58 protein-coding genes and 1 tRNA gene (1 of these 59 running past the window's edge) are annotated in these 57671 nt (G+C 67.2%); 21 read left to right on the forward strand and 38 right to left on the reverse strand.

From position 1 onward, the window contains the following. Positions 1-867 precede the first annotated feature (867 nt). The gene (locus tag AU072_RS04540; protein ID WP_064412826.1) at positions 868-1272 is read left to right on the forward strand and encodes an HIT family protein; all 405 of its coding nucleotides are present in this window, start codon (positions 868-870) and stop codon (positions 1270-1272) included. Here the strand turns inward: AU072_RS04540 and AU072_RS04545 are convergent. Both AU072_RS04545 and AU072_RS04550 read right to left on the reverse strand, forming a co-directional pair. After that, a complete protein-coding gene (locus AU072_RS04545; RefSeq protein ID WP_064412685.1) occupies positions 1260-2678 on the reverse strand; it encodes a sensor histidine kinase in 1419 nt (472 codons plus the stop codon). The genes AU072_RS04540 and AU072_RS04545 overlap by 13 nt on opposite strands. A 23-nt stretch (positions 2679-2701) precedes the next feature. Continuing rightward, positions 2702-3439, reverse strand: coding sequence for a response regulator transcription factor (locus tag AU072_RS04550; RefSeq protein WP_174523790.1), 738 nt, complete (start codon positions 3437-3439; stop codon positions 2702-2704). A 78-nt stretch (positions 3440-3517) separates the two neighbouring features. On the opposite strand from AU072_RS04550, the gene AU072_RS04555 reads away from it, so the two are divergent. Beyond that, on the forward strand, positions 3518-4339 hold the full coding sequence (locus tag AU072_RS04555) for a hypothetical protein (protein ID WP_064412686.1): 822 nt from the start codon (positions 3518-3520) through the stop codon (positions 4337-4339). A 2-nt stretch (positions 4340-4341) separates the two neighbouring features. On the opposite strand, the gene AU072_RS04560 is transcribed toward AU072_RS04555, so the two are convergent. Further along, on the reverse strand, positions 4342-4665 hold the full coding sequence (locus tag AU072_RS04560; RefSeq protein WP_064412687.1) for a hypothetical protein: 324 nt from the start codon (positions 4663-4665) through the stop codon (positions 4342-4344). A 50-nt stretch (positions 4666-4715) separates the two neighbouring features. On the opposite strand from AU072_RS04560, the gene AU072_RS04565 reads away from it, so the two are divergent. Continuing rightward, positions 4716-4787 (forward strand) — tRNA-Thr (locus AU072_RS04565). Positions 4788-5255: 468 nt separating this feature from the next. Here the strand turns inward: AU072_RS04565 and AU072_RS04570 are convergent. Next, positions 5256-6041: a SigB/SigF/SigG family RNA polymerase sigma factor gene (locus AU072_RS04570; RefSeq protein ID WP_082680940.1), complete on the reverse strand. Its 786-nt coding sequence runs from the start codon at positions 6039-6041 to the stop codon at positions 5256-5258. A 155-nt stretch (positions 6042-6196) separates the two neighbouring features. On the opposite strand from AU072_RS04570, the gene AU072_RS04575 reads away from it, so the two are divergent. After that, positions 6197-6997 (forward strand): alpha/beta fold hydrolase, encoded by an 801-nt coding sequence (locus AU072_RS04575; protein ID WP_064412689.1) that lies wholly within the window; start codon positions 6197-6199, stop codon positions 6995-6997. Further along, positions 6994-8154, forward strand: coding sequence for a SpoIIE family protein phosphatase (locus AU072_RS04580; protein WP_064412690.1), 1161 nt, complete (start codon positions 6994-6996; stop codon positions 8152-8154). Before AU072_RS04575 ends, AU072_RS04580 begins: the two co-directional genes overlap by 4 nt. On the opposite strand, the gene AU072_RS28240 is transcribed toward AU072_RS04580, so the two are convergent. Next, entirely contained in the window at positions 8155-8310 is a 156-nt protein-coding gene (locus tag AU072_RS28240; protein WP_165595623.1) for a hypothetical protein, read from the reverse strand. A 105-nt stretch (positions 8311-8415) separates the two neighbouring features. On the opposite strand from AU072_RS28240, the gene AU072_RS04585 reads away from it, so the two are divergent. After that, positions 8416-8904: a MarR family winged helix-turn-helix transcriptional regulator gene (locus tag AU072_RS04585; protein WP_064412691.1), complete on the forward strand. Its 489-nt coding sequence runs from the start codon at positions 8416-8418 to the stop codon at positions 8902-8904. Positions 8905-8922: 18 nt separating this feature from the next. Then, positions 8923-9339: a DUF5313 domain-containing protein gene (locus AU072_RS04590; RefSeq protein WP_064348016.1), complete on the forward strand. Its 417-nt coding sequence runs from the start codon at positions 8923-8925 to the stop codon at positions 9337-9339. Between the two features lie 12 nt (positions 9340-9351). Here AU072_RS04590 and AU072_RS04595 read toward each other — a convergent pair whose 3' ends face one another. The 10 genes from AU072_RS04595 to AU072_RS04640 all read right to left on the reverse strand — a co-directional run bounded on the left by AU072_RS04595 (position 9352) and on the right by AU072_RS04640 (position 18635). Beyond that, positions 9352-10563, reverse strand: a complete 1212-nt coding sequence (locus tag AU072_RS04595) for a Dyp-type peroxidase (protein WP_064412827.1) — start codon at positions 10561-10563, stop codon at positions 9352-9354. Continuing rightward, entirely contained in the window at positions 10556-11077 is a 522-nt protein-coding gene (locus tag AU072_RS04600; RefSeq protein WP_064412692.1) for a copper chaperone PCu(A)C, read from the reverse strand. Before AU072_RS04600 ends, AU072_RS04595 begins: the two co-directional genes overlap by 8 nt. After that, positions 11070-12485, reverse strand: coding sequence for a PepSY-associated TM helix domain-containing protein (locus AU072_RS04605; protein ID WP_064412693.1), 1416 nt, complete (start codon positions 12483-12485; stop codon positions 11070-11072). The genes AU072_RS04600 and AU072_RS04605 overlap by 8 nt, the downstream gene beginning before the upstream one ends. A gap of 120 nt (positions 12486-12605) precedes the next feature. Then, positions 12606-13154, reverse strand: coding sequence for a hypothetical protein (locus tag AU072_RS04610; protein ID WP_064412694.1), 549 nt, complete (start codon positions 13152-13154; stop codon positions 12606-12608). Positions 13155-13184: 30 nt separating this feature from the next. After that, entirely contained in the window at positions 13185-14060 is an 876-nt protein-coding gene (locus tag AU072_RS04615) for an NAD(P)-dependent oxidoreductase (protein ID WP_064412695.1), read from the reverse strand. Positions 14061-14068: 8 nt separating this feature from the next. Further along, complete coding sequence (gene pcaC / locus AU072_RS04620; RefSeq protein ID WP_064412828.1) at positions 14069-14452, reverse strand: 4-carboxymuconolactone decarboxylase; 384 nt, start codon at positions 14450-14452, stop codon at positions 14069-14071. 33 nt (positions 14453-14485) lie between these two features. After that, a complete protein-coding gene (locus AU072_RS04625) occupies positions 14486-15343 on the reverse strand; it encodes a cutinase family protein (RefSeq protein WP_082680939.1) in 858 nt (285 codons plus the stop codon). A gap of 76 nt (positions 15344-15419) precedes the next feature. Continuing rightward, positions 15420-16442: an NADP-dependent oxidoreductase gene (locus tag AU072_RS04630; protein ID WP_064412829.1), complete on the reverse strand. Its 1023-nt coding sequence runs from the start codon at positions 16440-16442 to the stop codon at positions 15420-15422. Between the two features lie 21 nt (positions 16443-16463). Further along, on the reverse strand, positions 16464-17765 hold the full coding sequence (locus AU072_RS04635) for a spinster family MFS transporter (protein ID WP_064412696.1): 1302 nt from the start codon (positions 17763-17765) through the stop codon (positions 16464-16466). Between the two features lie 207 nt (positions 17766-17972). Further along, positions 17973-18635, reverse strand: a complete 663-nt coding sequence (locus AU072_RS04640; protein WP_064412697.1) for a M15 family metallopeptidase — start codon at positions 18633-18635, stop codon at positions 17973-17975. A 94-nt stretch (positions 18636-18729) separates the two neighbouring features. Between AU072_RS04640 and AU072_RS04645 the strand changes: the two genes are divergently transcribed. Then, the gene (locus AU072_RS04645) at positions 18730-19965 is read left to right on the forward strand and encodes a cytochrome P450 (protein ID WP_064412698.1); all 1236 of its coding nucleotides are present in this window, start codon (positions 18730-18732) and stop codon (positions 19963-19965) included. Here the strand turns inward: AU072_RS04645 and AU072_RS04650 are convergent. Beyond that, positions 19922-21385, reverse strand: a complete 1464-nt coding sequence (locus AU072_RS04650; protein ID WP_064412699.1) for a WS/DGAT/MGAT family O-acyltransferase — start codon at positions 21383-21385, stop codon at positions 19922-19924. The two genes, AU072_RS04645 and AU072_RS04650, sit on opposite strands and share 44 nt — an antisense overlap. 4 nt (positions 21386-21389) lie before the next feature. Beyond that, positions 21390-22211: an alpha/beta fold hydrolase gene (locus AU072_RS04655; RefSeq protein WP_174523789.1), complete on the reverse strand. Its 822-nt coding sequence runs from the start codon at positions 22209-22211 to the stop codon at positions 21390-21392. Between the two features lie 183 nt (positions 22212-22394). On the opposite strand from AU072_RS04655, the gene AU072_RS04660 reads away from it, so the two are divergent. The 6 genes from AU072_RS04660 to AU072_RS04685 all read left to right on the forward strand — a co-directional run bounded on the left by AU072_RS04660 (position 22395) and on the right by AU072_RS04685 (position 29094). After that, the gene (locus AU072_RS04660; protein WP_064412701.1) at positions 22395-23540 is read left to right on the forward strand and encodes an XdhC family protein; all 1146 of its coding nucleotides are present in this window, start codon (positions 22395-22397) and stop codon (positions 23538-23540) included. A gap of 140 nt (positions 23541-23680) precedes the next feature. Further along, positions 23681-26044, forward strand: coding sequence for a xanthine dehydrogenase family protein molybdopterin-binding subunit (locus AU072_RS04665; RefSeq protein ID WP_064412702.1), 2364 nt, complete (start codon positions 23681-23683; stop codon positions 26042-26044). A gap of 14 nt (positions 26045-26058) precedes the next feature. Beyond that, positions 26059-26766, forward strand: coding sequence for an SRPBCC family protein (locus AU072_RS04670; RefSeq protein ID WP_064412703.1), 708 nt, complete (start codon positions 26059-26061; stop codon positions 26764-26766). Beyond that, positions 26763-27638 (forward strand): FAD binding domain-containing protein, encoded by an 876-nt coding sequence (locus AU072_RS04675; RefSeq protein WP_064412704.1) that lies wholly within the window; start codon positions 26763-26765, stop codon positions 27636-27638. Before AU072_RS04670 ends, AU072_RS04675 begins: the two co-directional genes overlap by 4 nt. Further along, positions 27631-28101: a (2Fe-2S)-binding protein gene (locus AU072_RS04680; RefSeq protein ID WP_064412705.1), complete on the forward strand. Its 471-nt coding sequence runs from the start codon at positions 27631-27633 to the stop codon at positions 28099-28101. Before AU072_RS04675 ends, AU072_RS04680 begins: the two co-directional genes overlap by 8 nt. A 6-nt stretch (positions 28102-28107) precedes the next feature. After that, the gene (locus tag AU072_RS04685; protein WP_064412706.1) at positions 28108-29094 is read left to right on the forward strand and encodes an NAD-dependent epimerase/dehydratase family protein; all 987 of its coding nucleotides are present in this window, start codon (positions 28108-28110) and stop codon (positions 29092-29094) included. Positions 29095-29124: 30 nt separating this feature from the next. Here AU072_RS04685 and ctaD read toward each other — a convergent pair whose 3' ends face one another. The 7 genes from ctaD to AU072_RS04720 all read right to left on the reverse strand — a co-directional run bounded on the left by ctaD (position 29125) and on the right by AU072_RS04720 (position 36866). After that, positions 29125-30813 (reverse strand): aa3-type cytochrome oxidase subunit I, encoded by a 1689-nt coding sequence (gene ctaD, locus AU072_RS04690; RefSeq protein WP_067394275.1) that lies wholly within the window; start codon positions 30811-30813, stop codon positions 29125-29127. Positions 30814-30988: 175 nt separating this feature from the next. Next, positions 30989-31474: a GreA/GreB family elongation factor gene (locus AU072_RS04695; protein WP_064412708.1), complete on the reverse strand. Its 486-nt coding sequence runs from the start codon at positions 31472-31474 to the stop codon at positions 30989-30991. Positions 31475-31494: 20 nt separating this feature from the next. Then, complete coding sequence (locus AU072_RS04700; protein ID WP_064412709.1) at positions 31495-31965, reverse strand: GreA/GreB family elongation factor; 471 nt, start codon at positions 31963-31965, stop codon at positions 31495-31497. A 121-nt stretch (positions 31966-32086) separates the two neighbouring features. Continuing rightward, entirely contained in the window at positions 32087-33352 is a 1266-nt protein-coding gene (locus tag AU072_RS04705; RefSeq protein ID WP_064412710.1) for an NAD(P)/FAD-dependent oxidoreductase, read from the reverse strand. Between the two features lie 151 nt (positions 33353-33503). Continuing rightward, positions 33504-35030 (reverse strand): PucR family transcriptional regulator, encoded by a 1527-nt coding sequence (locus tag AU072_RS04710; RefSeq protein WP_064412711.1) that lies wholly within the window; start codon positions 35028-35030, stop codon positions 33504-33506. A gap of 23 nt (positions 35031-35053) precedes the next feature. Beyond that, entirely contained in the window at positions 35054-35890 is an 837-nt protein-coding gene (locus AU072_RS04715; protein ID WP_064412712.1) for an SDR family oxidoreductase, read from the reverse strand. 43 nt (positions 35891-35933) lie between these two features. After that, positions 35934-36866: an enoyl-CoA hydratase gene (locus AU072_RS04720; protein WP_064412713.1), complete on the reverse strand. Its 933-nt coding sequence runs from the start codon at positions 36864-36866 to the stop codon at positions 35934-35936. Positions 36867-37041: 175 nt separating this feature from the next. Between AU072_RS04720 and AU072_RS04725 the strand changes: the two genes are divergently transcribed. From AU072_RS04725 to AU072_RS04735, 4 genes are all read left to right on the forward strand, one after another. Further along, complete coding sequence (locus AU072_RS04725) at positions 37042-37395, forward strand: hypothetical protein (RefSeq protein ID WP_067393842.1); 354 nt, start codon at positions 37042-37044, stop codon at positions 37393-37395. A 97-nt stretch (positions 37396-37492) separates the two neighbouring features. After that, complete coding sequence (locus AU072_RS04730) at positions 37493-37849, forward strand: hypothetical protein (RefSeq protein WP_064412714.1); 357 nt, start codon at positions 37493-37495, stop codon at positions 37847-37849. A 50-nt stretch (positions 37850-37899) separates the two neighbouring features. After that, on the forward strand, positions 37900-38064 hold the full coding sequence (locus AU072_RS27920) for a hypothetical protein (protein ID WP_090279904.1): 165 nt from the start codon (positions 37900-37902) through the stop codon (positions 38062-38064). Next, positions 38065-39522, forward strand: a complete 1458-nt coding sequence (locus tag AU072_RS04735; protein ID WP_064412715.1) for an alpha,alpha-trehalose-phosphate synthase (UDP-forming) — start codon at positions 38065-38067, stop codon at positions 39520-39522. Here the strand turns inward: AU072_RS04735 and AU072_RS04740 are convergent. The 12 genes from AU072_RS04740 to AU072_RS04795 all read right to left on the reverse strand — a co-directional run bounded on the left by AU072_RS04740 (position 39509) and on the right by AU072_RS04795 (position 51233). Further along, complete coding sequence (locus tag AU072_RS04740; RefSeq protein ID WP_064412716.1) at positions 39509-40024, reverse strand: hypothetical protein; 516 nt, start codon at positions 40022-40024, stop codon at positions 39509-39511. The two genes, AU072_RS04735 and AU072_RS04740, sit on opposite strands and share 14 nt — an antisense overlap. Beyond that, positions 40024-40755, reverse strand: coding sequence for an Rv1363c family protein (locus AU072_RS04745; RefSeq protein WP_064412831.1), 732 nt, complete (start codon positions 40753-40755; stop codon positions 40024-40026). Before AU072_RS04745 ends, AU072_RS04740 begins: the two co-directional genes overlap by 1 nt. Positions 40756-40775: 20 nt before the next feature. Further along, positions 40776-42278, reverse strand: a complete 1503-nt coding sequence (locus AU072_RS04750) for a virulence factor Mce family protein (RefSeq protein WP_064412717.1) — start codon at positions 42276-42278, stop codon at positions 40776-40778. Continuing rightward, positions 42279-43439 carry an MCE family protein gene (locus AU072_RS04755; protein ID WP_064412718.1) on the reverse strand — a complete coding sequence of 387 codons (1161 nt, stop codon included), beginning with the start codon at positions 43437-43439 and terminating at the stop codon, positions 42279-42281. After that, positions 43436-44887, reverse strand: coding sequence for an MCE family protein (locus AU072_RS04760; protein ID WP_064412719.1), 1452 nt, complete (start codon positions 44885-44887; stop codon positions 43436-43438). The genes AU072_RS04755 and AU072_RS04760 overlap by 4 nt, the downstream gene beginning before the upstream one ends. After that, entirely contained in the window at positions 44884-45945 is a 1062-nt protein-coding gene (locus AU072_RS04765; RefSeq protein WP_064412720.1) for a virulence factor Mce family protein, read from the reverse strand. Before AU072_RS04765 ends, AU072_RS04760 begins: the two co-directional genes overlap by 4 nt. After that, positions 45935-46972, reverse strand: coding sequence for an MCE family protein (locus AU072_RS04770; RefSeq protein WP_064412721.1), 1038 nt, complete (start codon positions 46970-46972; stop codon positions 45935-45937). Before AU072_RS04770 ends, AU072_RS04765 begins: the two co-directional genes overlap by 11 nt. Next, positions 46972-48174 (reverse strand): MCE family protein, encoded by a 1203-nt coding sequence (locus AU072_RS04775; protein ID WP_064412722.1) that lies wholly within the window; start codon positions 48172-48174, stop codon positions 46972-46974. Before AU072_RS04775 ends, AU072_RS04770 begins: the two co-directional genes overlap by 1 nt. 8 nt (positions 48175-48182) lie before the next feature. Then, complete coding sequence (locus AU072_RS04780; RefSeq protein ID WP_064412723.1) at positions 48183-49025, reverse strand: MlaE family ABC transporter permease; 843 nt, start codon at positions 49023-49025, stop codon at positions 48183-48185. 28 nt (positions 49026-49053) lie between these two features. Beyond that, positions 49054-49818, reverse strand: a complete 765-nt coding sequence (locus AU072_RS04785; protein WP_064347984.1) for an MlaE family ABC transporter permease — start codon at positions 49816-49818, stop codon at positions 49054-49056. Between the two features lie 272 nt (positions 49819-50090). After that, complete coding sequence (locus AU072_RS04790; RefSeq protein WP_064412724.1) at positions 50091-50996, reverse strand: 3-oxoacyl-ACP reductase; 906 nt, start codon at positions 50994-50996, stop codon at positions 50091-50093. 45 nt (positions 50997-51041) lie between these two features. Continuing rightward, on the reverse strand, positions 51042-51233 hold the full coding sequence (locus AU072_RS04795; RefSeq protein ID WP_064412725.1) for a ferredoxin: 192 nt from the start codon (positions 51231-51233) through the stop codon (positions 51042-51044). A 145-nt stretch (positions 51234-51378) separates the two neighbouring features. Here AU072_RS04795 and AU072_RS04800 point away from each other — a divergent pair, with 145 nt between their 5' ends. The 3 genes from AU072_RS04800 to fadD17 are packed head-to-tail and all read left to right on the forward strand — an operon-like array spanning position 51379 to position 55173. Beyond that, positions 51379-52560 (forward strand): acyl-CoA dehydrogenase family protein, encoded by a 1182-nt coding sequence (locus AU072_RS04800; protein WP_064412726.1) that lies wholly within the window; start codon positions 51379-51381, stop codon positions 52558-52560. An 8-nt stretch (positions 52561-52568) separates the two neighbouring features. Further along, positions 52569-53666 carry an acyl-CoA dehydrogenase family protein gene (locus AU072_RS04805; protein WP_064412727.1) on the forward strand — a complete coding sequence of 366 codons (1098 nt, stop codon included), beginning with the start codon at positions 52569-52571 and terminating at the stop codon, positions 53664-53666. A gap of 1 nt (position 53667) precedes the next feature. Continuing rightward, positions 53668-55173 carry a long-chain-fatty-acid--CoA ligase FadD17 gene (gene fadD17 / locus AU072_RS04810; protein ID WP_064412728.1) on the forward strand — a complete coding sequence of 502 codons (1506 nt, stop codon included), beginning with the start codon at positions 53668-53670 and terminating at the stop codon, positions 55171-55173. 80 nt (positions 55174-55253) lie between these two features. Here the strand turns inward: fadD17 and AU072_RS04815 are convergent, their stop codons facing one another. Continuing rightward, on the reverse strand, positions 55254-56375 hold the full coding sequence (locus tag AU072_RS04815) for an NAD(P)H-dependent flavin oxidoreductase (protein WP_064412832.1): 1122 nt from the start codon (positions 56373-56375) through the stop codon (positions 55254-55256). 5 nt (positions 56376-56380) lie between these two features. Continuing rightward, on the reverse strand, positions 56381-57671 hold the 3' portion of the coding sequence (locus tag AU072_RS04820; protein ID WP_064412729.1) for a medium/long-chain-fatty-acid--CoA/3-oxocholest-4-en-26-oate--CoA ligase. The gene runs 362 nt beyond the window's last position; 1291 of the gene's 1653 nt are visible here — the last part of the coding sequence; its start codon lies off the right edge, out of view; its stop codon occupies positions 56381-56383.

Genomic DNA, 57671 nt, shown 5'->3' on the forward strand with positions numbered 1-57671 from the left:
CCGCACCATCCACCACCGCACCCAGCAGACCCCCACCCACCCACGACGACACGTGGAACATCACCAGCGATGCCGGCAGCAACACCACCGACACCGAACCCCCACCCTTCTGACCGACGTGGTCTACCCGACGAACAGGCCAAGACAGAGACGTCCTGGCCCATCGCTCAGATCAACCGGTGCCGCACAAAGGTTGAGTTCACCCACCCCACAAATCGGTCGCGCTTTTACCGGAACAGAGTGAACTCGACGTGCGCCGTTCACTGACGGCAGCAAACGGCGCGGGAAATGCCCGTTGCGCTAAGCGCTATGGAGTGCAGAAGAACGGAGTGCAATCAATCGTTACCGGAATAACGCACCCGGATGTCAGGGTGACAATGAGAGTCAAGATCAAGAGGAGCACTAGCTTTGCGCTGCGATGTGACATGGAGAACCCCTTCGACCAAGTGAAGATCCGTGCGAATACTGTAAGCCCTCAGCCGATATCAAGAATTCAAAATGCGCGAATATCCTGGCCTCCTTTAAAGGCCCGAGCGAAGCCAAAAGCGACCAGTGATCACTGCAATACAAGCGTCGGCGTAGTCGGGCAAACCAAGATCAATTAACCAGCATTGCAGTCGCCCTTTACGCCGACTAAGTGAGGCTCCTGCCTTTTCCCTTTGCTGGAGATGCACGCCACCGCTAAAAGCAGTCGACAAAGTTCGCTTCCGCACCATAAGTCGAATTACCACTGCGGCTGAACGGGGAGTCATTGCCATTCCCGCCGTCATTGAACTCAGCGATTGCTCGATTGACACCTGCATGGTGAAGCACCGACCGGACCACGCGCCCACGACCGCGGCGAGTCAGCTCACTATGCTCGACGCCATGGCGAGCGTGTTCACCAAGATCATCAACGGGGAGCTTCCCGGCCGGTTCGTCTACGAAGACGACGACATCGTCGCCTTCCTGACGATCGCCCCAATCACACAGGGCCACACGCTCGTTGTGCCCCGAGCGGAGATCGACAACTGGCAGGACGTCGAGCCGGCGGTCTTCGGGCGCGTCATGGAGGTGTCCCAGTTGATCGGCAAGGCCGTAGTCAAGGCGTTCCCCGCCGAGAGGGCCGGCGTGATCATCGCCGGACTCGAGGTGCCACACCTGCATGTGCACGTCTTCCCCACCAACGACCTCGCCGATTTCGGGTTCGCCAACGCCGACCAGAACCCGTCGCCGGAATCCCTTGACGAAGCCCAGTCCAAAATCAGGGCGGCGCTGACTCAGCTGACCTGAGCCGCCACATCGGCGATGCGCGGCAGGCTCACCCTGAACGTGCAACCCTGCCCCGGCGCTGTGGTGACGTCGACCGTCCCGCCGTGGGCCAGAACCAGCGAGTCGACGATCGACAATCCCAGCCCTGTGCCGCCGCTCGCCCGAGTGCGTGACGAGTCTGCGCGATAGAACCGTTCGAACACTCGGTGCGCATCCTCTTCCGTCATACCCGGCCCCTCGTCGCACACCTCGAGCACCGCGCGGTCGCCCGCGGTGCCCACCCGCACCGTGACCCCAGCGGTTTCAGGGGTGTGCTGAAGCGCGTTGGCCATCAGATTGCCCAGCACCTGGCGCAACCGGGCTTCGTCGCCGAGCACCTCCGGGGTGCCTGGCCCCTCGATCACCTCCAACCTGATGGTTCGCTTCGGGGCGATGGATCGCGCGTCGTGGACGGCGTCGGTGGCCAGAGTCAGGAGATCGACGCGCCGATGCTCGAGCGGGCGCTGCGCGTCGAGGCGGGCAAGTAGAAGGAGGTCCTCCACGAGCAGGCCCATCCGGCCGGACTCGCTCTCGATGCGGCTCATCAGCATCTCGACGTCGCGTGCCGCACCCTGCCGGTACAACTCGGCGAATCCACGGATGGTGGTCAGAGGCGTGCGCAGCTCGTGGCTGGCGTCGGTGATGAACCGTCGCATCCGCTCCTCGGAAGTGCGGGCCTGCTCGGCGGAGGCCTCCGAACCCGCCATGGCGGTCTGGATCTGGGCGAGCATGCCGTTGAGCGCCAACGACAATCGGCCCACCTCAGTGCGCGGATCACGCTGTGGGACACGGCGATCGAAGTCGCCGGAGGCGATCGCCGCGGCGGTCTGCTCGACTTCGACCAGCGGGCGCAGGCTGCGGTGCACCACCGCATAGCCGACCACCCCGAGCACCACCAACACCGCCAGCCCGATCCCCACCTGTGCATAGATCAACTCGCGCAAAGTCGTTTGCACAGAGGAGAAGTCGACGGCGACAGTGACCACCCCCTCGGGGCTGCGGACCGTCATCGCGCGCCACTGCACATCGGAGCCGCCGAGCGACCCGATGGTGACCGGTTCGGCGCCCACGTCGTTGTTCGCGGGCAGCGCGGGTTCGGCATCTCGGTCGTTCACGGCGATCCAGATGTGTCCGTCGGCACCGACGCCGCGGACGTAGAAGTTCGTCGGTGGCCGTGCGGGATTCGGACTTTCCAGCGCATCGTCGGCCCCTTGGCGCGGCGCCTGGGCCCACCCTCGCGAGGCATCCAGCAGTTCTTGGTCGACGCGGTTGCTCAAGGTGTGGCGCAGGATCGTGGTGACCGCCACGCCAGACGCGAGCAGACCGCACGCCACCAGCAACAAGGTGGCCGCCACCAGCGCCACCCTCAGTGGCAGGCGTGCGGTCATCTACTCATTGTCGGCATTCTTCGTCACCGCTGCTCACGCAGCACGTACCCGACACCGCGCAGCGTGTGCAACAGACGCTTTTCGCCCGTGTCGATCTTCCGGCGCAGGTAGGACACATAGGACTCGACGACGTTGACGTCGCCGCCGAAGTCGTAGCGCCAGACGTGGTCGAGGATCTTGGGCTTGGACAGCACCGTTCCCGCGTTGATGATGAAGTACCGCAGCAGCGTGAACTCCGTCGGCGACAACGAGACCGGCTCCCCCGCCTTCCACACTTCGTGGGTGTCCTCGTCCAGTTCGATGTCGGCGAAGGACAGCCGGGAGTTTCGGGGCTCCTCGACGCCGCGGCCAGAGCGCCGCAGGATCACCCGCAACCGGGCCACCACCTCTTCGAGGCTGAACGGTTTGGTCACGTAGTCGTCACCGCCGAGGGTGAGGCCGGCGATCTTGTCCTGGAGCGAGTCACGCGCGGTGAGGAACAGTGCGGGGGCGTCGATACCGTCAGCGCGCAGTCGTCGCAGCAGACCGAAGCCGTCCATCCCGGGCATCATCACGTCGAGGATGACGGCATCCGGGCGTATCTCACGCGCCTTGTCCAGCGCGGCGGCTCCGTTGGAGGCGGTGTAGACCTCGAAGCCTTGAAACTTCAGGCTGACGGACAAGAGCTCGACGATGTTGGCCTCGTCGTCGACGACGAGGATCTTGGCCTCCGGTGTGCTCTCGGGTAGTGCAGGCATGGCCACCTGATTCACTGTCCACATCTTGCCGGTGATATTCCTGCCAGCAGGCTGTGTACTTCCTGTGAGTTCTTGATCTTGCGCCGTCCATAGACTGAAGTCATGAACTTCGGCAAAGCGCTGACCGATATCGCGACCGCACCGGCGCGAGCCGCCCTGGCGGTCGCCGACGCGGGGCTGGCCATGGCGACCGGGGCGGTGAGCATGGCTCAGCGGACGCTCGGCGAAGCCGCCGAGGGTCGGCCCGGATCGGCATCGTTCGCCACCATGCTGGGCCTCAACGACGCCGTCGAACGGGCGAATCGGCTGGCACGTCTGATGGACGACGACGCCCCGCTGGGCCGGGCGTTGGCCCCCAACGGACCGCTGGACCGGTTGCTGCGACCGGGCGGACTGATCGATCAGCTGACCACCGAGGGTGGCCTGCTTGATCGGGTGACCGCGGAGAACGGTGCGGTCGCGAGGGCCGTGGCCCCCGGGGGGCTGGTGGACCAGCTGATGGCCGAGGGCGGTCTGGTGGACAGGATGACGACCGACGACGGTGCTCTGTCGCGGGTGATCGCACCGGGCGGGTTGGCCGATCAGCTGCTGGCCAACGATGGTCTCGTCGAACGGGTGCTGCGTGAGGACGGCGTGGCCGACCGCTTACTGGCCGAGGACGGCCTGCTGGACACGCTCACCGATCCAGACGGTCCGCTGCTCAAGCTCGCCGACGTCGCCGACACGCTGAACCGGCTCGCGCCCGGCCTCGAAGCGCTGGCGCCGACGATCGACGCGCTGCACGACGCCGTCGTGACGTTGAGCCAGGTCGTCAATCCGCTGAGCAATATCGCTGACCGGATTCCGCTGCCCGGCCGACGGCCGCGCGCCAGGACGTCGTCAAGGACAGTGACCTCTCAACGCATCATCGACGTCGAGGAGTGAGCTCAGGCGTCGGCCTCGATGGCCTTGATCGCCGCTGACACGCTCTCCGGAGTCGGGGGCTGGTCTTCGGGCTGCCAACGCTGCAGCAACAACACCACCGCTCCCCGCAGCATCCGCACATAGTCGTCGACATCGGATTGCTTGTAGGACTCGATGCGCTGGGCGATGTCGGGCACCAGCGGTTTGATCGCGGTGGCGATGCTCAGGCCGAGGCCCCCTGCGGTCGCTCCTTTGTCGAGCAGCGTCAGGAGTTGCTCGACCTCGGACCGCGTGAGGCCCGGGTACACCTGTGGGAAGTCGGCGAGTAGATCGTCCTTGACAGTCACGGGCAGCGGAGTTCCCCGAACCGACGACCCGATAAACTCGATGCCCGCAGGCCTCCTTAGCTCAGTGGTAGAGCACTCGCCTTGTAAGCGAGCGGTCGTCAGTTCAATCCTGACAGGGGGCTCAAATCGTTCATGGGACCCAGCGCCGGCCGCCCTGTCGGTGTGGCTTCATAGCGTCCGTCGTGTGAGGCAATGCCGGGCTTGGGGTTCAGCGCTCTCGAAACGCAGCCAGAAGGTCTACTGCAGTAACGCTTGTCAGGCGGCGGCGCGACGCGTCAGCAGCACCAAGCGTTGGCTCGAATCCGGGGAGACGTGGATCGATGGCCGCCGCGAACACTACATTCGGCGGTATCTCCTTGACGCTCAATCGGGTTGCTGCGCAATATGTGGCGGAACCGGCGTCTGGCTGGATCAACCGCTCGCGTTTGTGGTGGACCACATCGACGGCGATCCGACGAACAACTGTCGGGAGAACTTGCGAATGGTATGTCCGAATTGTGACTCGCAGCTACCGACTTACAAGAGCAGAAACCGGGGCAACGGGCGCTTTTACCGTCGGCAGCGATTCGCCAAGGGTGAGTCTTATTGAATCAGCTCGCAGCGGCGAGGAAAGATGCCTTGACCTGACTTCTCAACGTTTCCAACGCCTTTGCGAGTAGGCGCGACACATGCATCTGTGAACAGCCGATCTGCGCGGCGATCTGGCTCTGCGTCATGTCCTCGAAGAAGCGCAACGTCAGCACGTCGTGTTCGCGGCTCGGGAGGGCCGCGATCAACGGCCGCACCGTCTCGACGTCGAGCACCTTGTCGAAGCCGGTGTCGTCACCGCCGAAACTGTCACCTATGGACGTCGAGTCGTCATCGCGCATCGCCGGTATATCGGTCGACAGCGTCGAATAGTTCGACCCGGCGATCGCCGCCTGCACCACCTGCTCGCGATCGACCCCGAGATGCTCGGCGATCTCGGTCGCGGTCGGTGCGCGTCCTAGGCCCTGCGCCAGCTTGGCGGACGCTTTGTTCACGCGCATCTGGAGGTCTTTGACGGTGCGCGGGACTTTCACCGCCCACGCGTGGTCGCGGAAGTGCCGACGGACCTCGCCCATCATCGTCGGTACGGCGAAAGACAGGAATTCCGCTCCGTTGTCGACATCGAACCGATTCAAAGCATTGACCAGCCCGACACGAGCTGCCTGCACAAGATCCTCGTGTGCTTCACCGCGGTTGCGGTAGCGACGTGCGATGTGGTCGGCCAACGGCAGGCACCGCTCACAGATCAAATCGCGTTGCCGGTGATAGGCGCTCGACCCGTCGTCGAAGGTCTTGAGCTGACGAAACATCTCTGTCACGTCTGAATAGTCGGAGTTTGGTCCAGCCACGGGTACGTCCGTCCCTAGAAAATGAAAACGCGGCTCGCGGATCTGAACCTGACCAACCCGTATACCCGGGTAATGACCAGCCGAAACCCGCCGGCGACGCGACCGGGCGGCGGTGGGCGGCACAGTGCATGCCGACGGCTTTTAAGCTGCTGGTCATGGACGTCTGGACCAGGAACAACATCAGGATCGTTGGCCGCGCCAGCGGTCCGACGCTTCTCCTGGCCCACGGTTTCGGCTGTGACCAGAACCTGTGGCGGCTCATCGTCGACAGACTGCAGGCGGACTTTCGCATCGTGTTGATGGACCACGTCGGCTCCGGCGCGGCGGACCCGAAGGCCTGGGACGACACCAAGTACTCATCGCTGGACGGCTACGCAGACGACATCGTCGAAATTCTGCGCGAACTCGACCTGCGCGACGTGGTCTTCGTCGGGCATTCGGTGGCGGCGATGATCGGAGTCCTCGCCGTCATCAGGGAGCCCGACCGAATCGCCAAGCTGGTCATGGTCACTCCCTCGCCCTGCTACATCGATGACGACGACTACCACGGTGGGTTCTCCAGGGCCGACATCGACGAACTTCTGGAGTCCCTTGAACTGAACTACCTCGGTTGGTCGCATGCCATGGCCCCGGTGATCATGGGTAATAGCGACCGGCCGGAGCTGGCCGAGGAACTCGAATCGAGCTTCTGCCGAACCGATCCCCACTGCGCGCGGGTGTTCGCCCGCGCCACATTCCTGGCCGACAACCGCACCGACCTCCCGCGAGTCCCGGTGCCCACGCTGATCCTGGAGTGCTCCGAGGATGCGATCGCACCGCGATCCGTCGGAGCGTATGTGCACCAACATATTTCAGGTAGTCATCTGGTCACACTCGACGCCACCGGCCATTGCCCCCACGTCAGCGATCCGGATGTCACGGCCCAAGCGATCGCGGAGTTCGCTCTTCCGACATGACCGGGTTCGATTTCGACGATCACTGGGAGAACGCGCCCACCGGGAACGCGATCGCCCATCCGGACGGCCGCATCATCCGAGCCAACGCGACACTGGCCAATTGGCTGGGCTACGAGCGTAATAGCTTGCACGGCAAGCTGATCACCGACTTGTTGACCGTCGGGGGACGCGTGCACTACGACACCCATTTCCGGGCGATCCTGCGGATGAGCGGAAAACTCGATGGCGTGACGGTGGATTTCCTGACCGCCGACGGGGCGCGGCTACCGATATTCCTCAGCGCCAACATGAAGTTCGACGCCGAAGGACATCCGGAACTGATGCGCGTCAGCGCGGTCGACGCCAAGGATCGCCGATCCTACGAGCGGGAACTGCTCGCACAGCGCGAGCGCGCCGAGACCGAACGCCGACGGGTGCAGGTGTTCGCCGAAACCTTGCGCCGCTCACTGCTTCCGCCGCTTCTCGCGCCGCCGCCGGGGCTGGACGCCGCCGCTTACTACCACACCGCATCGGACGACGACGTCGGCGGCGACTTCTACGATCTGTTCCCGCTGTCACGCTCCACGTGGGGGTTCTTCCTCGGCGACGTCGCCGGTAAAGGGGTCGATGCCGCCGTGGTCGCGGGACTGGCACGGTATGTGTTGCGCTCGGCCGCGGTCGCCGACCACGATCCGGTGAAGGCGCTTCATGTGCTCAATTCGGTGCTGATGCAGGACGTCGAAATCGGCGGCAACCGGCTGTGCACGGTGATCGACGGAAACCTCACCATGAGCGGCGACGGTTTCGACGTCGAAGTCGCCAGTGGCGGTCATCCCCCACCGCTGCTTCTCAGCGCCGACGGATCGGCCCATTACGCCGACACCGTCGGGGGTCATGCCGCCGGGATCACCGATGACGCGCGGTTCGTCGCCCACAAGTTCCATCTGGCGCCCGGGGACACCATGGTGCTTTACACCGACGGTTTGACCGAGGCCAACACCGGAATCGGCCGTCGGCGCTATGACGACGAGGGCGCCCTGCTCGCGTTTCTGGACGCCCGCGCACCCGCCACCGCGGACACCGTCGTCCACGCGCTGAAGGAACTCCTCACCAGCTTCGGGCGCGGACTCAAGGACGATGCAGCAGTTCTCGCGCTCGGCGTGCCTGCGATCGCCTAGTCATGTCTCGTCGGCGACGTCGTGACGGTCCTGATGCCCACCGGGAGCGTCCGGATCGTCGTCGCGGTGGTCCAGGTCGTCCTGCAGTGCGCGCTGTTCCTCGGTGACCTTGGTGGCGTCCATCGGATTCGCCGGCGGATCGTTCTGCGTTGACATCCGATCAGGATCGACCGACGGCGCTCGGACAAAACCCCTGATGTGACCAGAAGTACATTGCTAGGACGCTAACTATTAGCACACGATGGAGTTGTGTCCACGTCAATGCCGGTCCGGGTCGACCCGCTCGCGCTCGAACAGCAGGTGTGCTTCGCGCTTGCGGTCACCCATCGGGCCGTGCTGGCGGTGTACCGCCCCCTGCTCGAACCGCTGGGCCTCACCCATCCCCAGTACCTCGTCATGCTGGCGCTGTGGGACCACTACCGGACCGGAGCGACGGGACCGCCTCCCACGAAGCCGCTGTCGGTCAAAAACATTGCAAGCGCTCTGCAACTCGACTCGGCGACGCTGTCGCCGATGCTCAAACGCCTCGAGTCGCTCGGCTTCATCACCCGGACACGCAACGCCGTCGACGAACGCGCCACCGACGTGCGGCTCACCGAGGAAGGTGTGCGGCTACGGCGCCGTGCGCTGGAGATACCGCCTGCCGTCGTCGAGCGCCTCGGTGTCGACCTCGCCGAACTCGAAGCGCTTCGCAACGTGTTGAACCGCGTGAACACCGCCGCCCTCGCCGCGGGCGCACTCGACAACTGACCAACTCAAGGAGGATCTGTGGCTGCCGCCCGCCCCAACATCGTTCAATACATCACCTATTCGTACGGACGCCGGCTTCCGGATTCCATGCGCGAGTGGGTGGCGCGCGACCTGGCCGGCCCCGGCGCGCTGCGCCGCCACATGATCCGGATGGCGATCCCACCTCTGTTCGTGCTGGCTCCGTTCTGGCTGCTTCCGGCATCGCTGTATGTACACCTGGAAATGACTGCACCGATCTACATCTGGGCGATCCTGATGGCACTCGCGCTGAACAAGATCTGGCGTCGGCACCGTCTGACTCAGCACGGGCTGGACCAGAACCTGGTCGACGAGATCAAACGCAAGAAGGACGCGCGGATGCACGAGGACTACATCCGCCGCTTCGGCCCCCGTCCGGAAGAGGCGCGCTGGCAGCAGAACAGCAGTCCCTTCTAGCGTCCCGCCCGCCTACGACAGCAGTGTCTGACCCAGGTAGCCGCCCGATTCGGTTCCCGGCAGGATCGCGAATGTCGCCGACCCGATCGTCGTGATCCACTCGTTCAACGCATCGGCCGCAGCGAGCCGACGCTGCACCGGTGTGAACTGCACGGCCGGATCACGTTGGTACGCAGCGAAGATGAGCCCGCTCTCCGTGACGCGCCCGGCGGGCGGCGAATCGTCGTAGTTGTAGGGCCTGCGAAGAAACCGTTCGTCGTCGCGGTGCGGACGGGCCAGCGCGATGTGCGCGTTCGGCGGAATCACCGGGATGCCGTCCTCGGCCGCATCGAAGTCCGGCGCATCGTCTTCCCGGCTCCCGGTCAATGGGGCGCCGTTGTCGAGGCGACGGCCGACGCTGAGTTCCCTGCTGGCTCGGTCGAGTTCGTCCCAGGTGTCCATCTCGGCGCGAATCCGTCGAAGGACCAGAACAGTGCCGCCGGCGAACCACGGCTGATCGTCACCGTGGTCCCAGACGTGTCGACCGAAACCCGCCTCGTCGACGATGTTGGCGGTCCCGTCGATCTGGCCCATCAGATTTCGCATGCTGTGCGCACCCGAGCCCGCCGCTTGACGAAATCCCTTCTGCCGCCATCGCTGCCGGGTCATGGCGCGCACGTTCTTCAGCAGGACCCGGCTGGTGTGGGCGACGGTGATCGGGTCGTCGGCGCAGACCTGCAGCAGTAGGTCACCGCCGCACCACTGCGGCTCGAGCCGGTCGGTGGCGAAGGCCGGCGGCTCAGCCACCGCGCGGGGGCGACGACGCCCGAGCCCGATCCGGTCGAACAGGCCCGCTCCGACACCGACGGTGACGGTGAGCCTGGCCGGCCGTTGCGCCAGTTCGGGTTCGGTGTCGGCCAACGCGGGAACGCCTTGAGTCAATCGCTCGGCGTCCGACGTCCACAGTTTCAGCACCGCCGCCAATGTCTCCCGCGGACTGCGATGAGGCTGCGGTGCGAGGTCGAGGGCGACGAACAACGCGTGCGCCTGCGGGGGCGTCACGACACCGGCCTGATGCTCGCCGTGAAACGGTTCGACGGCCCGGTCAACGGCTTCAGTGGCAACGGCGGACTGGGCGATCCCGCTGTGCGTCAGCGTCGCCCCCGCCGCCACCGCGACGGCGCCGCCCGCGAGAAGACGACGCCGGTTGAGGTGAAACCGACCGTCCGCCACTCCGTCACCCATGGTCATGGTGCGGCGCGGGACCACCGGCGGACGGCTGGTAATCCTCGTTAGCACCGGCGAAGTCACGCACCTGGGCGGTGACCGGCAGCGTCGAGCCGTCCTCGAACTCGACGGTCAGTGTCACCTCGGAACCGGGCAGCAGTGGCTCTTTGAGGTCCATCAGCATCAGATGATCTCCCCCCGGGACCAGGGCGTGTGAGCCTCCGGCGGGGATCACCAGACCTCCGTCCTTGGAGCGCATCGTCCTGGCACCCGCATCGGCCGAGACTTCGTGCACCTCGACCCGTTCGGCCGCATCCGACCGTCCCGAAACAATGCGTGCGTCGTGGTGTCCGGCGTTGGTGAGCGTGCCGAACACCGCGGCCATACCGGTCTGCGCCGAACTGGCCCACTGGTCGGCAAGGGTTACCTCCGAGGCCATCGGCCCTTCGTCGTGTTGCCCGTGTGTGGTGCAACCGGCGACGACGGTCGCTGCGATGAGGAGTAGTAGCCCGTGAAAGATCCTGTCAGACATCGGCTTTCGCCTCCTCCGTCACGCCCCGCTTCTTGACCGCTGCGACGATGAGATCGACGACCAGGAACGCGGCGAGGCTGAGGCCGAACAACGGCAACGCCCAGCCCACCGCCACCGCGCCGGCGATGAGCAATGCGATCACCCCCGGGTGCATTCCCCGCAGGACGCCTCGCAGCGGCGGACGGCCCGCCGCCCACCCCGATCCCCTTGTCGGCCTGCGTTGCCACCACATGAGGTAACCGCGGACGACGATCGTGATCAACCCGATTGCGGTGAGCGCCAACACAACCTGGTTCACAACCCCGAACAGCACACCCATGTGCGCGTCGATCGCCCAGTTGGTGAGTTTGGCCAGGAACGGCCAGTCGGCTTGATTCACCCGGTCGATGATCGCTCCGGAATCGGGATCCACCGAGACCGCGTCGTATCGAGTGGGCCAGTCACGCTTGTTCTCCGCGACTTCCCAACCCTGGCCGTCACCGCTCGGCGGATACATCCACATCGGGCCGGACAGGCCGGCGGCAAGCGCCGCGCTCAGCGCGGCATCTGCACCGTGCGGCGCGAGATCATCGCCGCCGACGGCGGTCCCTGGGTCGTGATGCCCGTGCCCCGCCCCGGTGTGGGCCGACTGCTTGAGTGCGGTGTTTACCGACGGCTCACTGGTGTTCAGCCTTTCCTGCAGTAGGTTGACCGTCTCGCCGCCGTACCGCGACCAGGTGATGCCGGTGACCGACAGCCCGAGTAGCGCAACGATGATCCAGACCCCCACCGCGCCATGCCAGGAGAGGGTGCGGCGACGGCCCGTCTTGTCGCGGTCCGGGAGCGCGATCCGACGCAGTTTCCCGGTATCGCGGCGGTGCAGGTACCACAGCGCCAGGCCCGCGAGTGCGATCACCCACAACCAGCTCGCCGCAAGCTCGCTGTAGTTGCGGCCCACCGCACCGAGATGCAGGTTGCGGTGCAGTTCGTCGAACCATGCGCGAACCGGCAGCCACTGGCCGTACGTGGTCAGCTCGCCACGGATCTGGCCACTGTAGGGGTCGACGAACACCGTTCTCGCATAGTCGGGCGGCACGTCGTCCACGGCGAGCACGACGCGGGTGGTGTCATCAACCGCGACGGGCGGGCTGATTCGCTCCACCACCCCGTCGGGATACGCGGCACGCACGGCGCGCAGCTGTTCGGCGAGGGGTAGTCGGTGCTCGCCGACGTCATCGACGGTCACCGTCTCGCGGAAGACAGTCTCGTCGATCTGCGGAATGACCGCGTACAACAATCCGGTGACAGCGGCGATCAGGATGAACGGGCCGACGAAAACGCCGGCATAGAAATGCAATCGAAGTAGCAGTGGACGCACGCCGCGCTGACGTTGACGCGCGGGCGTACCGAGGGTGGGGGTCGTTGTCATGAATGGCAAACCTTCAGCCGGCGGCCCGGCGAGCACACTCGTCGAGCCGGATATTGAGGTGAGGTGAGGTACGTCGAAAGCCGCGACATCTGTCGCGGCCGATCTCGATGCGCGGCGGGGCTAAGCCGCCGTTGCCAACCTCTGCGGCGGAGCGCGCATGCCGAGCCCGTAACTGAACAGGACGGATTCGGCGACAACGGTTTTGACGACACGACGCACCCGCCGCACGCGCGGACGCGGTCCGGACGTGGCGAAGATCCGCAGCCACTGCAGCACGGATACACCGACGACGTAGAGGTATTCGACGGCGGCGATCGCCGCACCCAGGACGACCGCGGCGCCGACGTGGGCCGCGGTCATCGCGGGCGTCAACCCCAGGGCGGCGCCCGCGTGGACATGGCCGCCAGCGACGACGAAGGACAGGTGGCCGAGGAGCTGCGCCAGGATCAGCGCGCCGACAGCGCCGAACAGCCGCGCGTGGCGACCGTCGAGCGCGGGCCGCGCAACCACGGCTCCGACGGTGGCGCACACGAGCATCGCGACGATCAGGGCGGATCCGCCTGGGAGCCGGCCGCCGGCGAACGTGTGCGCGGCCGCGGTCAAGACGGCAGAACACGCACCGACCAGACCCCCGCGCACCCAACGTGCGCGCGACTTCGGCGTGTTCACCTGCCGAACTCTACCGTCGGCGCTGCCCGGTCAGCCCTCGACCACCACACCCGCGGCGGCCTCCATCGGCTTCACCACCGCGGTGAAGTCGGATTCGGGCCCCTCGCTGGACATCGTCGCCTCCCAGACCTGGGCCACGGCGTCGGCGAGTTCGGTCGGCAGGCCCAGCGCCTTGGCCTCGTCGAGGTAGAGCCGGACGTCCTTGACCATCAGCCCCGTCGCGAACCCATAGTCGAACGTGCGGGGCAGCACCGCCCGCGGGAACTTGTCTCGACTGGCATGGGTGCCACCGGAACCCGCGTTGAGCACATCGATCATCACCCGGGCGTCGAGCCCGGCCTTCACACCGGCGACCATCGCCTCGGCGGTGACAGCCAGCGTCGTCGCCGCGATCACGTTGTTGACGAGCTTCATCGTCTGAGCCGCACCGGGCTTCTCACCGACGAACGTCACCCGCCCGAGTGTTTCGAAGACCGGTGCGCACATCTCGTAGTGCGCCCGCGGCCCCGACACCATGATGGCCAGTGTCCCCGCCTCGGCCCCGTGCACACCGCCGCTGACGGGGCTGTCGAGCGCGGCGATCCCGCGCCCGGCCAACAGCGCGCTGTTGCGCTGCGCGGCTTGGCTTCCCACCGTCGAGAGATCGATGAAACGTTCAGCCGAAGTCCCGTCGGCGATGTCGGCGGCGACGGACTCCGACGCCTGCGGGTTCGGCAGGCTGGCCAGAATCGTCGGCACGCGGTCGGCGACCTCGCGCACCGAGGCCGCGCGCTGCGCCCCGGCTTCGACCGCCCTGTCGACCACCTCGGGGCGGCTGTCGCACACCACCACCCGATGCCCGGCCGCCCGCAGGCGGGCCGCCATCGGGAAGCCCATGTTGCCGAGTCCGATGAAGCCGATGTCCATGTCGCGGTCTACCGCTGTTCGGCGTCGTCGTCGAAGGCGGCGCGCGCGATGCGGAATGCCTCCACCGCGGCCGGCACACCCGCATACACCGCGACCTGCATGAAGATCTCGCGGATCTCGTCGCGTGTCACGCCGTTGGTGAGCGCGCCCCGGACGTGGGTGCGAAGTTCGTTGGGGCGGTTCAACGCCGCGAGCATGGCGAGGTTGAGCATGCTGCGCGTCTTGCGGGACAGGCCCTCGCGGCCCCACACCGCTCCCCAGCAGTACTCGGTCACCAGGTCCTGGAACGGCCCGGTGAAGTCGTCGGAGCCGTCCGCGGCCTTCTGCACATAGGCCTCACCGAGCACCGCCGTGCGGATCTCACGGCCCTTGTCGTACACGTCTTGGTCCACCACTCGAGAGTGGCAGACCGCGACGGGGACCGCTCAGCCGGCCGGCGCGGGCGCGGGCGCGGGTGCGGGTGCCGCGAACGGCGCCGGCGCGGGCGGTGGTGCCGGCACAGCCAACGGGGCCGGTGGGGGCGGGGGCGCCGGAGCCGGCTCGAGACGCGCCACCGCGTAGGCCGCACCCTCGGCGGGCATCCCGTTCACCAGGTAGGAGTTGTGCGCGAAGCTCGGAAGACCGATGGGAGCGCCGTTGCAGATCGTGTCGCCCTCGGCGCACAGGCTCAGCGTCTTGTCCTGATACGACGGTCCGATGACGATCGCGGGTGCCCCGGCGTCGGTCAGGAACTGATCCGAGGGCCGGCCGAACAACACCACGGCGGCCACGTGGTCGCCGACTTCCTCGGACATCGGCTCGGGGATGAACTCGCGGTACTCAGCCGGTATCTCCTCGGGGATTTCCGCAGAGGTCACATAGCCGGCCACCGCAGCGCCCTGAGAGAACCCGCCGAGCACGATCTCCGTGTCCGGGCACGCCGCCGCCGTCGACTCGACTTTCTGTCCCGCATCCCGAATCCCGTCGACGACCGTGCGGGCGAACTGGATGCGGTTGCCGAAGTCGCCGCTGGCCAGGTAATTCACCGGGTACACGTCGATCGACCGCGGGCCGGCCTGGGCGCGCAGCTGGTCGATGAATGCCTGCCCCACCCCGCCGACACCGATCGGCTCGCCGGTTCCCCGCGCGAACACCACCTGCACATCCGGACAGGCGGGTGGCGGGGCGGGGGGGGGGGGTGGAGGCGGCGGTGGTTGGGCCGCCGCGAGGGGAATCGTTCCGGTCAGCAACGCCGCGAACGGCACCACCAGACCCAGCATCCGAGCGATTCGTCGAGCGCCCATGCCACCACTCCTATGTGTGAGTCGACCGATTGCGACGTTCGTCATACCCGCTTTGATTCGCGACCAACCAACCGTTTCACGAGGGAATCTTCTCGCCACCCGCCTCACTGATCTTGACCAACATCTTGCCGATGTTGGCGCCGGTGAACAAGCCGTTCATGGCGTCGACGCAGGACTCGATGCCCTCGAAAATCGTTTGGCGATGCACCAGCCGCCGCTCGTCTGCCCACTGGCGAAGAGGCCCGAACGCCTCCTCGAACCGTCCCCATTCGTCGAGCGCGTTGAACCCCTGCATCAGCGCCGTCTTCGACAGGAGGTTGACGTAGTTGGCCGGGCCGGGATGTTCACCGGTCAGGTAGCTCGAGATGACGCCGCACAACACCACCCGCGCTTTATGGGCCAGGCGGCCGAGCACCGCGTCCAGGATCGGCCCGCCGACGTTGTCGAAGTACACGTCGACGCCCTTGGGGCAGTGCTTTTTCAACGCCGCGGGCACGTTGCCTTCGCGATAGTCGATGCACGCGTCGAATCCGAAATCCTCGACGACGGCACGGCACTTCTGAGGTCCGCCCGCGATGCCGACCACCCTGGCCCCGGCGATTTTGGCGATCTGGCCCGCGACCGAACCGGTGGCACCCGCTGCCGCCGACACCACCACGGTCTCCCCCGGCTGCGGCTTGCCGATCCCGACCATTCCGAAATAGGCCGTCGCGCCGGTCGGGCCGTACACCGACATCACCGCAAGTTGGTCGACGTCGGGGCCGGGCACCGGAGTGGTGAAGATGTCGTCGCGGCTGATGACGTACTCCTGGAACCCCGTCAGCGTCGTCACGACGTCGCCGACGGCGTAGGCATCGCACCGCGACGCCACGACCTCACCGATGCCCGCCGCGCGAATGACCTCTCCGAGTTGCACCGGGGGCAGATAGCCGGGCTGGTCGTTGAGCCAGGTGCGGGCCGCGGCGTCGATGCCGATGTAGGTCGTGCGCACCAACGCCTCACCGTCGGCGGGCTCGGGTGCCGGCGCGGTGATCAACTCGGTGTCGGCGGGCTGGACCAGTCCGACGGGTCTGCGGCGCAACACGATCTGGCGGTTCATCAGCTCGGCCACGAGGCGAACCTACCCAATGTCTGCGCCGCGGTGGGCGCCTGTCGACTCGACGATCTCACGTACGAACCTTCGACTGGCCAGCAGGTAACAGGCGATCGCGACCACCTGGAACACCGGCACGATCAGCAGGGCCCGCCCCAGCGACATCGCACCGAGGTCGTCCTTGAGCGCATCGCTGATGACACCGGTGAGGAACGGGCCCGCCGACCCGACGATGGCGCCGAAGAACAGGAAGATCGCCGAAGCCGTCGCGCGCTGTTCGGGCCGGGCCAGTCGTTGGATGGCCGCGATGGACGGCGCCATGTACGCCGTGCCGACGACGTAGCTCAGCGAGATGAACCATATGCACAGCGTCCGGTCGCCCACCGTGAACGCCAGCGCCGAGAACGGCACCATCGCAGCGGTCATCGCGGCCACCAGCCACAACAGCCACCGCGGATCGGAGGCCGACAACCGGTCCGCGACCCGGCCGACGACCAGAAGGCCGAGGATGCCCGTCAGCCCGCTGGCGATGCCGTACTGCACCCCGACCTCGCCCAACTCCATACCGCGGGTCCGGACCAGATAAGCGGGGGCGAAGGCCGTCAACGAGTAGCCGGCCACCGAGATGCACGACGCGCCGACGACGACGCCCACGAAGCTGCCTTTGCGCAGCAGATCCCAGGTCTTGGCAGGGACAACGGCGTCGACTTGGGGGGTGGTCGGCATCGACTGCCTGCGCCCGAGCGCGATGAGGACCAACGGCGCGACCGCCACGCTGATCGCCCCCATCACCACGAAAGCCATTCGCCAGCCCAGGGTTTGCGCCAACAGGCCGCCGCCGATCAGGCTGGCCGCGCTGGCCAGTGGGATCGCCAGCGTGATCACGGCCAGCGGCGCCGCGCGACGCTCCGGTGCGAAGTTGCGCGCGACATAGGCGTGTGCGGCCGGTGTGCTGCCGGCCTCACCGATCGCCACGCCCACGCGGGTGAGCGCCAGTTGAAGACCCGACTGCACCGCGCCGCCCAACATCGTCATCGCGCCCCACAGCGTCAGGCACGTCGACACCACCAGCCCGAACGCGCCACGGTCGGCGATCCGGGCGATCAGCAGGCCGAGCACCGCGTAGACGGCCAGGAAGCCGAACCCGTTGATCACGCCGAGCGCGGTGTCGGACAGGTCCAGTTCGGCCCTGATCGGTTCGGCGAGGACCGCGGGCAGGAACCGGTCCGCGTAGTTCAGCGTCCCGACGATCGCGAGCAGGGCGACCGCAACCCAGGCTCGCCGCGCGCTGTGGGTGCCGCTGACCGGAGCGAGCTGTGCAGTAGCCATGTCGTGGGCAGCTTTCCAGAACTTCGTCGCGGACCCGGGATTAATTGGATTTCAAGGGGGTAAATAACCGGCATGCCCGAAGCCGAAGAAGTCACCGCGGTCGCGATCTGCGGCGGATGTGGTTACCCGACACTCGGGCCGAACCTGTGCTCCTACTGCCAAGCCATGACCGCCGATCCGGCCGCCGCCTGACGGGCTGGCCGGCAGCTAGTTCACGGGGACGTCGAGGATCGGGTGCTGCCGGTGCGCGCCCGGTGCGTCGAAATGCCACCACTCGCCGGCGTAGACGGTGAGCCCGCCCGCGGCCATCGCGTCGCGCAGCCGTTCGCGGTTGGTCTGAGCCGCCGAGCTGACCCCGTCCGTGGCGTACGCGTTGGCGCGCGAAGTGAACTCGTCGAAGCCGGTGCCCATGTCGACGAGCGCACCGTCACGGGACAGGGTCACGTCCACCGACAACGCCGCTTCATGGCTGCTGGCATAGGGACCGGGTCGGGCCACCCACCCGGGGTCGGAGACAGCCTCGAACATCCGCACCTGTACGTCGTGCGGGCGGTAGCAATCCCAGAACACCAGCACCTCCCCGCCGGGGCGTAATGCGTCGGCGGCCGCCGCCAGGCCGGGTGCCATCGACTCGTGGACCAGACACCGCGCATCGGCGGGATAGAGCTGCGCGCCGACGAAGTTGTCCGTCGTCGCGTAACGCAGGTCGATCACCGCGTCGGGCACGACGGTGCGGACATCGACGAGTCCGGCCGCCCGGGCCGCATCGGTCAGCGGCGGCACGGGTGCATCCGGTGTCGCGGTGGCGACGCCGGTCGGCCACGCCAGGACCACGGCCACCGCCGCCGGGCCCGCCCAGGCACCACGCATTTCGCCTCGCTTCCGGACTGGGGTAGTCGCCTACGCTAGTCGGCTTCCCCGGCGCAACCGAGCATCGAAGTGTCGTCACGCCGAGGAGGTCACCATGAGCGTCACCATCAACGACCGGCAGAGCCCGACGGTGTTCGAGGCCGACGTGCCGACCCTCTCGTACGAGGACGCGCCCGATGCGTATGAAGCACACCGGCGGATCGCCGAGGCGCGCAGCGCCGGACCGGTCGCGATCGGCGCTCACGGACCCGAGTTGTTGAGCTACGAGACCGTCCGGGCGGCCCTGCGCGACCACCGCATGTGCGTGCCGCCGGGACTCGGGTTGGAGGCCCAGGGCATCACCTCCGGCCCGCTGTGGGATCGCGCCGTCACAACGCTGCTCAGCGTCAACGGTGAAACGCACGCCCGGCTTCGGCGCCTGGTGTGCAAGGCGTTCACGCCACGCTCGGTGGGCCGGCTGGAGACGACGATCACCGGAATCATCACGGATCTGGTGGACCCGCTGGTGGCGTCGGGACGGTGCGAGGTCGTTGCGGACATCGCACGTCCGTATCCGGTTCCGGTCATCGCCGAGCTGCTCGGCGCCCCGAGCGAGGACTGGAAGTTGTTCTCCGAGTGGGCCGATGACTTCTTCAAGCTGTTTCAGTGGAACGCGGCCGAACACGCGCCGGCGATCCTGCAGGCGTGGGCCGAACTCGACGACTACGTCGACGGGATGGTCGCCGAGCGCCGCACGACGCTGACCGACGACTTGATCTCGGAGCTGATCCGCGCCGAGGACGACGGCGACCGGTTGAGCATCGAGGAACTGCGCATGCTCGCGGCCGGCATCTTGATGGCGGGCACCGACACCACCCGCAACCAACTCGCCGCCGCGGTGGACGTGCTGTGCGACCACCCGGACCAATGGGAACTGCTGGCCGAGCATCCCGAATTCGCGATGAACGCCGTCGAGGAACTGATGCGGTTCTATCCGGTGGTGTTCGGGGCGATGCGAATGACGTTGGAGGACGTCGAGTACGGCGGCGTGACCCTTCCCGCAGGCACGTTCGTCCTCGTGAACACGGCCGGGGCGAACCGCGATCCTGCCGTGTACGACGACCCCGACCGCCTGGACATCACCCGGCAGGGCGCCGCGCCGATGCAGAGCTTCGGCGCCGGTGCGCACTACTGCCTCGGCGCGAACCTGGCCCGGCGGGAACTGGCCGAGGCGCTCGTCGTGATGAGCAGCCGCATGCGCAACGTGCGGCGTGCCGGGCCCGCGAGCTGGAAGCCGCTGGTGGGCATCACCGGCCCTGCGACGCTTCCGATCGCGTTCGACCCGCGCTGACCTGCGGCAAAGCACCGGCCATCTCGGTGGTGGTCTGGCCGAGGCCTGCGGCCCGGCGCAGTTCGGTGAAGGCGGCGATGAACGCGTCCGTCGCGGTGTGGACGTCGTCGAACGCCAGGTCGTCGCAGAGCACCGAGATGTTGAGCTGGTCGACGTAGCTCCACACCGTCATGTTCATCGCGGAACCGGCGGCCAGGGGACCGACCGAGTAGATCTCGGTGACGACCGCACCGGCGATCCGGCCGCGCTCGCGGGGTCCCGGCACGTTCGACACGATCAGGTTGAACAACTGGTTCGGCCCCTCGCGCCGGGACATCCATCGGAAGGTGGCGCGCGCCGCCGCGGGCGGTACGTAGCGCAGGCCCTTGCCGACGGTGGCCGGGCCGAGTGACTCGTTGTCCTCTTTGGCCATGCGCGAGGCCGTCCGGATCAGGCGGAGCCTTTCGCACGGATCGGCGATCTGAACCGGCAGAGACACCAACATGGTGCTCAATTCGTTGCCGGTGATGCGGTGAGGCGAGGTGTCGGTCGCGGCCGGAACCGAGGCGATCAACGCCCGCTCGGCGACCCCCTCACGCGTGATGAGCAACGTGCGCAGTCCGCCGGCGGCGATCGCGAGCACCACATCGTTGACGGTCGCCTCGAGGTGCCTGCTCGTCGCTTTGACCTCATCGAGCGAGAGGGTGGCGGTCGCGAACGCGCGCCCGGCCGAGAGCTTGCGGTTGAGGAAGGTGGGAGGCGGGTTGAACCGTTCGGCGAGTTCTGGATGGCGACGGCGCTGACGCGCTTGCCGCTGAAGTCGGTAGGCGCCCACGGCAATCTCTTTGACAACGCCGGGCAGGCTCGCGAGTTCGCTGAGGTGGTCACGTGCGGCGAACACGAGCAGGGCTGGGGCCGAGAGTGTTTCGGAGTCGCCTGCGGAACGGGACTCGCTGCCGCCGGTGCCTGACCATTCCATCGCGCGGGCCATCAGGTTCGCCGACGCGACACCGTCGGCCAACGCATGGTGCACCTTGCCGATGACCGCGACGCGGTTTTCGGCGAGGCCTTCGGCGTAGTACAGCTCCCACAGCGGTCGGCCGCGATCCAACGGGGTGCTCGCGATCTGACCGATCAGCGCGTCGAGCCCCGCACGCCCGCCCGGTTCCGGGACCGCCACTTTTCGGACGTGATAGCCGAAGTCGATGGCCGCGCCTTGCCGCCACACCGGCCGATGCAGGTGAAGTGGAACGTCGACGAGTTCGTACCGAAAGGGGTCGAGGTCAGGTAGGCGCTCGCGGAAGGTCTCGAGGAACGCGTCGAACGTCGGCTCGCCCTCGAACCGCGAGGTGTCGACAACGGCGATCTTGAGCGTGTGCTGGTGCACGTTCGGGGTTTCGCTGGACAGCAGCAGCGAGTCCCAGCCGCTGAGGCGCTTCACGTGGTCAACCTTCGGCGGTCTTGTACCGCCCGATCGGCGGCAGGCGTCTGCTGACCGACTCGGCTGCGGTCAGCAGCGCTTCGACGAACTTGTCGGAGGCGAACGTGCATCCGGCGTGACCCGCGGCCACGTCGACGGTTTCGGAGTCGGGTATCCGATCCGCCAGCCACCGCTGCCGTCGCACCCCGAAGGCCCGGTCGCGTGTTGTCACCACCACCGCCGTGGGGACGTCGATTTCGTGGACCCATGTCGTCGAGTCGAAGCGGATGACCTCCGCCACGGCCCGGGTGATCGCACCGGGCGACGTACTGCGCACCTGGTTGAGCAGCCACTGGTGGTTCTGCAACGCGCCGGGACCCACCATCGCGGCGGGTGCGAGTCGCCTCGCGGGCGGGCTCAGCGATTCGAGCAGTGCGGCGAACACGCCGGTCGCGATCCGCTCGTAGCCGGCTCGGTTCACCGCCGCCGCCGCGGCGCACAACACCAACCCGTCGACACGTGCCGGATGGCGTTTCCAGACCAGTTGGGCCACAAGCGATCCCATCGAATAGCCGACCGGCACGAACGTCCGGATGCCCAGGGCATCGGCCAGGGCGGCGACGTCGTCGGCGCAGTCCTCGAGCAGGAACCGCGGCGCGGTGATGCCCTGACCGTGACCGCGCTGGTCGAAGACCACCACGCGACCGAGTTCCCGCAACGCGTCCAGCGCGGGATACCACGTCATGACGCCCGTGCACGCCACCGAGTGCAACAACAGGAAGACGGGGCCGTCGCACGGCCCCGAGTCGACGACGTACGTCGTACCGCGGCCGGGCAACTCCACCATGCGGCCGTCCGGGACGTTGGCAGCCGAGGCCAACGCGGGTAACGACGGCAGCCGCGGGATGGACAGCGGGTTGGGCAGATTCCAAGCGATGCTTCAACGATAGAGCGAACACGACGCGCCGTCCGGCGTTCGCGCCCCTTCCCGCTGAGCACTCGCACAGCGCCTCGGGCTTAGACTGCGAGCGTGCGCGAGGTGCTCGATGAGTTGCTGACCGTGTGGCGGTCCGGCGGCGCCGCCGGCGTGGCCACCGTCGTGCGCACGATCCGCTCGGCACCCCGGCAGCCCGGCGCGACCATGGTGGTCAGCCCCGACGGCTCGGTCGCCGGTTCGGTCTCCGGTGGCTGCGTCGAGGCCGCCGTCTACGAACTGGCCAACGAGGTCGTCGCCTCGGGTCGGCCCGAATTGCACCGCTACGGCATCAGTGACGACGACGCGTTCGCCGTGGGGCTCACGTGCGGCGGCATCATCGACATCTTCGCCGAACCGGTGTCGCGCGAGACCTTCCCCCAGTTGGCTGCGATCGCCGACGACATCGCCGCCCACCGGCCCACCGCCGTGGCCACCGTCATCGCCCACCCCGACGCCGACCGGATCGGGCGTCGCCTGGTCATCGGCGCGGATTCGGTCGACGGATCGCTGGGCTCGGCCCGCCTCGACGCCGCCGTCACCGACGACGCGCGTGGGTTGCTCGCCGTCGGCCGCACGGGCGTGCTGTCGTACGGCCCCGAGGGCCAGCGACAGGAGACGGGCATGGAGGTGTTCGTCGCCAGCCACGCACCACCGCCGCGGATGCTGATCTTCGGGGCGATCGACTTCGCCGCCGCCCTCGCGCAGCAGGGGGCCCTGCTCGGATACCGCGTCACCGTGTGCGACGCGCGCCCCGTCTTCGCCACCCCGGCCCGCTTTCCCGGTGCCGACGAGGTCGTGGTGATGTGGCCCGACCGCTACCTCACGGAACAGGCCGAACAGGACGTGATCGACGCCCGCACCGCGATCTGCGTGCTCACCCACGATCCGAAGTTCGACGTCCCCGTGCTCCAGGTCGCGCTGCGCCTGCCCGAGGTCGGTTACATCGGGGTGATGGGATCGCGCCGCACGCACGACGATCGGATGCGCCGGTTGCGCGAATGCGGCCTCACCGACGCCGAGCTGACCCGGTTGGCCAGCCCGATCGGCCTCGACCTCGGGGCCCGAACACCCGAGGAGACCGCAGTGTCGATCGCGGCGGAGATCATCGCGCGCAAGTGGGGCGGCGGCGGCCGACCGCTGAGCGACACCGACGGACGCATCCACCACGACGGACGCGACGAAGAGGGCTTAGAGGGTTGATCGCATGCACCTGATGCGAGTAATCAACCCGATAAGGGCCGCAGACGCGTTCACCGCGGCCGATGAGACAACGCGTATGGAAATGTCGTTCTCGAATGCGATAACGTCACTCTTTACACGGCGAGGAGAAGGGTGAACCGGTGACTTCTGCTTCAGCGGAGAAGGTCGCGACCCGTTACGCAGGAACCCGGGTCGCGCGCGTCGAGGACAACCGACTCCTCACCGGCCGCGGCACTTTCGTCGACGACGTCGTGCGACCCGGGATGCTGCACGCCTGCTTCGTGCGCAGCCCGTTCGCCAGGGCCAAGATCAACGGCATCGACGCCTCGGCCGCGCTGGCCATGCCGGGTGTGCACGCGGTGTTCACCGCCGACGACCTCAACCCCGACGTCAAAGAGGCCTGGCACGCGGTGGCCGGCAAGGACGTCCCGGACACGCCGCGCCCACCGCTGGCCGAGGGTGAGGTGAAGTTCGTCGGCGACCCGGTCGCGCTCGTCGTGGCCGACAGCCGCTACCTCGCCGAGGACGCCGTCGATCTGGTCGACGTCGACTATGAACCACTGCCCGCGGTCGCCGACTTCACGAAAGCCGTCGGATCGTCGGTGGTCGTGCACGAGGCCTACCCCGACAACGTCGCGGGCGGCATGGGCGGAGCCCCGCCCGACGAGGAGACGTTCGCCAACGCCGCCTGCGTCGCATCGGCGAACATCTATCAGCAGATTCACGCGCCGGTGCCGATCGAGTGCCGCGGCATGGTCGTCGAGTGGACGCCGGCGACCGAGGAACTGACCCTGTGGGCGTCGACGCAGACGCCCCACGAGTTGAGGGCGTTCTGCGCCCGGCTGCTCGGCATCCCGGCGCACAACGTGCGGGTCATCATGCGCGACACCGGCGGTGGCTTCGGTCAGAAGGTCGTGCCGATGCGCGAGGACATGTGCATCATGCTGGCCGCGCGCAAGGTGTCGGCGACGCTGACCGCGCCATTGAGCTCGGCCCCGCTGAAGTGGATCGAGGACCGCCGCGAGAACCTGATGTCGGCGGGTCAGGCCCGCCACGTCGACGGCACCGCCCGGATGGCCCTCGACGAGGACGGCACCATCCTGGCCGTCGACATCGACTTCGCCTACGACATCGGCGCCTACCCCACCCCGTACCCGGTGCTGACCACCGCCGCCGTCGGCATGTTCTTCCCCGGCCCGTACCGGGTGCCGAAGGCCAGCTTCAACTACAAGACCGTGTTCTCCAACACCGCGGGCCTGCACGCGTACCGCGGGCCCTGGCAGTACGAGACGCTGGCCCGCGAAGTGCTTTTCGACATCGCCGCGCGCAAGTTGGACATGGATCCCGTCGAACTGAGACGGCGCAACATCCTGCGCGGCGACGAGATGCCTTACTTCAACCCCAACGGCATGCCCTACGACCACGTCGCGCCCGCCGATACCTTCGAACAGGCCGTGAAGATCCTCGACCACGAGGGCTTCCGCAAGGAGCAGGCCGATGCGCTGGCCGAGGGCCGCTACATCGGTCTGGGCTTCTCGGCCTACATCGAACCGACCGGCGCCGCGACCGGACACCTCGGCACCGAGGGCTGCACCATCCGGATGGAGCCCACCGGCAAGATCAACGTCTACGTCAACGGCGGGTCGACCGGCAACAGCCTCGAGACCACCGTCGTGCAGTTGACCGCCGACGCCCTGGGCGCCGACATCGCCGACGTGTCGACGATCCAGGGCGACACCGCGGTCACCCCGTACGGGGCGGGAACCCAGGGCAGCCGCAGCGGTCCGATGACCGCGGGTGCGGTCGCCGAGGCGGGCGCGTTGTTGCGCAAGCAGATCATCGCGATGGCCGCACCGCGCCTGGAGGTCGACGAGGCCGAGGTGGAGCTGACCGGCTCGCGCGCGGTGGTGAGCGGAAACCCGGACAAGAGCGTGAGTTTCGCCGACCTGGCCTACCGCGCCTACTACGAGCCCCAGCAGCTGCCGCCCGGTGTCTCGTCGTCGTTGGAGGCCACCGCGCGGTTCGCCTCACCACCCGAGGCGATGATCCACTGGGCCAACGCCACGCACGCCTGCACATGTGAGGTCGACATCGAGACCGGGCGGGTCACCCTGACCCGCTACATCGTCAGCGAGGACGTCGGCCCGATGATCAACCCCAACGTCGTCGAGGGTCAGATCGCCGGCGGCACGGTGCAGGGCATCGGTGGTGCGCTCCTGGAGGACATGGCCTACGACGACGACGGCAACCCGCTGTCGAGCACCTTCGTCGACTACCTTCTGCCGACGGCCACCGAGGTGCCCGCGATCGAGTACGGCCACGTGGAGATCCCCGGACCCGGCGTCGGCGGGTACAAGGGTGTCGGCGAGGGCGGCGCGATCGGTTCGACTCCCGCCGTCATCAACGCGATCAACGATGCCCTGGCACCTCTCGGCGTGACCCTGACCCGCCTACCCGCCAGCCCCGCCGCGATCGTCGAGGCCATCGAGAACGCCAAGAAGTAAGGAACACAGCCACAGTGGAACTCAACAACGAATTCCGGGTCGCCGTGCCGGTGGACACGGCATGGGAGGCACTCAACGACGTCCAACGCGTCGCACCGTGCATTCCGGGTGCTCAGCTGTTGTCCGTCGACGGCGACGCCTTCACCGGCGCGGTGAAGGTCAAGGTCGGCCCGATCACGGTGTCCTACAAGGGCGAGGCATCGTTCCAGGAGCGCGACAAGGCCGCTCGCCGTGTCGTCATCAAGGCCCAAGGTAAGGAGACCCGCGGCAGTGGTAACGCGGCCGCGGTCGTGACCGCGCAACTCAAGGACGAGGGCGACGCGACCAGCGTTGTGATCAACACGGACTTGACCATCTCGGGGAAGGCCGCTCAGTTCGGCCGCGGCGTGCTGGCCGACGTGTCGTCCAACCTGATCGGACAGTTCGCCAAGAACCTCGAATCGGATCTTCTCGGCGGCGCCGCGACCACGGCGCCGACCACGGAGACGGCGGCGGTCGCGGCTCAGCCCGATGCCGGTGACTCCATCGACATGCTGAAAGTCGTTGCGCTGCCGATGGCCAAGCGCGCGGCACCCGTCGTGGCCGCCGTAGCCGGTGGATTGGCGGTCGGTTTCCTGATCGGCCGGCGTCGCAGGAAGAGCCCCACCGCGGTGCTGGCCGACGATCTGCAGTCCGCCTTGGTTCGACTGCTCAACGCGCCGACCGAGCGGCTGCGGCCGTGAAAGCCGCTCCGTTCACCTACCACCGCCCCGATTCGGTGAAGGAGGCGGTGGACATGCTCGCCGAATACGGCGAGGACGCGAAAATCCTTGCGGGCGGGCAGAGTCTGGTGCCGATGCTCGCGATGCGCCTGACGCATTTCGACAACCTCGTCGACATCTCCCGGATCGACGAGCTTCGCAGCATCGACCTGGTGGACGGCGCGGTACGTGTCGCCGCAGGCACCCCGCACTCGTTCGTCGGAATGGATGACGAAGTGGCGGAATCGGTTCCGCTGCTGACCCTGGCCACCCCGCACATCGGCCACTTCCAGATCCGCACCAGGGGCACGCTCGGCGGCGCCATCGCACACGCCGATCCCGCGGCGGAGTACGCGGCGGTCGCGCTCGCGCTCGACGCGCAGATGGATGTCGTCTCGGCAACCGGGGCCCGGCAGATCGCGGCCAAGGATTTCTTCACGGGCCTCTGGGAGACGTCGCTGCAGCCCGGGGAGATGCTGACCGCGGTGCACTTCCCCGTCTGGGGTGGACGGTCCGGCTTCGCACTGGAGGAATTCGCCCGCCGCCACGGCGACTTCGCGATCGCGGGGGCCGCGGTGGCGGTCGAACTCGACGACGACGACCGCGTAAGTCGTTGCGGCATCGGATTGTTGGGGCTGGGCTCGACGCCGCTGCGGGGCAGTGCGGCCGAAGATGCCGTCACCGGCCGACCGGTCCACGACGTCAGCGCCGAAGAGGTCGGGCGGCTGGCCCTGTCCGGCCTCGAGGACATTCCATCCGACCTGCAGGGGTCGGCCACCTACCGGGCCAAGGTCGGGGCGACGATGGTCGCCCGCGCCTGGTCCCGCGCCATCACGGAGGCAAGCGATGCATGAGATGCCGGTCGAAGTGACGGTCAACGGGCGCACGTTCGCCGCGACCGTGGAGCCGCGCCTCACGCTCGCGGACTTCCTGCGTGAGAAGTGTGGGTTGACCGGAACACACCTCGGGTGTGAGCACGGCGCGTGCGGCGCCTGCACGGTGCTGCTCGACGGGGACGCGGTACGCGCCTGCCTGATCTTCGCCGTCCAGGCCGAGGGTATGGAGGTCACCACCGTCGAGGGCATCGGCGGCGCGGACGGTGAACTGTCGCCGGTGCAAGCCGCCTTGCGCGAATGCCATGGGCTGCAATGCGGTTTCTGCACCCCGGGTTTCGTCACCTCCATCACCGCGTTGCTGCGCGACAATCCCAAGCCGAGCGACGAGGAGATCCGCGAGGGTCTGTCCGGAAACTTCTGCCGGTGCACCGGCTATCAGGGGATCATCAACGCGGTACACCGTGCCGCCGAGATGACCTAGACCGCCATGCTGATCGCCGTCACCGGGGGCACCGGCTACGTCGGCGCCCACTGCGTGCGTGCCCTGCTCGGTGCCGGCCACCGCGTACGCCTGCTCATCGCGCCCGACGCGGAGGGCGCTCCGGTCCTCGCCAGGCTCGCCGAGCTCGGGGACGTCGAGACGGTGAGCGGCGACATCAGGCGGACCGCCACGGTGGCGGGGCTCCTCGACGGCTGCGACGCGGTACTGCACGGCGCCGGAGTCGTCGGAACCGACAAGCGGCGAAGCACGCTGATGTGGGAGGTGAACGCCCACGCCACCGAGGCGGTGCTGACACGCGCGGTGGCCGGCGGTTTGGACCCCGTCGTGTTGGTCAGCAGCTACAGTGCGCTGTTCCCACCGCCTGACGGCGTGATCGGTCCCGATACGCCCACCGCGCCCGGCCGCAGTCCGTACGCGAAGACCAAGGCCTATGCCGACCGCGTGGCGCGGCGACTGCAGGAGGAGGGCGCGCCGGTCGTCATCACGTACCCGTCGAGTGTGGTGGGTCCGGCGTTCCACACCGCCGCCGGTGTCACCGAGCGCGGCTGGGCGCCGCTGGTGCGGTGGGGCGTCGCGCCGCGATTGCGCGGAGGGATGCAGATGATCGACGTCCGCGACGTCGCCGACGTGCATGCCCGGTTGTTCGTTCCCGGCCGCGGACCGCGCCGCTATGTGTGCGGGGGCGAGCTGATCGCGTTCGACGACATGATCTCGGCCCTCGAACGGGGCACGAACCGTCGATTCCGGCGAATCCCGGTCAGCCAGGGCATGTTTCGAGGCCTCAGCATCGTCGGGGAGGCGCTATCCGGCGTTGTCGACCTCGGCGACGGTCTCACCTATGAGGCGGCGCTGCTGCTCACCGCCGCGACGCCCACCGACGACTCGGCCACCACCGGCGACCTCGGTGTGACGTGGCGGTCGCCGATCGACGCCATCATCGCGACTTTCGAACGGCAGCAGTCGGTTCCGTAACGGTTCGGACCGGCTGAGCAGCCGGGAAGGTCAGCTGCGGTCGGGTTCTGTGCGGGGCCCGAAACCGGACGGCGACTCGCCCGCCGTGGCGTGCTTGCCGATATGCGACTCGGCCCGCATCCGGTCCACCATGTGGGGATAGTGCAGCTCGAAAGCCGGTCGCTCCGAACGGATTCGGGGCAGCTCGGTGAAGTTGTGCCGCGGCGGCGGGCACGAGGTCGCCCACTCCAGCGAGTTGCCGTACCCCCACGGATCGTCGACCGTGACCGGTTCGCCGTAGCGCCAGCTCTTGAACACGTTCCAGACGAACGGCAGCATCGAGATACCCAGGATGAACGCTCCGATCGTCGACACCACATTCAGCGGTGTGAACCCGTCGGACGCCAGGTAGTCGGCGTAGCGGCGCGGCATGCCGTCGTTGCCCAGCCAGTGCTGCACCAGGAATGTGGTGTGGAACCCGATGAACGTCAGCCAGAAGTGCAGCTTGCCCAACCGTTCGTCGAGCAACCGGCCCGTCATCTTCGGGAACCAGAAGTAGATCCCCGCATAGGTCGCGAACACGATGGTCCCGAACAGCACGTAGTGGAAATGCGCGATCAAGAAGTAGGTGTCGGAGACGTGGAAGTCCAGCGGCGGGCTGGCCAGCATCACGCCGGTGAGTCCACCGAGGAGGAAGGTGAGCATGAACCCGATCGAGAACAGCATCGGTGTCTCGAAGGTCAATTGACCCCTCCACATCGTGCCTATCCAGTTGAAGAACTTGATGCCCGTCGGCACCGCTATCAGATAGGTGGTGAACGAAAAGAAGGGAAGGAGCACGGCCCCCGTCGCATACATGTGGTGCGCCCACACCACGACGGACAACGCGGCGATGCCCAGGGTGGCGTAGATCAGCGTGGTGTAACCGAAGATCGGCTTTCGGCTGAAGACCGGCAAGATCTCGGTGACGATGCCGAAGAACGGCAGCGCCACGATGTACACCTCGGGATGGCCGAAGAACCAGAACAGGTGCTGGTAGAGGATCGGTCCGCCGTTGGCCGGGTCGTAGACGTGCGCGCCGAGGTGGCGGTCGGCGGCCAGGGCGAGCAGCGCGGCGGTCAGGATCGGGAAGGCCATCAGCACCAGGACCGACGTCACCAGGATGTTCCAGGTGAAGATCGGCATCCGGAACATCGTCATACCGGGTGCGCGCATGCACACCACGGTGGTGATCATGTTGACCCCACCCAGGATGGTGCCCAGACCGGCGACGGCAAGACCCATGATCCACAGGTCACCGCCCGCGCCCGGCGAATGCATGGCATTGCTCAGCGGCGCGTACGCCGTCCAGCCGAAGTCGGCCGCACCACCGGGGGTGATGAAACCGGCGACCGCGATGAGCCCGCCGAACAAGAACAGCCAGTACGAGAAGGCGTTGAGCCGCGGGAACGCCACGTCGGGCGCGCCGATCTGCAGCGGCAGCACCAGGTTGGCGAACCCGAACACGATCGGCGTCGCATAGAACAGCAACATGATCGTGCCGTGCATGGTGAACAGCTGGTTGTACTGCTCATTGGACAGGAACTGCAGCCCCGGCATCGCGAGCTCGCCCCTGATGAACAGCGCCATCAGCCCGCCGATGAAGAAGAAGACGAAGCAGGTGACCACGTACATGATGCCGATCAGCTTGTGATCGGTGGTGGTGATCAGCTTGTAGATGAGCGCGCCCTTTGGCCCCATTCGGGCCGGGAACGGGCGGCGCACCTCCAGCTTGGGAACCGAGGTCACTTCGGCGGTCAATGAACGCTCCCTTCGGCGCGGGGCCAGGGGTCATGTACCCAAATCTCGTGACCTCGATCTTAGGTAGCGCCGCCGCGCACCGAAAGCCATTCAGCGAACCGGCGCGGCCGGCCGATCAGCCGGCCGCGTTCACCGGTGTCCCGTCATCGCTGTGCATGCCGTACGGCACCGCCGTCAGCATCGTGACCGAGAGCTCGGTCCCGCTCGGCGTCCGGAAGGCGCGCTGCTCACCGGGGCGGGCACCGAGGATGGCCGCGCCCATCGGCGACTGCGTGGAGTACACCTCGATGTCGCCGTGTTCGGCGCTGCGCACGCCGAGCAGGAACGTCTCGATCTCAGCGGTGTCGTCGTACCGCACCGTGACGACCATGCCCGGTTCGGCGACACCGTCGTCCGGCGGATCCTCCCCGACGACAGCGTTGATGAGCATCTCGTGGATCTGCTGGATACGCGCCTGGCGTGCCCGCTTGATCGCGCTTGCGTTCTCGTCGGTGTCTTCGTCACCGACCGCGTTCGCACACAGCTCGCGCAAAGTGGCGAGTTCCTGTTGCAGGCGCTCGTAGGCGGCCCGCGAGATCCAGATTCGCTGCGCACTCGTCATTTTTCGGTCCTTCCGTGCAATCAAGCTGGGAGTCGGCTGGTTGCCGAATCGATGGCGGCCCCGTAGGGCTTGGCTTGCAGAAGCGTCACGTGTAACTCCTTGCCGGTGGGGGCCAGGTACGTGCGCCGATCCCCCGGCCGCGCCCCGAGGATCGCGACGCCCAGCGGCGACCGCGGCGAGTAGACCTCGATCTCGGCGGGTTCGATACCCCGGATACCGAGCAGGAACGTCTCGGTGTCACCGGTGTCGTCGTAGCGGATGGTCAAGACCATGCCCGGCTCGGCCACGCCATCGTCGGGTGGGTCCTCGCCGACGACGGCGTTCGCAAGCAGATGTTCGATCCGGTGGATCCGGTTCGACCGCATTCGGTCCTCGGCCGTGCGGGTGGGGTCGGGCCCCCCGGATCGCGGTCTGGCGCTCAGCTCGGCCAGTTCGGCCTGCAGCCGGATGTAGGCGCGTCGCGTCATCCAGACGCGGTCGGCGCTCGCCATGCTCGTCATGAGTGGTCCTTTCTCGAAAGGGGTTGCCGTCAGGGGCGGGCCACGGGCTGGGATAGCGCCGCCCCTGACGACTCGCAGTGCCCGAGAGGGGCACAAGAGTCGGTTGGCCGCTCTATGCGACCGCGCGGCGGAGGGGATCGAAGGGCCGCAGCGCTTCGGGTTGCTTGCCGGTCGTGATCTGTTCGGCCAAGAGCCGGCCGGTGACCGGACCGTGAGCCAGCCCCCACATCCCGTGCCCTCCGGCGACGTAGACGTTGCGCGACATCTCGCCGATGAGCGGGCGGCCGTCGGGGGTGATCGGGCGCGGACCCACCCAGATGTCGCTGCGTTCGGCCCACCTGACTCCCTCCAGGAGGGGGCTCGCCGCCTCGACGATCGCACCCACCCGCTCGGGGATCGCCGGTTCGTGCGGATCGCGCAACTCCATCGTGCCCGCCACTCGCAGCGCACCCTTGTACGGCGTACACGCGATGCGCGCGTCCGGCAGATAGATCGGGCCGGGGATGGGACGGTCCACCGGCACGGTGAACGAGTAACCGCGGCCGGACTCCACGGGCACGCGCAGCCGGTGCCCCGCCAGCCGCGACATCCAGGCGCCGGTCGCGATCACCGCGCTGTCGGCGGTCAGATGCTTGCCGCTGTAGGGCTGCACCACCACCCCGTTGCCCGAGCTGAACACGCCCCGCACGTCGTGGGTGAGGATGTTTCCCCCACGCTCCTCCACCGCCCTGCCCAGGGCTTGTACGAAGCGGCCCGGGTCGACGAACCGCTGACCGTTGATGTTGATTCCGGCCGTGATGGCCGGTGAAGCCAACGGCACCTGCTCGCGCAACGCCGCACCGGACAAGCCGGTGACGAACAGTTCCTGTCCGGCGCGTTCGAGGGCACGCAGATCGGCCATCATGTTCTCGGCGTCGGCGGTGCTGCGGAAGATCGCGGTGATCGGCGCGTCGGTCACCGGGGCGTCCACCCCGTTCGCGATCAGGACGTCGAAAGCCTCGATACATTCCTGGTTCAGCGGCACGTTGGCCGCCACCGCCTGGTTCCACACCGACGAGCGGGAGTTCGCGGCGAACTGGATCAAGAACAGCCACAACGCGCCGTCGATGGTCAGCGGGATGTGCAGCGGGGCGTTGCGGTCGCGCAATGAGCGCAGGCCGTAGCGCAGGGTCTTCGGCGAGTTCAACGGCAGCGTCAGCGCGGGCGCGACCCATCCGGCGTTGCCCCACGAGGCGCCCTCGGCGATCCCGCTGCGGTCCACGACGGTGACGTTGACACCGCGCTCCTGCAGGAACCATGCCGTTGACAAGCCGACGATGCCGGCGCCGACCACGATCGCAGACCGCGGTCCACCGTCAATCCGCTCGCCGCCGACCATTGCAACCCCTCCATCGCTGAGAACGTGTGTTCGTTGACTCCATGGTCGGCCGGTCGGGTGCGTTCGGACTTGCCCGTGCCCGACAATCCCCCGGCGGGCCGTTGTGGTGATCCGACAATGACCTGGTCGGGCGGGGTCCGATCGCGACGGCTCAGTCGGTGTCGATCGCGGCGAGTTCGATCATCATGGCGAGGCGCTTGCGGGCGTCCTCCAGCGGCAGATCGGTGATCTCCCCCATTTTGCGCAGGCGGTACCGCACCGTGTTCTCGTGGACACCGAGGCGCTGCCCTGCCTGGGCGGGATCGCCCAGCGCCTCCAGATATGCCCGCAGCGTCGGGACGTACTCGGTGGCGTGGTTCTGGTCGTGGCGGCGTAATTCGGCGACCGGCCCCCGGTCCGGCGTACGCCCCGAGCGTGCGGCGGTCCGCAGACGCTGCAGCAGGATCTCGTCCCACGACTCGTCGTACGCGGGCGGCTCGGCGTCATGCGGGCCGAGTTCGTGCAGCGCCAGGCACTCGTCGGCCTCCTGCCGCGCCGCGGGCAGGTCGATGGCCGCGGCCGCCTTGCTGATGCCGGCCACCACCGTCACCCGGTCCGGCAGCGCCGCCGTCAAGGCGTCGACCCATTTGCGGGCGCCGGCGACCCGCTCGCCCGGCATCAACGTGTAGATCGTGTTGCCCGCCAACGCGCTGCGGCCCGGACGCGACCAACCGAAGCCTGCGGTCGCGCGTTCGAAGGCCAACAGCAGCGCCGCATCCCGCTCACCGCCGATCGCCGCCTGCACGGCGATCACCCGCATCGGCCCCTGCGACAGGCCAAGCCGGCTGGCCGATGCCGCGGCGTCGGCACTGCCGTCGAGTAGCCGCAGCACCAGATCGGATTCGACCTGACGTTCGAGATCGGCACTGGCGCGCGAGCGCAACAGATGCAGAGCGACGGTCCTGGCATCGTCTGTCAGTGCCGTCCGTTCGGGTTCCATCAACGGCTTCGGAGAGGAGACCCACACCGCGCCCATGAGCTCTCGACCCGACCGCACCGCGACCACCGTGCGGCCGGACAGGCCCTGATCGGCGTTCGGCGCGACGAACATCGGTTCGTCGGAGGACGTGAGATGGGCGAACACGCCCTGTGATTCGAAGTATTCCCGCAACCACTGCGGCGCTTGTCTGTTCATGACCGTCGCGATGCGGGCGCGGTCGGCGTTCTCCTGCATCGTCGAGTACGCGAGCACGCGGGACAGCGGGTCCTCGATGGTCACCGCGCCGCCCGCCGATTCGGCCAGGCTGTCGGCAAGCGCGAACAGATCCGTTGGGCCACGGCCGGATTCCGTTTCCCGGCCCTCCAGCACCAGGCCGTAGACGATCGCGGACAGTTCGCTCCAGGGCACGGCCGGGTCGACGACCATCACCGCGACACCCTCCACCATGCCCGCAAATGTCGTGTCGTCATCGACGTCTCGGAGCAACACCACCAGCGCGCGCGCCGAAACCGCCCAGCGCAGCGCCTCGTTGACCGTTCGTGCCCCGATCGCCAGCAGGACGTCACCGGTGACCGTGCGGCCCTCGGTGACCTCGTGCATCACCACGCTGCCCAACTCCGTCGATCGCGGGATCGGGCAGAAGCGCAGGCGTACGCCATAGCTCCCCAGAACGTTGACCAGCCGATCCAAGGTGACCACGGGCCGACGTTACCGCGCAGGCGCTAGGTGGAGACGACTCCCCGCAGACCCTCGGCCCCGAAAAGCGGCTCGAGCATCGACGAGTAGTCGGGTCCCCGTCGCACCAACTGACCGCCGTCGACGTTGATGACCTGACCGGTGATGAAACCGGCCGCATCGCTGAGCAGGAAGAGCGAGGCGTTGGCGATGTCGGACACCTCACCGGGCCGCGGCAGCGGCGTGCAGGCGGCGTAGTCGCCACGCAGCTCCGGGGACTCGAGTACCGGTGCGACGAGCTCGGTGCGGATCAGGCCGGGGCGGATGCAATTCACGCGCACCCACGAGGCGCCGAGTTCGTCGGCGGCGAGCTGCATCATGTGGTCGATGCCCGCCTTGGAGACGCCGTAGGCGCCGAACCAGCGGTGCGTGTTGCTCGCCGCGATCGATGAGATACCGATGAACGATCCGCCGCCACCGCGCACCATCTCGCGGGCCGAATGCTTGAGCACGTACATGGTGCCGTTGATGTTCAGATCGACGGTGCGTCGCCACAGTTCGGAATCGATCTGGGTGATGGGCCCGATGGTCTCGCTGCCACCTGCACAGTGCACGACGCCGTACAGTCGGCCGGTCCATGCCGTGGTGGCCTCGACGACCCGCGCGACCTCGTCCTCGTTCGTCACGTCGGCCGGCTCGTAGAGCACTTCACCGGGACCGCCCTGCGCCTTGATCTCGTCGGCCGCGCCGGACAGCTTGTCGGCGTTGCGGCCGACGAGCATCGCGTTACCGCCGGCCGCCACCACCGCGGCCGCCACACCTTTGCCGATGCCGCTGCCACCGCCGGTGACCAACACCGTCCGACCCGTCAAGGACAACTCCACCGCAGATCCCTTCGCCGTAGCTAGAACAGGTTCTAGTTATACGTCACGGCTCGTCACGACGGGCCGGCTTCGGCGCGCCCAGTGTGCGCCAGTCCGGCACGTTCGGCGGGAGCCCGACCGGGTAGCGGTTCTCGTTGTGCGCCGCCCAGTGGGCATGTCCGAGTTCGTGGATGTGGAACGCATGGCGCAACGCCTCGGTGAACCCCATCGCGTCGGCGGCGGCGTTGACCGAATCCTTGATGAGCAACGCCGCCATCGTCGGACGCTCGGCGATCCGGCGGGCGAATTCGAGTGTCTTGTCCTCGAGTTCGTCGCGGGCGAAGATCTTCGACACCATGCCGAGGCGGTATGCTTCGTCCGCGTCGATCGAATCACCGGTCAGCAGAAGCTCTTTGGCCTTTCGGGCGCCGAATTCCCATGGGTGGGCGTAGTATTCGACGCCGGGCATTCCCATCCGCACCCCCACCACGTCGCTGAACTTCGCATCGTCGGCGGCAACGATCAGATCGCACGCCCAGATGAGCATGAGGCCCGCCGATATCGCGTTTCCCTGTACCTGGGCGATCGTGATCTTCCGCAGATCGCGCCACCGGCGGGTGTTCTCGAAGAAGAAGTGCCACTCCTGCAGATAGGTACGCTCGGCGATCGCCGGCACGGTGGCGCCGTGCGATTGGAACGTCGGATGCTGGGCCGGGCCCGGCGTGCGCTCGAGCATCGCCTCTTCCGACCCGAGATCGTGTCCAGCCGAGAAGTTCTTGCCGCGCGCGGCCAGGATGACCACCCGCACATTGTCATCGGCTTCTGCGCGACCGAACGCCTCGTCCAACTGCACCAGCAGCGTGCGGGACTGGGCGTTCTGCGCATCCGGCCGGTTCAGCCAGATGCGGGCGATCTGGCCCTCGTCGAGCGTTTCGTACGTCACCTGTTGCGCTGCACCGCCTCCGGCATCGGCGCTCGTCAGATCAGGGCTCGCCATCGCGGATCACCTCGCAGTTGGGTTGTTCGACCAATTGCACATTACGGTGCGTCCCGCATCGCTGCTCCAGGGGTGCCGCGTTGTGCGTTCGCCGTAATCCGTTGCCGGGTCACCGGTATCCGTGCGGTCCGTGCAAAGGTGCACGGATGAACGGATCGGCTCCTAGAATCGCGGGATGGCGAACTATTCGGTGCCGCTGCCCAGACTCGTTCTCGCCGGGGCTTTCATGCTCGCGGCCGCGGCAGGTCCCATCGCGGCCCTGCATGTGGTGCCCGAACCGAGCGCTGTGATGGCGCAAGGCTGTCAGGGGGGTGAGGAGCAGGACCAGTTCACCATGACGTGCGTGCCGTTCCTGGTCCCGAATGCACCGCCTCCCTTCCAGGTCACCGCGGCAAACCCGGATGTGCCGGAAATCCAAGGCATCCCCTGCATCGGGCACAACGCCGGCGCCTGTCTGGGGTTGGCCGAGAACGAAGCCGCGGCAGGCCCGCCCGCGCAGCCTCGCTCCACCATCAGCTCCAGCCCGTAGCCGGGGCGGGTATCCATTTCGCGAAGCTGTGCAGAAAGCTTTCGGCTTCCATAGAATCCCTGCCAAGGCACGGTTGATCACTACAGAAAGCGTGACAATGGCGAGCTTGAAGTCCCCTGTACAACGGCTGATCCTTGCCGGCGGCTTTGCGGTTGCGATCGCCGCGGCGCCGGTGGTCTCCGTCTTCGCAACACCCACGACCCCGGTTGCACCACAGGCTCAGGGCTGCTCCGGCGGGGAGGAACCGGACCAGTTCACCGGCAACTGCGTGCCCCACACGGTGCCGAACGCCGGCTCGGTGTTCACCACGCAACCCGGTAACCCCGACGTTCCCGAGGTCATGGGTATTCCGTGCATCGGCCACAACCAGGGCGGCTGCATCGGCCTGGCCGAGGAAGCCCAGGCGCAGACGGTGACTCCGCCGCCGGCCCCGGTGTTCAGCCACAGCCCCTAGTCAGGGGGTTAACGAACCGGCGCGGTCCGCCTTTCGCATACAGTTGTCGTATGCCTGCGAAATCAGATCCCGCCGAGCTTGGCGACGTCGAACCGCTCGCCGACAGCACCGCCCGCCAGGCGCGTCGCGTCGTCGCCGCGTACGCGAAAGACGCCGACGAATGCCGGGTGTTTCTCTCGATGCTCGGCATTGGGCCCTCGAAACTCGAGGCGTAAGTGACTTCAGGGGACGGTCCACGGGCCGGCTCCGGCAACGCCGATTTCGTGGTGGTGGCCAACCGCCTGCCGATCGACATGGAGCGGTTGCCCGACGGCAGCACCACGTGGAAGAGAAGTCCCGGCGGATTGGTCACCGCACTCGAGCCGCTGCTGCGCCGCCGGCGCGGGGCGTGGATCGGTTGGCCCGGCGTTCCCGACGCCGACGACGGGCCCATCCAGCAGGACGACATGACCCTGTGCCCGGTCAAGCTGTCCGCCGACGACGTGGCGATGTACTACGAAGGCTTCTCGAACGCGACCCTGTGGCCGCTGTACCACGACGTGATCGTCAAGCCGATCTACCACCGCGAGTGGTGGGACACCTACGTGGCGGTGAACCGGCGCTTCGCGGAGACCACCGCCAAACACGCCGCACAGGGCGCCACCGTGTGGGTCCAGGACTACCAGTTGCAGTTGGTTCCCAAGATGCTGCGCATGCTGCGTCCGGACCTCACCATCGGGTTCTTTCTGCACATCCCGTTCCCACCGGTCGAGCTGTTCATGCAGATGCCGTGGCGCACCGAGATCATCGAAGGACTGCTCGGCGCCGATCTCGTCGGATTCCATCTGCCCGGGGGTGCGCAGAACTTCCTCATCCTGGCCCGAAGGTTGGTCGGCGCCAACACATCCCGAGCGACGATCGGGGTACGGTCCCGGTTCGGTGAGGTCAGTTTCGGTTTCCGCACGGTCAAGGTCGGCGCCTTCCCCATCTCGATCGACTCGACGGCGCTCGACCAGCAGGCACGGTCCCGCTCGATCCGCCAGCGCGCCAAGGAGATTCGCAGCGAGCTGGGCAACCCCCGCAAGATCCTTCTGGGAGTGGACCGTCTGGACTACACGAAGGGCATCGACGTCCGACTCAAGGCGTTCTCCGAACTGCTCGCCGAGGGTCGGGCCAACCGCGAGGACACCGTGCTCGTCCAGCTTGCGACACCCAGTCGGGAGCGGGTCGAGAGCTACATCGAGATGCGCGAAGACATCGAGCGTCAAGTCGGCCACATCAACGGCGAATACGGTGAGGTCGGTCATCCCATCGTGCACTACCTGCACCGCCCGGTGCCACGTGAGGAGTTGATCGCGTTCTTCGTTGCGGCCGACGTCATGCTGGTGACCCCGCTGCGCGACGGCATGAACCTCGTCGCCAAGGAGTACGTGGCCTGCCGCAGTGATCTGGGCGGTGCGTTGGTCCTGAGCGAGTTCACCGGCGCCGCAGCGGAATTGCGACAGGCCTACCTCGCCAATCCGCATCACCTCGAGGGCGTGAAGGACGCCATCGAGGCCGCGCTGAACCAAGCGCCGGAGGAGGGCAGGCGCCGCATGCGGGCGCTGCGCAGACAGGTGCTCGCACACGACGTCGACCGCTGGGCTCGCGCGTTCTTGGATGCGCTGGCTTCGACGGAGTCTAAATCGGAGTGATGTACTGGATCAGCCACTTGCCGTCGACCTTCTGATAGTCGACTCGTAAGCGGCTGCCGTCGTAGATGGGTTCCTTCGATTTGTCGGTGACGGTTCGGTTCAAATACACCATCACCGAAGCCGATTCACGATGCGCGTCCAGCACGCCGACCCCGACGACATGGGCTTGGCTGACCAACTGGCGTTCGCGCGCCTGCGGGATGATGTCCTTGTCGGCGCGGTCGCGGAACTCCTGGCGGTAATCCGGGGTGAGCATCGGGTAGACCTCGTTGAGCGTGCGCTCGACGGTCTGATAGTCGTAGCCGAACACCTTCGGGATCTGCCGCTCGGCCAACGGCGCCAACTCGCTGCGCGCGGCCAGCTCGCCGCGCTGCTCCACGCGGTTCCAATAGAGCCAGCCACCGACACCGGCCGACGCCACGAACGCGACCGCCAATAGAACCGACAGCGCGCCGACGATGCGCGCGGTCCACGGCGTCTTGGTGCTACTTGATGCGCGCATCAGTTCCCACCGTCGGGGTACTTGAGGTCGTAGGCCGTCATGTGCCCGTTGTCGTCCTCGTGCACGATGACGCGCAGTCGATACGGTTGCGACGGCTGGTTGTTGCCGTCCAGGTCGGTGACGGTGACCCGCGCGGACACCAGCACCGCGGCGTTGTTGGCGACCTCGTCGATCTTCTCCAGCGCTGCGCCGTTGATCACGGCTTCGGCGCTGGCGTTGGTGTCGCGGAACAGCATCTTGAGGTTCTCGGTGTTGTTGCCCTCGGTCATCATCGCGCGAAGCGGTCCGCTGGTGCTGTTCACAAACCGGTCGACGCTGGAGTCGATGGTGTCCTGTTCGTAGCTGAACATGTTCACCACCAGCTGCGAGGCCGTGTCGACGAAAGCCTGCTCGCGCGCCAGCGACGCCTCGGTATCGCGTTGCTCGACGACCATCAGCGCGCCGAGCCCCACCAGAACTGCCGTGGCGAGGGCGGCGGCGGCCAGGAAAACCGTCGCGACCAGCTTGCGGTTGGGTTGCCTGCGCGGCGGCGGCGCCGCCGGCTTGGCCAGCCGGACCGTGACCGGTTTGGGCGCCTCGACCCGCACGGCCGTCGCCGTCGTCTCACCCCGCGCCGGGCCGGCGGCCCGCGATGCCCGCCGACGCCGCGCAGGCCGCGGCTTGGTCTCCGTCGGTGCTGTCTGGCTGGTCGTCCCCTGCGCCGCGCGCGTGGGCCCACCGCTCGTGCTCACCGAAGCCGAACCTCCGTCATTCACGCCTGCCTTGGGGCCAACATCAGGTCGACCCAGTTTTCTGCAGGCGCCAGTTTGTCAGTCGCGGCCGCGATCACGCCAGTTCCGCCCTCGGGGTCGACGAACTGCCCGTTCTGGTCGTATGTGGTGAAGTGCGGGCCGGCCGGTGCCGATGCCATCGGGGGCGCTTCGGCAGGCAGCGGCGGACCACCCACCTGCGGCGGGATGTAGGGGAACTTGTTGGGCGGCAGGATGTTGCGGCCGTCCTCGGGGGTGTCGTCCTCCATCACGTCCATCGGTGTTCCCAGCGGCACCGGCGGACCACGCCACGGGTTGTTGCCGATGGGGACGTATCCGCGCGGGTCGCGGCACAGCTGGATCGTCGGCGCACGCTTGCCCGGGAATTCCTGGCAGGGGTAGTTGCGCGCGCCGCGAACCACCGACGGATCGTTGTGCGGAACCTTGCAGTACAGGTCCTTGGGTAGTTCGCGCAGGGTCTCGTCGGCCGGGCTGCGCATCTCGCTCGCCGGCACGAACCCGGTCAGGCACGGCGGCGGGTCCTGCAGATCGATCTTGAAGTCGAGCTTGCCGCCCTCATCGGCGGGCAGGCCGCCACCGACCGTCAGCAGCGCCGCCATCAACGCCGGGAACACCACGAGCGCGTGCTCGAGCGACTTGCGGTAGATGACGCCGATGCGCCCGAAGTTCGCGAGGTTGGCGGCCAGAACCGGGAACGACGGCCGGATCCCGCTGAACAGTTCGTTGGCCTCGGCCGCCGCTCCTGGCACGGTCTGCAGCGTCGAACGGAACTGCGGGTCGGCATTGGCCAGCTCGGTGGTGAAGCGGGCCAGCCCGTCGGCCAGCGAGCGGATGTCGTCGCCGCTGCGGATCTGCGCGTCGAGGAACGGACCCACCTGGTCGATGAGCTGGTTGACCTGCCCGTAGTTGGCGTTGGCCTCGTCGACGAGCATCCGCGCCGACTGGATCATCCGCGCCAGTTCGGGTCCGGACCCGTTGAAGGCCTTGAACGTTTCGCGCAGGAGTTCCTGGATGCGGCTGTCCCCGATACTGGTGACGAGCTTCTCGGCCTCATCCAGCAGGCCCGCGATGTCCTGCCCGATCGCGGTGCGGTCGACCCCGATGTTCGATCCGTCGCGCAGCGTGGCGCTCGACGCGTCCGGCGGAGGAACCAGGTCGATGTACTGTTCGCCGACCGCGGACACGCTTTTGACCGTCGCGGTCACGTTCTCCGGTACGGGTGTGCCGCTGTTGAGTCGCATCTTGGCGACGACGCCGTCATCGGAGAGACCGACCGATTCGACCCGGCCGATCGTCACCCCGCGGTAGGTGACGTTCGCGTTCTCGTACAGCCCGCCGGCGGCGACGAAATCGGCGGTCGCCCGGTAGGTGCCGATGCCAACCGCGGCCGGCAGCTGCAGATAGAAGATCGAGATCGCGCCCACCGTCAGCACGGTGACGATCGCGAAGATCGACAGCTGGATACGAGTCAGGCGTGACAGCATCTAGGGCCCCTCCCCGTGCTGTGTGGCCGTGCCCGGCGGAATCTCGAACGGGTCTGCGGCCTGGCCGGACAGGTTGGCCAGCGAGCCCGTCATGAAGTCCGGCGGGGTGATCAGCTCATGCATCCGCTTCATGTTCGGGTCGAGCCCCCACGACGTGGTGAAGACCGACTCGCCGGTGCGCCGCAGCGTCAGGTCGAATGTGGTGTACACGTTCAGGTAGTCACCGCGGACCGCGTTGCGCAGGTACTTGTAGTGGAACGGGAAGGTCGGCAACAGCTCGAGATCCTTGATGAAGAAGTCGGCGTTGTCGTTGAACGCCTTGACCACCGGGTAGAGATCCTTGAAGTCGGCGGCGAAGTCGTCCTTGGTCTGCTCGAGGACACGGGCCGCGACGGTGGCGAAGCTGCGCAGCGCCGTGAACGCATCGACGATGTTGGCGCGGTTGTCGTTGAGCACCTTCAGCGCCGCCGGTAGCCGGTCGAGCGTCAGCCCCAGGCTGTCCTTGCTGCGCGCGAGTATCCCGGCGAACCGGTCTATGCCTTCCATCGCCGCGATGATGTCGTTCGTCTGCCGGTCCAGCGAACTGGTCAGTTCGGCCAGCCGCGGTATCAGGTCGGCGAACGAGCCCTGACGCCCCGCGATCGCGTTGTACGTCTCATCGGTGATGTCTTGCAGCGCACCGAGATTGCCCTTGTTGACCACGACACCCAGAGTGGACAGGACTTCCTCGGTGGTCGGATAGCGACCCGTCCGGTCGAGCGGGATGTGGGAACCGTTCTTGAGCTGGCCGACGCCGGGAGCGTCGGTGGGCGAGGACAGTTCGATGTGTTGCGAACCGAGCAGTGAGGTCTGCGCCACCTTCGCGGTCGCGTTCTCGGGCAGGTTGACGTTCCCGTCCAGCGACAACTGGACCGCGGCGTAGAACGTGCCGTCGGAGCGTTGCACCGCCTCGATACCCGAGACGCTTCCGACGGTGACGTCGTCGACCATCACCGGCGAGTTCTGCGGCAGCGTCGCCACGTCGGGCAGTTCCACGGTGATCTCGTAGGAACCGGCGCCGTGCCCGGCGGTGCCCGGCATGTTCAACGAGTTGAGCCCGCCGAACGAGCAGCCCGCCAGCAGCACGGCCAGCGACGGGATCGCCACTATCTTGCGGATCACGGTGCACCTCCACCCGGTAGCGGGGCAGGCATCGGTACGGGAGCGACCGGATCGCCGGGTTCGGCGGCCTCGGACGGGTTCCCGACCGGAGCATCCGACTCGGCGGCAGGCGCCTGGGCGAGCGGGCCGCCGGCATGCGCGGCACCGGGGGCCGTGTCCGGCGCGGGGGGAGCCATCAGCGAACTGAGGTCCATGTCCGCCGACACCTGCGGCGGAGTGACGCCGGGGGCGGGATGCCACTGCAGATACGGAACCGGGGTCTCCGACTTCGCCTCCGTCGCGGGGGTGTCGTAGATGATCTGGCCCTTGTAGGCGGTGATGCTGTTGATCGGGTGGAACAGCAGCGGCGGGAAGTTCATCGCGATGCGCTTGAAGACGGGGCCCATGCGCTGGCGGCAGATCTCGGTGCGTTTGAAGTTGTCAGGTGTGGGAGCCGCTTCGAATGCACCGCCGCAGATGAACTGCACCGGGTTGGCGAAGTTGGGCAGCGTCAGCAGGCCGCCGACCGTGCCCTGGGCCGGGTTGTAGATGTTGTAGAAGTTCGACAGGCCGTTGGGCGTGATGTGCAGGATCTGCTCGATGTCCTCGCTGCGCTCGGTCAGGATGCTGGTGAAGTCGGTCAGCTTGGTGACCTGCTCGATCAGCGCGCTGTTGCTCTCGTTGAGGAAGCCCCTCACATCGCTCAGCGCCTGGTTCAACGTGGCGAGCGTGTTGTCCAGGCCCGCCGAACTGTCCGCGAGCACCTGCGAGACCGACGCGACGTGGTTGGAGAACTGGACGATCTGTTCGTTGCTGTTCGACAGCGCATTCACCAGCACCTGCAGGTTGCGGATGGTGCCGAACAGGTCGGTGCGCGAGTCGCCGAGCCGGCCGGCGGTCTGCGAGAGCTCCCGCAACGCTTCGCGGAACGTGTCACCGTTGCCGTCGAAGGTGTCGGCGGCCTGGTTGACGACGGTGGACAGCGGGCCCTGCATCGAACCGGGCTTCGGCCCGAGTTGCGCGCTCAGCGCGGTGAGCTGCTCTTTGACCTCGTCCCACTCGACCGGCACCGCGGTGCGATCGAGCCCGATCTCCGCACCGTCGGCCATCGCCGTGCCGCCGGTGTAGGCCGGTGTGAGCTGAACGAACCTGGCCGACACCAGGTTCGGTGCGATCACGAGCGCCTTGGCGTCGGCGGGCACCTGGATCCCGTGATCCAGCGTCATCGTGACCTTCACGTCGCCCACCCGCGGTTCGATCGAGTCGACCCTGCCGACGGGAACTCCCACGATGCGGACCTCGTCGCCGGGATAGAGCCCGACCGCCGAGGTGAAGTACGCCGTCACCTTGTTGCCGACCCGGGTCGGCCACACCAGGTACACCCCGACGGCGAGCGCGATCACCAGCAGGGCGGCCAGCGTCGGCCGCAGCCAGCGGTTGCGGGTCAGGGTCGAAGTCGCTTGGGTCATGGTGACTTCGGCCTAATGATCAGGCGTTCGGAGATGTAACCGCGCAGCATGTCGGCGAGGCTGTCGGGCAACTTGCCCGGCTGGAAGTAGAAGTCGAGGAGCACCTCGGCGATCGGCGCCGGCGGCAGGCCGTACAGGTTGATCTGGAATCCGGGGCCCGATCCGACCACCTCGCCGAGGGCGGTGGCATACGGCGGCAACCGCTTGAGCGCCTCGCTGATGTGTTCGCGCCGCTCGAGAAGGTTGTCCAGCACCAGGTTGAGCTTCTCCAACGCGGGCCTGAACTCACGACGGTTGTCGGCGACGAAACCGGAAAGCTGTTGTGACACATCGTCGATGCCCGCGATCAGGTTGCTCAGCGCCTGACGCCGCTCGTCGAGCGCGGCAAACAGTTGGTTGCCGTCGACGATCAGCTGATTCACCTGACCGGCGCGCTGCGCCAGGGTGTCGGAAACCCGCTTGGCGTGGCCGAGCAGCTGCCCGAGCGCCTCGTCGCGGTTGTTCAGGCTGCGCGACAGGTTCGCCACCCCGTCCAGCGCACCGCGCAGATGCGGGGTCGCATCGCGCAGCGAGTCGGTGATGGTCTGCAGCGCCTGCTCGAACCGCGGCTTGTCCAGCTCGCCCGCCGTCTGCCCGAGGTCCTGCAGCGCCGTCGCCAACGTGTACGGAGTCGTGGTGCGCCCCAACGGGATAACCGTCGACTCACCACTTCCCTGCGGCGTCACCGCCAACGACTTCTCACCGAGCACCGTGTCCGTCTTGATCGCGACCATCGACTGGTCGCCCACCCTGATGTCGCGGTCGACCGTGAACAGGACCTTGGCCGCATCCCCGGCCAGTTCGACACCGGTGACCTTGCCGACCTTGATGCCCGACACGTTGACGTCATTGCCCGGAATGATCCCGCCCGCGTCGCTGAAATACGCCTCGTAAGGCTTACCCTGCGGAAAGAACGGCAAGCTGCTGTAGCCGAACGACACCAGCACCAGGCATGCCACCAGGAAGATGCCGAAGATGCCCGTGCGCAACGGGTTCGAATCATCGGGTCTACTCGACATTCGGCGCACACCTGCCCTTCGACGGATCGGGCGGACCACCCAGCGGGATCAGGATGTCGCTGCCCGCCGGCCCGTTGATCTTCAAACGCGTCGAACAGTAGAAGATGTTGAAGAACGAACCGTAGGCGCCAAGGGCGTTGAGCCGCAGATAGTTCTCCGCGAGCGGCTCGATCACCTTGTTCACGTCGGCCTTACGCTCATCCATCCGCTGCGCGAAGGGACGGGCGTTCTCGAGGACGCCCTGTATCGGTCTGCGTGACTTCGCCAGCATGTCGGTCAGGTCGTTCTCCGCCGACGCGAGCGGCTCGATGGCGCCGGCGATCGGATCGCGGCCCTCGGCCAGACCCGTGATGAGTTGCTGCAGTTGGTCGACGCTGGCGTCGAACTGCGCACCCTTCTCGTCGACGGTTCCGAGCACGGTGTTCAGGTGGTTGATGACGTTACCGATGAGTTGGTCCCTGGCGGCGAGGTTCTGAGCGAATGCGCTGGTGGTGGACAACAGGTTCGACAGCGCGCCGCCCTCGCCCTGCAGCAGCTCGATCACCGCGTTGCTGACCTCGTTGACCTTCTGACCGTCGAGACCCTTGAGCACCGGCCGCAGGCCGCCGAGCAGCGCGTCCAGATCGAGTGCGGGCTGGGTGTTCTCCTTGGGAATCGTGCTGCCGGCCGGTAACTTTCGCAGCTCTCCCGGTCCCGAGGTGATCTCCAGATACCGGTCGCCCACCAGGTTCTCGTAGCGGACCACCGCACGCGTCGAGGTGTAGAGCTGATAGCGCTTGTCGACATCGAAGGAGACGTCGACCGTGTTGTCGGGGTTGAGCTTGACGTCGCCGACGGTGCCGACCGGGACACCGGCGATCCGCACGTCCTGGCCCGCCTTCAACCGGGAGGCGTCGGTGAAAGTCGCGTGATAGCCCTTCTCCGCGGTGAACCGGAACTCGCCGAAGACGACCACCAGACCGGCGGCCACCAGAAGCATGACCACGGTGAAGATGCTGACGTAGAGCAACGTCTTGTCGCCGCGCATTAGAAGTCGTCCCGTTCTGCGAACGCCCCGTTGAACAGCCACTGCAGCGTCGACGGCGCGTCGAACTGCAACTCGGTGTTCGGCTGGTACGGGACATTGGCGTTGTCGGTGACCAGGAACGGCGAGCGATACCAGGATCCGCCGAACTGCTTGCTCGGAACATTGGGCAGGCCACGACAATTCGGCCCGCCGGTGGCGTTCACGATGGGCAGGCTTTCGGGGTAGGTGTAGCCGGGCGAGCCGGGAAGGAAGTTCGACGCCACGAACAGGCCGGGCCGGATACCACCGATCACGGGCGCGAAGCGGTCGACTGCCAACGCCGTGCCCTCCAGCATGCAGCCGAACACCGGTGAATAGTCGCCGGCCACCTTCAGCGGTGCGCGGAGCCGTTGGATCGCCGCAATGTAGTCGTCCTCGGCGGGTTCGAAGGTGGCGGTGCCGTTGTTGGCCAGCCCGGTGGCGGCCAACAGCGCCGCGTTGAGGTTGTCCTTCTCGTCGACGATCGTGTCGCTGATCGCCGGTGCGTTGTCGATGATGCGGGCCAGATCCGGGCCGGCGTCGCCGTAGATGTTGGCCACCACGGCGGTCTTGCGCAGGTCCTCCTGCAGCGTGGGCAGTTTCGGATTGAGCTGCTGCAGGTAGTAGTTCAGTCCGGCAAGTAGTGCACCGAGATCGTCGCCGTTACCCCGCAGACCTTCGGCCACCGCGCTCAGCGTGGCGTTCAGGTTGATCGGGTCGATCTTGTTGAGCACGTCGCTCAATGTCTGGAACAGCGTGTTGACCTCGAGCTGCACATCCTTGGCGGCCACTGTCGCGCCGGCCTTCAGCCGCTGGCCCGACGGCTCGGCCGGCGGCAGGAACTCGACGGATTTGGCACCGAAAACCGTTGTGCTGCCGATCCGCACATTGGCGTTCGAGGGGATGTAGCGCATCTCGTTGCGGTTGATGGCCAACGTCAGCTTGGCTTCGTTGCCGGCGTACTCGATCGACTCGACCTTGCCGATCTGCACACCCCGGTATTTGACCTTGGCGTCGCGCTCCATCACCAGACCGGCTCGGGGAGCGGTGACGCTCACGGTGTCCACCGGCGTGAAAGCCGCGGTGTAGGCCAGGTAGGTGAACACCGTCGCCGCGAGCAGGATCGCGGCGAGGATCGCCGCGGCGATCCTCACGTGACTGCGCTTGGCCTCGGTGTCTGACATGGCCCCGCCTACCCGGAGAGGTTGAAGTTGCCGGACGCGCCGTACACGGCGAGTGAGATGAACAGGGTGATGGTGACGACGACGATCAGCGAGGTCCGCACAGCCTGGCCGACCGCGATGCCGACCCCGACCGGACCGCCCGATGCGTTGTAGCCGTAGTAGGTGTGCACCAGCATGACCGCGATGGCCATCACGATCGCCTGAAGGAAGGACCACAGCAGGTCGGTGGGCACCAGGAAGGTGTTGAAGTAGTGGTCGTAGAGGCCCGACGACTGTTTGTTGATGAACACCGTGGTGAACCGCGCGGCGAAGAAGGCGGCGAGCACCGACAGGGAGTACAGCGGGATGATCGCGACCATGCCGGCCATCAGGCGGGTGGACACCAGGTAGGACACCGAGTGCACGGCCATCGACTCGACCGCGTCGATCTCCTCGGACACCCGCATGGCTCCCAGTTGCGCGGTCGTGCCCGCGCCGATCGTCGCGGCCAACGCGATGCCGGCGATGACCGGGGCGACGATGCGGACGTTGAGGAAGGCCGAGAGGAACCCGGTCAGCGCTTCGATGCCGATATTGCCCAGTGACGAGTAGCCCTGGACGGCGATGACGCCGCCGGATGCCAACGTCAGGAACGCCGCGACGCCGACGGTGCCGCCGATCATCACCAGCGCACCGGTGCCCATCGTCATCTCGGCGATGTTGCGGATCGTCTCCTTGCGGTAGCGCCGGACCGCGTTGGGCAGGTAGCGCATCGTCTCGCCGTAGAACAGCGCCTGCTCGCCGATGCTGTCGACGATCTTGGGCACACCGCTGAAGAAGCGGCGGAAGCGCACGGTGACGTCGTAGCTCATCGCGCCCCTCTGCTCTTCACGCAAGCGTTCATCGCTCGAGCACCCTCACGCCGATCGCGGTCATCACCACGTTGATCACGAACAGGCAGATGAACGCGTAGACGACGGTCTCGTTGACCGCGGTGCCCACGCCCTTGGGGCCACCCTTGACGGTCAAGCCGCGATAGCAGCCGACCAGACCGGCCACCACCCCGAACAGCAGAGCCTTGATCTCGGCCATGACGAGCTCACCGAGGCCCGTCAGCACCGTCAACCCGTTGATGAATGCGCCGGGGTTGACGCCCTGCAGGAAGACCGAGAACACGTAACCGCCGGACAGGCCGATCAGGCAGACCAGCCCGTTGAGCAGCAGCGCGACGAACGTCGAGGCCAGCACGCGCGGCACCACCAGCCGCTGGATCGGGTCGATGCCCAGCACGCGCATGGCGTCGATCTCCTCGCGGATGGTGCGCGCGCCCAGGTCTGCGCAGATCGCGGTCGCACCGGCGCCCGCCACCACCAGCACGGTCACCACCGGGCCGAGCTGGGTGATGGTGCCGAAGGCGGTACCGGCGCCCGACAGGTCCGCGGCGCCGATCTCGCGAAGAAGGATGTTGAGCGTGAACGCGACCAGCACGGTGAACGGAATGGCGACCAGCAGGGTCGGCACCAGCGAGACGCGCGCGATCATCCACGTCTGGTCGAGGAACTCCCGAAACTGAAACGGCCGCCGGAACGTCTTGGCGAACGTGTCAAACGACATCTCCACGAACCCGCCCACGGCCCGAGCCGGGGCCGCGAGCTGTTCGATCAACCTCTGCTCCGTTCTCGGGGGTCGGGATGTTCGGCGCGTCGTGGTCGTGGCGAAGAGGTGAAATATGTTGTCACGGCGGACTTCCCACCCCTTGGTCAAACGTTGCTCTCGGTGAGCCGGATCATACTAACTAGAACACGTTCGGGGTGTCAAAGCTCCGAAAATGACGTCACAATTGTGATTTCTGCGCTGGTCAAGGCAGGTGTGACCCAGGTCATTCTAGAACGTGTTCTAGTCGATCCGGGCGGTGACGAACGAGACCGTCGGTCTTGCTAATTCATCAGCGCGGTGGCCGAGAAACTCTTCTGCGGATCGCGGCCAGCAAAGTATTCCTGAAGGGTGTCGGACAGCTTGCCGGGGTCCCAGGCGTCGGCTTCGGCGCTGAATTGCGCCTCGACCGTCGGCGCTGCCACCAGTGTCACCGTTCGACCGTAGACGATGAAGAGCTGACCGTTGACCCCTTCGGCCGCCGGGGACGCCAGGAAGCGCACGAGGTTCACGACGTGGTCGGGTGACAACGGGTCGATCTGGCCTTCGCTCAACTCCGGTGCTTCGCCGAACACGTCCGCGGTCATCGCGGTGCGGGCACGGGGCGCGATGGCGTTGGCCCGCACACCGTAGCGTTCCAGGGCCCGGGCCATCGACAGCGTCAACGCGGTGATGCCGGCCTTGGCGGCGCCGTAGTTGGCCTGCCCGACCGGCCCCACCAGCCCGGCTTCCGACGAGGTGTTGATGACCCGGCCGTAGACCTGGCCGTTGTTGTCCTTCGCTTTCGCGCGCCAGTACGTGGCGGCGTTGCGGGTCAGCAGGAAGTGCCCGCGAAGGTGCACGGCGATCACCGCATCCCAGTCCTCGTCGGACATGTTGAACAGCATGCGGTCGCGGGTGATGCCGGCGTTGTTGACGACGATGCCGAGCCCCCCGAGTCCGTCGGCCGTTTCGACCAGTTCGTCGGCGGTCGAGCGCTCGCTGATGTCGCCCGCCACCGCGACGCCCTTGGTGCCCGCTGCGGAGATCTCATCGAGCACGTCGGACTTGTCGAGCGCGGCGGCGATGTCGTTCACGACGATGGTCGCCCCGGCCCGGGCCAGGCCGATGGCCTCCGCGCGTCCCAGCCCTGCCGCCGCGCCGGTTACCACCGCCACGCGCCCGGACAGGTCGTTGGGGTCTGTACTCATGCCACTCCTCGGATGCCCACGGGCGTCGTCAATTTATGAATACCTCTAGTCTCGCCGAAGCAGCGCCGCTCGCGGGCACTCCGCGATGGACTGCTCGGCCAGATCCTCCTGGTCGGAGGGCACCGGATCGAGCTTGACCACCGCGTAATCCTCATCGTCGAGATCGAACAGGTCGGGCGCGATTCCCACGCACACGGCGTTGCCCTCGCACCGGTCCCGGTCCACTTCCACCCTCATCACAACCTCCTCGCGGTCAAAGCTGCTCCGAGCCCAGTGTGGCACCGGCCTGGACCCCAAGACTAGAACGTGTTACAACCGGGAGGGAATCGGGGCTGGCTCCCGGTATGCCACTTCGTGCCTCTAGAGAAGTTAGGACAAGGCGATGCGGATCGGCTACACCCCAGAGCAGGAAGAGCTGCGCCGCGAGCTGCGCTCCTACTTCACCAAGCTGATGACCCCCGAGCGCGCCGAGGCGCTGGCGTCCAACGACGGCGAGATGGGACGCGGCAACGTCTACCGCGAGACCGTCGCGCAGATGGGCAAGGACGGCTGGCTCACCCTGTCGTGGCCCAAGGAGTTCGGCGGCCAGGAGCGCCCTCCCATCGACGGGTTGATCTTCAACGACGAGGCCGCGATAGCGAACGTGCCGGTGCCGTTCCTGACGATCAACAGCGTCGCGCCGACGATCATGCACTTCGGCAGCGACGAGCAGAAGAAGTTCTTCCTGCCCAAGATCGCCGCCGGCGAACTGCACTTCTCGATCGGCTACTCTGAGCCCGGCGCGGGCACCGATCTGGCGTCGCTGCGCACCACCGCCGTTCGCGACGGCGACGACTACGTGATCAACGGCCAGAAGATGTGGACCAGCCTGATCGCCTACGCCGACTACGTGTGGCTGGCCGCGCGCACCAATCCCGAGGCCAAAAAGCACCGCGGCATCTCGATGCTGATCGTTCCCACCACCGCCGAGGGGTTCTCCTGGACGCCGGTGCACACCATGGCGGGCGTCGACACCAGCGCCACCTACTACCAGGACGTGCGGGTGCCGGTGACCAACCTGGTCGGTGAGGAGAACGCCGGCTGGAAGCTGGTGACCAACCAGCTCAACCACGAGCGCGTCGCACTGGTGTCGGCTCAGCCGATCTTCGTGGCGCTGGGCGGAGTTCGTGAGTGGGCCCAGAACACCAAGGACGTGCACGGCAACCGGTTGATCGACTCCGAGTGGGTGCAGCTCAACCTGGCCCGGGTGCACGCCAAGGCCGAGGTGCTCAAGCTGATCAACTGGGAACTGGCGTCCGCCGACGACGCCGCCCCCTCACCCGCGGACGCGTCCGCGGCCAAGGTGTACGGCACCGAACTGGCCACCGAGGCCTACCGCCTGCTGATGGAGGTGCTGGGCACCGCGGCCACCCTGCGCCCCGGCACGCCGGGGGCCCTGTTGCGCGGGCGGATCGAACGGATGCACCGCAGCTGCCTGATCCTGACTTTCGGCGGCGGCACCAACGAGATTCAGCGCGACATCATCGGCATGGTCGCGCTCGGCCTGCCCCGAGTGAACCGATAGGACCCGCCATGGATTTCAAGACAACCGAAGCGTCGGAGGATCTCGGCGGATTGGTCCGCACGATCGTCGACTCCGTCGTGACGCCGGAGCGCCAGCGTGAACTCGACGGGCAGGACCAGAGGTTCGACAAAACGCTGTGGGGCAAGCTGATCGAGGCCGACGTGCTGTCGGCCGCCGCACCGGAGTCGGTGGGCGGCGGAGGATTCGGCGTGCTCGAACAGGTGGCCATCCTGGTCGCACTCGGCAGGCAGTTGGCCGCGGTGCCCTACCTCGAGTCGGTCGTGCTGGGCGCCGGCACGCTGGCCAAGTTCGGCCCGGACGCGCTGCAGCAGGAGTGGGCGGTGCCCGCGATCAAGGGCGACAAGGTGCTCACCGTCGCGCTCGACGGCGAGATGGGTCAGGGTCCGGTGCAGGCTCAGTCGAGCGACGGTGGCTACCGGCTCACCGGGTCGCGCACGCAGGTTCCCTACGGTCCCGTGGCCGACGCATTCCTGATCCCGGCCGAAACGGATTCGGGCGTCAAGGTTTTCCTGGTCGCCGCGGCGGACCCCGGCGTGACGGTCGAGTCGTTGAGCACCACCGGTCACGGCAGCATCGGACACCTCGAACTGCAGGGCACCCAGGTCGATGCCGGCCGCGCGGTCGGCGACGCTGATGTCGCCGCGTGGCTGACCACCCAGACGATGTTGGGCCGCAGTGCTTTTCAGCTCGGTGTGCTCGAGCGCGCACTCGAGCTCACCGCGGAATATGCCCGCGAACGCGAGCAGTTCGACCGGCCGATCGGCAGCTTCCAGGCGGTGTCCTCGCGACTGGCCGACGGCTACATCGACGTCAAGGCGCTCCGGTTGACCCTGACCCAGGCCGCGTGGCGGCTCTCCGAGGATCTTCCGGCCGATCTCGATGTGGGCACCGCCGCGTTCTGGGCCGCCGACGCCGGTCACCGCGTCGCCCACACCACCGTGCACGTGCACGGCGGGGTCGGGATCGACATCGACCACCCCGTGCACCGGTATTTCCTGGCGGCCAAGCAGACCGAGTTCGCGGTCGGCGGCGCCACGGGGCAACTGCTGCGCATCGGCCGGGAGTTGGCCGATACGCCCGCGTGATGTGAACAAGCTGCCCACGGTCGCCGACCTGTTGGCGCCGCTGATCGACGTCGACGACCGCGGCGTGCTCTTCGAGGAGACGTTCACCACCTGGCGTGATCACCTGCGGGACGCCGCGGCCGTCGCCGCCGCGTTACGGGCGCGCCTCGATCCCGACCGGCCCCCTCACGTCGGGGTGCTGCTGCAGAACACGCCGTTCTTTTCGGCGGTCCTGGCCGCGGCGGGACTGACCGGCATCGTGCCGGTCGGCCTCAACCCCGTCCGGCGCGGGGCGGCGCTGCAGCGCGACATCACCCATGCCGATTGCCAACTGGTGCTTGCCGATTCGGGATCACGAGACGTGATCGACGGTATCGACCACATCGATGTCGACTCACCGGAATGGGCAGCCGAGGTGGCGGCCTTCGCCGGTGCGCCGGTCGTGGTGCGACAGGCCGATCCCACGGACCTGTTCATGCTGATCTACACGTCGGGCACCAGCGGCGACCCGAAGGCCGTCAAATGCAGCCACGGCAAGGTGGCGGTGGCGGGTGTGACGATGACACAGCGCTTCAGCCTGGGACCCGACGACGTCTGCTACGTATCGATGCCCCTGTTCCACTCGAACGCGGTGCTGGTCGGGTGGGCGGTGACGCTGGCCTCGCAGAGCTCGCTGGCGTTGCGTCGCAAGTTCTCCGCCTCGCAGTTCCTCCCCGACGTCCGTCGCTTCGGCGCGACCTATGCGAACTACGTGGGTAAGCCGCTGTCGTATGTCCTTGCCACACCGGAGCTTCCGGACGACGCGGACAATCCGTTGCGGGCGGTGTACGGCAACGAGGGTGCGCCTGCCGACGTCGAGCGGTTCGCGAAGCGGTTCGGCACGGTGGTGATGGATGGGTTCGGTTCGACCGAGGGCGGGATCGCGATCGCCCGCACACCGGACACTCCCCCGGGCTCGCTGGGTCCGCTGCCACCCGGCACCGAGATCGTGGACGTCGACACCGGCGAACCGTGTCCACCGGGTGTGACCGGTGAGCTGGTGAATGTCTCGGACGCAGGGCGTTTCGAGGGTTACTACAACGATCCGGAGGCCGACGCCGAGCGCATGCGCGGCGGCGTGTACCACAGTGGCGACTTGGCGTACCGCGACGAGAACGGTTACGCGTACTTCGCGGGCAGGCTCGGCGACTGGATGCGGGTGGACGGCGAGAACCTCGGCGCGGCACCGATCGAGCGGGTGCTGCTGCGGCACCCCGAGGTCGTGGAGGTGGCGGTCTACGGGATACCCGCGCCGGATGTGGGCGACCAGGTGATGGCCGCGCTGACCCTCACCGAAGGCGCGACCTTCGACGCCGATGCGTTCCGCGAATTCCTCTCGGCACAGCCCGATCTCGGGCCGAAGCAGTGGCCGTCGTACGTGCGGGTCAGCACGGCGCTCCCCCGCACGGAGACGTTCAAGGTGATCAAACGGCAGTTGGCCGCCGAGGGCACCGACTGCGCCGACCGCGTGTATCCGATCCCGCGATAACGCATACTTCGCGCCGAGCGTGGCGTTGTGTCACGCATTCCGCGAATCCACGTGCGTCGAGCCCACGCTCGACCGGGAAGTCAGTCGCCGCGGATGCCGTCGAGGCGGCGGGTGGCCTCCTCGAAACCGGCCACCAGCTCGGCGATGATGTCGGCGACCGGGCGGATCTCGTTCATCCGCCCCACGATCTGACCCACCGGCATCGCCACGGTGTCGGGGTTGTCCGAATCGTTCATCCGCTGATGGGCCTCGCTGACGAGAATGTTCTGCAGCGGCATCGGCAACGGCTCCGGCGCGTCGGGCGCATCCCACGCGTCGGTCCATTTCGTCTTCAGCAGACGAGCGGGCTTACCGGTGTAGATCCGCCGGCGCACGGTGTCGGCCGACGTCGCCCGCAGCAGCCCCTCCTGGATCGTCGAGACGCCTCCGGGCTTGCGGTGCCCGAGGTCGTACTCGGCCGATGTCAGAAACGCCGAACCCATCCACACACCCGACGCGCCGAGCGCCAACGCGGCCGCGACCTGCCGGCCGGTGCCGATACCGCCGGCCGCCAACACCGGGGCCTTACCGCCGAGCGCGTCGACGATCTCCGGCCACAGCACCATCGAGCCGATCTCACCGGTGTGGCCACCGGCTTCGTGGCCCTGCGCGACCACGATGTCGACGCCGTTGTCCACATGGCGCTGAGCGTGTTTGGCGCTGCCGGCCAACGCGGCGACCGGAACTCCCGCGGCGTGCGCCTGGTCGATGACATCCTTCGGTGGTGACCCGAGCGCGTTGGCGATCAGCTTGATCGGATGCTTGAGCGCGACCTCCACGTGTGAGCGTGCCACGCTGTGCAGCCAGCCGAGCACACCCTCGTTGCGCGCCCCGTCCTCCGGCAGCGGCGGAACCCCGAGATCGGCGAGCGTCTTGTCGACGAAGTCGCGATGGCTCTGCGGGATCAGCTTGTCGATGTCGACCGCGGTGCCCTCCTGCGGCACCTTGGCGGGCATAACCACGTCGACGCCGTAGGGCTTGCCGTCGGTGTTCTCGTCCATCCAGCACAGCACGTCTTCGAGATCGTCGGCCGAGTTGAACCGCACGCAGCCCAGCACACCCAGCCCACCGGCCTTGCTGACCGCGGCGGCGACCTTCTCCGACGGCGTGAACACGAAGATCGGGTACTCGATGCCGAACCGATCGCAGAGTTCAGTGCGCATCCCGGTCACGACGCCGACCCCACATGGTTGGCATGCACATCGTCGGCAGGCCGCTCCTCGGTGGTGTCCTTGGCCCACCGGTAGTCCGGCTTACCCGCCGGGGTCCGGTGGATCTCGTCGACCCACCAAACCTTGCGCGGCACTTTGTAACCCGCGATCTCGCGGCGCACGAACGTGTCGAGATCGGCCAGCGTCGGGTTGGTGCCCGGCCGGCGGTGCACGACGGCCGCCACGCACTGACCGTAGCGTTCGTCGGGCACCCCGACCACGAGCGCGTCGAACACGTCGGGATGCCCCTTGAGCGCGGCCTCGACCTCTTCGGGGTAGATCTTCTCGCCGCCGCTGTTGATCGACTGCGACCCGCGACCCAGCATCGTGACCGTGCCGTCGGCCTCCACCTCCGCATAGTCACCGGGGATGGCGTAGCGAATCCCGTTGAATGTCTTGAACGTCTCGGCCGTCTTTTTCTCGTCCTTGTAATAGCCGACCGGGATGTTGCCCTTCTTCGCGATCAGCCCGCGCACACCCGATCCGGGCTTGACCTCGTTGCCGTTCTCGTCGAGCACGACGGTGCGGTGATCGATGGTCACCCGCGGGCCGCCGGTGTGCGACTGCCCCTTGGCCACGATGCTGGTGCCGCCGAAACCCGTCTCCGAGGACCCGATCGAGTCGGTGATCACCCGGTTGGGCAGCAGTTCGAGGAACTTCTCCTTGATGCTGGTAGAGAACAGTGCGGCGGTGCTCGCCAGCAGGAACAGGTTGGAGAGGTCGGGCTCGCGACCGGACTCGTGCAGCTTTACCAGCGCATCGAGCAAGGGGCGGCCCATCGCGTCGCCGGTGAAGAACAACAGGTTCACCTCGTGCTTCTCGATGGTCTGCCACACCTCGTCGGCATCGAACTCCGGTGCCAGCACCGTGGTCTGACCGGAGAACAGCGACATCCAGGTCGCCGACTGGGTGGCGCCGTGGATCATCGGCGGGATCGGGTAGCGGACCATCGGCGGGTTCTCCGCGGCCGCCTTCGCCAGGTCGTACTCGTCCTTGACGAACTCGCCGGTGGCGAAATCGGTGCCGCCGAAGAGCACCCGGTAGATGTCCTCGTGGCGCCACATCACGCCCTTGGGGAAACCGGTGGTGCCGCCGGTGTAGAGCAGGTAGATGTCGTCGGGGCTGCGCGGCCCGAAATCGCGCTCGGGCGAACTCTGTTCGAGTGCGGAGTAGAACTCGACGCCGCCGTAGCGCTCGAACTCGTCATCCGAACCGTCCTCGACCACCAGAACGGTCTTCACGGCCGGG

The organism is Mycolicibacterium novocastrense (assembly GCF_001499835.1).
Taxonomy (GTDB): Bacteria; Actinomycetota; Actinomycetes; order Mycobacteriales; family Mycobacteriaceae; genus Mycobacterium; species Mycobacterium novocastrense.

Coding starts and splice junctions, on each gene's coding strand:
- AU072_RS04540 (WP_064412826.1), top strand. CDS start 868: ATGGCGAGCGTGTTCACCAAGATCATCAACGGGGAGCTTCCCGGCCGG.
- AU072_RS04545 (WP_064412685.1), bottom strand. CDS start 2,678: ATGACCGCACGCCTGCCACTGAGGGTGGCGCTGGTGGCGGCCACCTTG.
- AU072_RS04550 (WP_174523790.1), bottom strand. CDS start 3,439: ATGTGGACAGTGAATCAGGTGGCCATGCCTGCACTACCCGAGAGCACA.
- AU072_RS04555 (WP_064412686.1), top strand. CDS start 3,518: ATGAACTTCGGCAAAGCGCTGACCGATATCGCGACCGCACCGGCGCGA.
- AU072_RS04575 (WP_064412689.1), top strand. CDS start 6,197: ATGGACGTCTGGACCAGGAACAACATCAGGATCGTTGGCCGCGCCAGC.
- AU072_RS04580 (WP_064412690.1), top strand. CDS start 6,994: ATGACCGGGTTCGATTTCGACGATCACTGGGAGAACGCGCCCACCGGG.
- AU072_RS28240 (WP_165595623.1), bottom strand. CDS start 8,310: ATGTCAACGCAGAACGATCCGCCGGCGAATCCGATGGACGCCACCAAG.
- AU072_RS04585 (WP_064412691.1), top strand. CDS start 8,416: ATGCCGGTCCGGGTCGACCCGCTCGCGCTCGAACAGCAGGTGTGCTTC.
- AU072_RS04595 (WP_064412827.1), bottom strand. CDS start 10,563: ATGGGTGACGGAGTGGCGGACGGTCGGTTTCACCTCAACCGGCGTCGT.
- AU072_RS04600 (WP_064412692.1), bottom strand. CDS start 11,077: ATGTCTGACAGGATCTTTCACGGGCTACTACTCCTCATCGCAGCGACC.
- AU072_RS04605 (WP_064412693.1), bottom strand. CDS start 12,485: ATGACAACGACCCCCACCCTCGGTACGCCCGCGCGTCAACGTCAGCGC.
- AU072_RS04615 (WP_064412695.1), bottom strand. CDS start 14,060: ATGGACATCGGCTTCATCGGACTCGGCAACATGGGCTTCCCGATGGCG.
- AU072_RS04625 (WP_082680939.1), bottom strand. CDS start 15,343: ATGGGCGCTCGACGAATCGCTCGGATGCTGGGTCTGGTGGTGCCGTTC.
- AU072_RS04630 (WP_064412829.1), bottom strand. CDS start 16,442: ATGAACCGCCAGATCGTGTTGCGCCGCAGACCCGTCGGACTGGTCCAG.
- AU072_RS04635 (WP_064412696.1), bottom strand. CDS start 17,765: ATGGCTACTGCACAGCTCGCTCCGGTCAGCGGCACCCACAGCGCGCGG.
- AU072_RS04640 (WP_064412697.1), bottom strand. CDS start 18,635: ATGCGTGGTGCCTGGGCGGGCCCGGCGGCGGTGGCCGTGGTCCTGGCG.
- AU072_RS04645 (WP_064412698.1), top strand. CDS start 18,730: ATGAGCGTCACCATCAACGACCGGCAGAGCCCGACGGTGTTCGAGGCC.
- AU072_RS04655 (WP_174523789.1), bottom strand. CDS start 22,211: ATGGTGGAGTTGCCCGGCCGCGGTACGACGTACGTCGTCGACTCGGGG.
- AU072_RS04680 (WP_064412705.1), top strand. CDS start 27,631: ATGCATGAGATGCCGGTCGAAGTGACGGTCAACGGGCGCACGTTCGCC.
- AU072_RS04685 (WP_064412706.1), top strand. CDS start 28,108: ATGCTGATCGCCGTCACCGGGGGCACCGGCTACGTCGGCGCCCACTGC.
- ctaD (WP_067394275.1), bottom strand. CDS start 30,813: ATGGGGCCAAAGGGCGCGCTCATCTACAAGCTGATCACCACCACCGAT.
- AU072_RS04695 (WP_064412708.1), bottom strand. CDS start 31,474: ATGACGAGTGCGCAGCGAATCTGGATCTCGCGGGCCGCCTACGAGCGC.
- AU072_RS04700 (WP_064412709.1), bottom strand. CDS start 31,965: ATGGCGAGCGCCGACCGCGTCTGGATGACGCGACGCGCCTACATCCGG.
- AU072_RS04705 (WP_064412710.1), bottom strand. CDS start 33,352: ATGGTCGGCGGCGAGCGGATTGACGGTGGACCGCGGTCTGCGATCGTG.
- AU072_RS04720 (WP_064412713.1), bottom strand. CDS start 36,866: ATGGCGAGCCCTGATCTGACGAGCGCCGATGCCGGAGGCGGTGCAGCG.
- AU072_RS04725 (WP_067393842.1), top strand. CDS start 37,042: ATGGCGAACTATTCGGTGCCGCTGCCCAGACTCGTTCTCGCCGGGGCT.
- AU072_RS04730 (WP_064412714.1), top strand. CDS start 37,493: ATGGCGAGCTTGAAGTCCCCTGTACAACGGCTGATCCTTGCCGGCGGC.
- AU072_RS27920 (WP_090279904.1), top strand. CDS start 37,900: ATGCCTGCGAAATCAGATCCCGCCGAGCTTGGCGACGTCGAACCGCTC.
- AU072_RS04740 (WP_064412716.1), bottom strand. CDS start 40,024: ATGCGCGCATCAAGTAGCACCAAGACGCCGTGGACCGCGCGCATCGTC.
- AU072_RS04750 (WP_064412717.1), bottom strand. CDS start 42,278: ATGCTGTCACGCCTGACTCGTATCCAGCTGTCGATCTTCGCGATCGTC.
- AU072_RS04760 (WP_064412719.1), bottom strand. CDS start 44,887: ATGACCCAAGCGACTTCGACCCTGACCCGCAACCGCTGGCTGCGGCCG.
- AU072_RS04765 (WP_064412720.1), bottom strand. CDS start 45,945: ATGTCGAGTAGACCCGATGATTCGAACCCGTTGCGCACGGGCATCTTC.
- AU072_RS04770 (WP_064412721.1), bottom strand. CDS start 46,972: ATGCGCGGCGACAAGACGTTGCTCTACGTCAGCATCTTCACCGTGGTC.
- AU072_RS04775 (WP_064412722.1), bottom strand. CDS start 48,174: ATGTCAGACACCGAGGCCAAGCGCAGTCACGTGAGGATCGCCGCGGCG.
- AU072_RS04780 (WP_064412723.1), bottom strand. CDS start 49,025: ATGAGCTACGACGTCACCGTGCGCTTCCGCCGCTTCTTCAGCGGTGTG.
- AU072_RS04790 (WP_064412724.1), bottom strand. CDS start 50,996: ATGAGTACAGACCCCAACGACCTGTCCGGGCGCGTGGCGGTGGTAACC.
- AU072_RS04795 (WP_064412725.1), bottom strand. CDS start 51,233: ATGAGGGTGGAAGTGGACCGGGACCGGTGCGAGGGCAACGCCGTGTGC.
- AU072_RS04800 (WP_064412726.1), top strand. CDS start 51,379: ATGCGGATCGGCTACACCCCAGAGCAGGAAGAGCTGCGCCGCGAGCTG.
- AU072_RS04805 (WP_064412727.1), top strand. CDS start 52,569: ATGGATTTCAAGACAACCGAAGCGTCGGAGGATCTCGGCGGATTGGTC.
- AU072_RS04815 (WP_064412832.1), bottom strand. CDS start 56,375: ATGCGCACTGAACTCTGCGATCGGTTCGGCATCGAGTACCCGATCTTC.